Origin of the sequence: Halomonas sp. BMC6, assembly GCF_964204995.1 — a bacterium.
GTDB lineage: Bacteria > Pseudomonadota > Gammaproteobacteria > Pseudomonadales > Halomonadaceae > Vreelandella.
The window spans coordinates 1-57671 of record NZ_CAXNSH010000001.1 but is presented as its reverse complement, the minus strand read 5'-3'; the positions used below and the strand labels follow the sequence as shown (position 1 = coordinate 57671).

51 protein-coding genes, 5 tRNA genes and 2 pseudogenes (1 of these 58 running past the window's edge) are annotated in these 57671 nt (G+C 58.6%); 40 read left to right on the top strand and 18 right to left on the bottom strand.

The features are described 5' to 3' along the window. Positions 1-639, bottom strand: the beginning of a protein-coding gene (gene ccoN / locus AB6K10_RS00290; RefSeq protein ID WP_339117723.1) for a cytochrome-c oxidase, cbb3-type subunit I. Its footprint begins 786 nt before the window's first position; 639 of the gene's 1425 nt are visible here — the first part of the coding sequence; it begins with the start codon at positions 637-639; the stop codon falls past the left edge of the window. Between the two features lie 164 nt (positions 640-803). Between ccoN and AB6K10_RS00285 the strand changes: the two genes are divergently transcribed. The 6 genes from AB6K10_RS00285 to AB6K10_RS00260 all read left to right on the top strand — a co-directional run bounded on the left by AB6K10_RS00285 (position 804) and on the right by AB6K10_RS00260 (position 2225). Beyond that, positions 804-1568, top strand: a complete 765-nt coding sequence (locus AB6K10_RS00285) for an alpha/beta fold hydrolase (protein ID WP_228219496.1) — start codon at positions 804-806, stop codon at positions 1566-1568. A 70-nt stretch (positions 1569-1638) separates the two neighbouring features. Then, positions 1639-1714: transfer RNA gene (locus tag AB6K10_RS00280), tRNA-Val, on the top strand. A 46-nt stretch (positions 1715-1760) separates the two neighbouring features. Continuing rightward, a tRNA-Asp gene (locus AB6K10_RS00275) sits at positions 1761-1837 on the top strand. A gap of 39 nt (positions 1838-1876) precedes the next feature. Beyond that, positions 1877-1953: transfer RNA gene (locus AB6K10_RS00270), tRNA-Asp, on the top strand. A 51-nt stretch (positions 1954-2004) separates the two neighbouring features. Beyond that, a tRNA-Val gene (locus AB6K10_RS00265) sits at positions 2005-2080 on the top strand. A 68-nt stretch (positions 2081-2148) separates the two neighbouring features. Further along, positions 2149-2225 (top strand) — tRNA-Asp (locus tag AB6K10_RS00260). Between the two features lie 166 nt (positions 2226-2391). On the opposite strand, the gene AB6K10_RS00255 is transcribed toward AB6K10_RS00260, so the two are convergent. The 5 genes from AB6K10_RS00255 to AB6K10_RS00235 all read right to left on the bottom strand — a co-directional run bounded on the left by AB6K10_RS00255 (position 2392) and on the right by AB6K10_RS00235 (position 8632). Continuing rightward, the gene (locus AB6K10_RS00255; protein ID WP_044628702.1) at positions 2392-2793 is read right to left on the bottom strand and encodes a heme-binding protein; all 402 of its coding nucleotides are present in this window, start codon (positions 2791-2793) and stop codon (positions 2392-2394) included. A gap of 81 nt (positions 2794-2874) precedes the next feature. Beyond that, on the bottom strand, positions 2875-4107 hold the full coding sequence (gene glcF / locus AB6K10_RS00250) for a glycolate oxidase subunit GlcF (RefSeq protein ID WP_054640959.1): 1233 nt from the start codon (positions 4105-4107) through the stop codon (positions 2875-2877). 14 nt (positions 4108-4121) lie between these two features. After that, a complete protein-coding gene (gene glcE, locus AB6K10_RS00245) occupies positions 4122-5222 on the bottom strand; it encodes a glycolate oxidase subunit GlcE (RefSeq protein WP_058577159.1) in 1101 nt (366 codons plus the stop codon). Positions 5223-5239: 17 nt separating this feature from the next. After that, entirely contained in the window at positions 5240-6739 is a 1500-nt protein-coding gene (gene glcD / locus AB6K10_RS00240) for a glycolate oxidase subunit GlcD (protein ID WP_058577160.1), read from the bottom strand. Positions 6740-6940: 201 nt separating this feature from the next. Beyond that, on the bottom strand, positions 6941-8632 hold the full coding sequence (locus AB6K10_RS00235) for an L-lactate permease (RefSeq protein ID WP_137093300.1): 1692 nt from the start codon (positions 8630-8632) through the stop codon (positions 6941-6943). A 363-nt stretch (positions 8633-8995) separates the two neighbouring features. Between AB6K10_RS00235 and AB6K10_RS00230 the strand changes: the two genes are divergently transcribed. The 3 genes from AB6K10_RS00230 (at position 8996) to AB6K10_RS00220 (ending at position 10989) form a co-directional block, all read left to right on the top strand. Further along, positions 8996-9688 (top strand): glutathione S-transferase family protein, encoded by a 693-nt coding sequence (locus AB6K10_RS00230; RefSeq protein WP_044628697.1) that lies wholly within the window; start codon positions 8996-8998, stop codon positions 9686-9688. Between the two features lie 78 nt (positions 9689-9766). Continuing rightward, positions 9767-10456: a glutathione binding-like protein gene (locus tag AB6K10_RS00225; RefSeq protein ID WP_044628696.1), complete on the top strand. Its 690-nt coding sequence runs from the start codon at positions 9767-9769 to the stop codon at positions 10454-10456. 176 nt (positions 10457-10632) lie between these two features. Next, on the top strand, positions 10633-10989 hold the full coding sequence (locus AB6K10_RS00220) for a phasin family protein (protein ID WP_044628695.1): 357 nt from the start codon (positions 10633-10635) through the stop codon (positions 10987-10989). A gap of 77 nt (positions 10990-11066) precedes the next feature. On the opposite strand, the gene uraD is transcribed toward AB6K10_RS00220, so the two are convergent. After that, positions 11067-11612 carry a 2-oxo-4-hydroxy-4-carboxy-5-ureidoimidazoline decarboxylase gene (gene uraD / locus AB6K10_RS00215; protein WP_044628694.1) on the bottom strand — a complete coding sequence of 182 codons (546 nt, stop codon included), beginning with the start codon at positions 11610-11612 and terminating at the stop codon, positions 11067-11069. A gap of 138 nt (positions 11613-11750) precedes the next feature. On the opposite strand from uraD, the gene uraH reads away from it, so the two are divergent. The 13 genes and pseudogenes from uraH to AB6K10_RS00150 all read left to right on the top strand — a co-directional run bounded on the left by uraH (position 11751) and on the right by AB6K10_RS00150 (position 22527). After that, positions 11751-12104 (top strand): hydroxyisourate hydrolase, encoded by a 354-nt coding sequence (gene uraH, locus AB6K10_RS00210; protein ID WP_044628693.1) that lies wholly within the window; start codon positions 11751-11753, stop codon positions 12102-12104. Positions 12105-12115: 11 nt separating this feature from the next. Further along, positions 12116-12577, top strand: a pseudogene (locus tag AB6K10_RS00205) (urate hydroxylase PuuD); the annotation flags it as partial. A 100-nt stretch (positions 12578-12677) separates the two neighbouring features. Next, positions 12678-13796 carry an ISAs1 family transposase gene (locus tag AB6K10_RS00200; protein ID WP_339119579.1) on the top strand — a complete coding sequence of 373 codons (1119 nt, stop codon included), beginning with the start codon at positions 12678-12680 and terminating at the stop codon, positions 13794-13796. A gap of 24 nt (positions 13797-13820) precedes the next feature. Next, a pseudogene (locus AB6K10_RS00195) lies at positions 13821-14567 on the top strand (urate hydroxylase PuuD); the annotation flags it as partial. 24 nt (positions 14568-14591) lie between these two features. Beyond that, positions 14592-15308, top strand: coding sequence for a GntR family transcriptional regulator (locus AB6K10_RS00190; RefSeq protein WP_230834278.1), 717 nt, complete (start codon positions 14592-14594; stop codon positions 15306-15308). Positions 15309-15572: 264 nt separating this feature from the next. After that, positions 15573-16499 (top strand): allantoinase PuuE, encoded by a 927-nt coding sequence (gene puuE, locus AB6K10_RS00185; RefSeq protein ID WP_062360624.1) that lies wholly within the window; start codon positions 15573-15575, stop codon positions 16497-16499. A 14-nt stretch (positions 16500-16513) separates the two neighbouring features. Next, positions 16514-17338 carry a bifunctional allantoicase/(S)-ureidoglycine aminohydrolase gene (locus AB6K10_RS00180; RefSeq protein WP_062360626.1) on the top strand — a complete coding sequence of 275 codons (825 nt, stop codon included), beginning with the start codon at positions 16514-16516 and terminating at the stop codon, positions 17336-17338. Between the two features lie 42 nt (positions 17339-17380). Further along, a complete protein-coding gene (locus tag AB6K10_RS00175; protein ID WP_062360628.1) occupies positions 17381-17872 on the top strand; it encodes an ureidoglycolate lyase in 492 nt (163 codons plus the stop codon). An 86-nt stretch (positions 17873-17958) separates the two neighbouring features. Next, positions 17959-19443 (top strand): pyruvate kinase, encoded by a 1485-nt coding sequence (pyk, locus tag AB6K10_RS00170; protein WP_339117722.1) that lies wholly within the window; start codon positions 17959-17961, stop codon positions 19441-19443. Positions 19444-19447: 4 nt separating this feature from the next. Further along, positions 19448-20215, top strand: coding sequence for a molybdate ABC transporter substrate-binding protein (modA, locus tag AB6K10_RS00165; RefSeq protein ID WP_339117721.1), 768 nt, complete (start codon positions 19448-19450; stop codon positions 20213-20215). Continuing rightward, positions 20215-20883, top strand: a complete 669-nt coding sequence (gene modB, locus AB6K10_RS00160; RefSeq protein ID WP_062360632.1) for a molybdate ABC transporter permease subunit — start codon at positions 20215-20217, stop codon at positions 20881-20883. The genes modA and modB overlap by 1 nt, the downstream gene beginning before the upstream one ends. Continuing rightward, the gene (locus tag AB6K10_RS00155; protein WP_339117720.1) at positions 20876-22006 is read left to right on the top strand and encodes an ABC transporter ATP-binding protein; all 1131 of its coding nucleotides are present in this window, start codon (positions 20876-20878) and stop codon (positions 22004-22006) included. Before modB ends, AB6K10_RS00155 begins: the two co-directional genes overlap by 8 nt. Continuing rightward, positions 22006-22527 (top strand): DUF192 domain-containing protein, encoded by a 522-nt coding sequence (locus AB6K10_RS00150; protein WP_339117719.1) that lies wholly within the window; start codon positions 22006-22008, stop codon positions 22525-22527. Before AB6K10_RS00155 ends, AB6K10_RS00150 begins: the two co-directional genes overlap by 1 nt. Before the next feature lie 9 nt (positions 22528-22536). Here AB6K10_RS00150 and AB6K10_RS00145 read toward each other — a convergent pair whose 3' ends face one another. Further along, positions 22537-23400: an EamA family transporter gene (locus AB6K10_RS00145; protein ID WP_339117718.1), complete on the bottom strand. Its 864-nt coding sequence runs from the start codon at positions 23398-23400 to the stop codon at positions 22537-22539. Positions 23401-23551: 151 nt separating this feature from the next. Here AB6K10_RS00145 and AB6K10_RS00140 point away from each other — a divergent pair, with 151 nt between their 5' ends. From AB6K10_RS00140 to AB6K10_RS00085, 12 genes are all read left to right on the top strand, one after another. Then, positions 23552-24412, top strand: coding sequence for a glycine betaine ABC transporter substrate-binding protein (locus tag AB6K10_RS00140; protein ID WP_339117717.1), 861 nt, complete (start codon positions 23552-23554; stop codon positions 24410-24412). A 209-nt stretch (positions 24413-24621) separates the two neighbouring features. Further along, on the top strand, positions 24622-25632 hold the full coding sequence (locus tag AB6K10_RS00135) for a DctP family TRAP transporter solute-binding subunit (RefSeq protein WP_339117716.1): 1011 nt from the start codon (positions 24622-24624) through the stop codon (positions 25630-25632). 59 nt (positions 25633-25691) lie between these two features. After that, entirely contained in the window at positions 25692-26171 is a 480-nt protein-coding gene (locus AB6K10_RS00130) for a TRAP transporter small permease (protein WP_253017629.1), read from the top strand. Beyond that, complete coding sequence (locus AB6K10_RS00125) at positions 26161-27462, top strand: TRAP transporter large permease (protein WP_339117715.1); 1302 nt, start codon at positions 26161-26163, stop codon at positions 27460-27462. Before AB6K10_RS00130 ends, AB6K10_RS00125 begins: the two co-directional genes overlap by 11 nt. 426 nt (positions 27463-27888) lie before the next feature. Continuing rightward, on the top strand, positions 27889-28869 hold the full coding sequence (locus AB6K10_RS00120) for a TAXI family TRAP transporter solute-binding subunit (protein WP_159343072.1): 981 nt from the start codon (positions 27889-27891) through the stop codon (positions 28867-28869). Between the two features lie 135 nt (positions 28870-29004). Then, the gene (locus AB6K10_RS00115) at positions 29005-31605 is read left to right on the top strand and encodes a TRAP transporter permease (RefSeq protein WP_159343071.1); all 2601 of its coding nucleotides are present in this window, start codon (positions 29005-29007) and stop codon (positions 31603-31605) included. 10 nt (positions 31606-31615) lie between these two features. Further along, the gene (locus tag AB6K10_RS00110; RefSeq protein WP_159343070.1) at positions 31616-32044 is read left to right on the top strand and encodes a universal stress protein; all 429 of its coding nucleotides are present in this window, start codon (positions 31616-31618) and stop codon (positions 32042-32044) included. Positions 32045-32325: 281 nt separating this feature from the next. Next, a complete protein-coding gene (locus AB6K10_RS00105) occupies positions 32326-33147 on the top strand; it encodes a DUF2189 domain-containing protein (protein ID WP_159343069.1) in 822 nt (273 codons plus the stop codon). Positions 33148-33332: 185 nt separating this feature from the next. Further along, the gene (locus AB6K10_RS00100; protein ID WP_305947008.1) at positions 33333-33824 is read left to right on the top strand and encodes a molybdopterin-dependent oxidoreductase; all 492 of its coding nucleotides are present in this window, start codon (positions 33333-33335) and stop codon (positions 33822-33824) included. Beyond that, positions 33814-36060: an ATP-binding protein gene (locus AB6K10_RS00095; protein WP_339117714.1), complete on the top strand. Its 2247-nt coding sequence runs from the start codon at positions 33814-33816 to the stop codon at positions 36058-36060. Before AB6K10_RS00100 ends, AB6K10_RS00095 begins: the two co-directional genes overlap by 11 nt. Further along, positions 36041-37198 carry a nitric oxide-sensing protein NosP gene (gene nosP / locus AB6K10_RS00090; protein WP_339117713.1) on the top strand — a complete coding sequence of 386 codons (1158 nt, stop codon included), beginning with the start codon at positions 36041-36043 and terminating at the stop codon, positions 37196-37198. Before AB6K10_RS00095 ends, nosP begins: the two co-directional genes overlap by 20 nt. Then, entirely contained in the window at positions 37176-38549 is a 1374-nt protein-coding gene (locus tag AB6K10_RS00085; RefSeq protein ID WP_285262943.1) for a hybrid sensor histidine kinase/response regulator, read from the top strand. Before nosP ends, AB6K10_RS00085 begins: the two co-directional genes overlap by 23 nt. Here AB6K10_RS00085 and AB6K10_RS00080 read toward each other — a convergent pair. Beyond that, entirely contained in the window at positions 38546-39226 is a 681-nt protein-coding gene (locus tag AB6K10_RS00080; RefSeq protein ID WP_285262944.1) for a response regulator transcription factor, read from the bottom strand. The two genes, AB6K10_RS00085 and AB6K10_RS00080, sit on opposite strands and share 4 nt — an antisense overlap. A gap of 117 nt (positions 39227-39343) precedes the next feature. Here AB6K10_RS00080 and AB6K10_RS00075 point away from each other — a divergent pair, with 117 nt between their 5' ends. After that, complete coding sequence (locus AB6K10_RS00075; RefSeq protein WP_159343065.1) at positions 39344-40864, top strand: aldehyde dehydrogenase family protein; 1521 nt, start codon at positions 39344-39346, stop codon at positions 40862-40864. A 69-nt stretch (positions 40865-40933) separates the two neighbouring features. Here AB6K10_RS00075 and betT read toward each other — a convergent pair whose 3' ends face one another. Both betT and AB6K10_RS00065 read right to left on the bottom strand, forming a co-directional pair. Next, positions 40934-42973 (bottom strand): choline BCCT transporter BetT, encoded by a 2040-nt coding sequence (betT, locus tag AB6K10_RS00070; RefSeq protein ID WP_159343064.1) that lies wholly within the window; start codon positions 42971-42973, stop codon positions 40934-40936. A gap of 227 nt (positions 42974-43200) precedes the next feature. Then, positions 43201-43623: a hypothetical protein gene (locus tag AB6K10_RS00065; protein WP_253017651.1), complete on the bottom strand. Its 423-nt coding sequence runs from the start codon at positions 43621-43623 to the stop codon at positions 43201-43203. A 186-nt stretch (positions 43624-43809) separates the two neighbouring features. Here AB6K10_RS00065 and AB6K10_RS00060 point away from each other — a divergent pair, with 186 nt between their 5' ends. Further along, positions 43810-44727, top strand: coding sequence for an alpha/beta hydrolase (locus AB6K10_RS00060; protein ID WP_339117712.1), 918 nt, complete (start codon positions 43810-43812; stop codon positions 44725-44727). A gap of 5 nt (positions 44728-44732) precedes the next feature. On the opposite strand, the gene AB6K10_RS00055 is transcribed toward AB6K10_RS00060, so the two are convergent. The 4 genes from AB6K10_RS00055 to AB6K10_RS00040 are packed head-to-tail and all read right to left on the bottom strand — an operon-like array spanning position 44733 to position 51226. Beyond that, entirely contained in the window at positions 44733-45479 is a 747-nt protein-coding gene (locus tag AB6K10_RS00055; RefSeq protein WP_339117711.1) for a response regulator, read from the bottom strand. A gap of 22 nt (positions 45480-45501) precedes the next feature. Then, positions 45502-46926, bottom strand: a complete 1425-nt coding sequence (locus AB6K10_RS00050) for an ATP-binding protein (RefSeq protein ID WP_339117710.1) — start codon at positions 46924-46926, stop codon at positions 45502-45504. Then, a complete protein-coding gene (locus AB6K10_RS00045; protein WP_339117709.1) occupies positions 46926-50024 on the bottom strand; it encodes an efflux RND transporter permease subunit in 3099 nt (1032 codons plus the stop codon). The genes AB6K10_RS00050 and AB6K10_RS00045 overlap by 1 nt, the downstream gene beginning before the upstream one ends. Next, positions 50021-51226 (bottom strand): efflux RND transporter periplasmic adaptor subunit, encoded by a 1206-nt coding sequence (locus tag AB6K10_RS00040; RefSeq protein WP_339117708.1) that lies wholly within the window; start codon positions 51224-51226, stop codon positions 50021-50023. Before AB6K10_RS00040 ends, AB6K10_RS00045 begins: the two co-directional genes overlap by 4 nt. A 215-nt stretch (positions 51227-51441) precedes the next feature. Here AB6K10_RS00040 and AB6K10_RS00035 point away from each other — a divergent pair, with 215 nt between their 5' ends. After that, complete coding sequence (locus tag AB6K10_RS00035) at positions 51442-52029, top strand: TetR family transcriptional regulator C-terminal domain-containing protein (RefSeq protein ID WP_339117707.1); 588 nt, start codon at positions 51442-51444, stop codon at positions 52027-52029. Between the two features lie 11 nt (positions 52030-52040). On the opposite strand, the gene AB6K10_RS00030 is transcribed toward AB6K10_RS00035, so the two are convergent. Together AB6K10_RS00030 and AB6K10_RS00025 are read right to left on the bottom strand one after the other, a co-directional pair. After that, positions 52041-52361, bottom strand: coding sequence for a helix-turn-helix transcriptional regulator (locus AB6K10_RS00030; RefSeq protein WP_339117706.1), 321 nt, complete (start codon positions 52359-52361; stop codon positions 52041-52043). A gap of 99 nt (positions 52362-52460) precedes the next feature. Then, the gene (locus AB6K10_RS00025; protein WP_062374058.1) at positions 52461-53471 is read right to left on the bottom strand and encodes a zinc-binding alcohol dehydrogenase family protein; all 1011 of its coding nucleotides are present in this window, start codon (positions 53469-53471) and stop codon (positions 52461-52463) included. A gap of 119 nt (positions 53472-53590) precedes the next feature. Between AB6K10_RS00025 and AB6K10_RS00020 the strand changes: the two genes are divergently transcribed. The 3 genes from AB6K10_RS00020 to AB6K10_RS00010 all read left to right on the top strand — a co-directional run bounded on the left by AB6K10_RS00020 (position 53591) and on the right by AB6K10_RS00010 (position 57012). Beyond that, positions 53591-54475, top strand: a complete 885-nt coding sequence (locus AB6K10_RS00020) for a LysR family transcriptional regulator (RefSeq protein WP_339117705.1) — start codon at positions 53591-53593, stop codon at positions 54473-54475. A gap of 30 nt (positions 54476-54505) precedes the next feature. After that, the gene (locus tag AB6K10_RS00015; protein ID WP_339117704.1) at positions 54506-54676 is read left to right on the top strand and encodes a hypothetical protein; all 171 of its coding nucleotides are present in this window, start codon (positions 54506-54508) and stop codon (positions 54674-54676) included. A gap of 143 nt (positions 54677-54819) precedes the next feature. Further along, complete coding sequence (locus tag AB6K10_RS00010) at positions 54820-57012, top strand: OsmC domain/YcaO domain-containing protein (RefSeq protein ID WP_339117703.1); 2193 nt, start codon at positions 54820-54822, stop codon at positions 57010-57012. A 247-nt stretch (positions 57013-57259) separates the two neighbouring features. On the opposite strand, the gene AB6K10_RS00005 is transcribed toward AB6K10_RS00010, so the two are convergent. Further along, positions 57260-57671 (bottom strand): nucleoside recognition domain-containing protein (locus AB6K10_RS00005; protein WP_339117702.1); only part of this gene is annotated, 412 nt, incomplete at its 5' end.

Genomic DNA, 57671 nt, shown 5'->3' with positions numbered 1-57671 from the left:
GAAGCCGACCGCATTATGGCCATACCACCACTGCACCATGGCGTCGACAGCACCTGCGTAAATCGAGGTGGAGTACATAGGCGTGACGGGAAGTGCGGCGTTATTAACAATGTGTAGAACGGCAACGGTCAGAATAAACGCAGCAAAGAACCAGTTCGCCACATAAATGTGCGACGTGGTGCGTTTCTTAATCGTCATTAAGAAGACGATCGCATAGCTGATCCATACTACTGCCAGCAGTATATTGATCGGCCACTCAAGCTCTGCGTACTCTTTAGTAGTGGTGTAGCCCAGCGGCAACGTTACTACTGCAGACAGGATGACCGCTTGCCACCCCCAAAAGGTAAACGCTGCGAGCTTGTCAGAGAACAGCCGTGTCTGACAGGTCCGCTGTACGACGTAGTAGGACGTCGCAAAAAGCGCTGAGCCACCAAAGGCGAAGATAACGGCGTTAGTATGTAACGGACGCAGGCGCCCGAAGCTAGTCCAAGGTAGGCCGAGGTTCAGCTGCGGCCAGACCAGTTGGGAGGCAAGGATAACGCCAAGCGCCATACCTACAATGCCCCACACAACGGTCATAATCGCGAACTGCCGAACTACCTTGTAATTGTAGGTCGGGTGTTCCAATGCTGTGCTCATTTCATGTTCCCATCGAACGCGGTTAGGGGGTAACCCGTGGCATTTTGCACGGATGCGGCCACCCGCTTGATGATGCAGGTCAAGATCCGGCCTAGATTCTATCGCAGCCGCGCCCTAAGCTGAACACGCCAATGGATGTAACGTTGAATTATTAGGAGGGCTGGGTGTCCTATTACGCTGATCTTGGGTTTGAGGCCATCACCCCAGAGGCGTTGCGTGAACGCACCGCCAGCCCCGCTGTTCAGCGGTTTCTCGTGGAGGGGGTTGGCCCGGTGAGCGTCTCGGGCATCCCTGAGCTGGGGCGAATTCTGCTAGCTCATGGCGCCGGGGCAGGCCACCTATCCGAGTTTATGCGGCAATTTGCCGCGATGCTGGCCAGCAAGAGGCTACAAGTGTGGGCGATCGATTTCCCCTATATGCAGCAGATGAGCGAGGAAGCAAAGCGCCGGCCTCCGCCTCCCGTCAAGAAAACGCTGGAACACTTTGCCGCTTGGTATGCCCTGCTGGCGTCAAGCAGTGGTTCGCCTTTGTGGGTTGGGGGTAAATCCATGGGCGGGCGTGTGGCATCGCTCTTTGCCAGCCAGCATCGCTGTGCAGGTGTCGCAGGTGTCATTGCGGCAGGCTATCCGTTTCACCCACCCAAAAAGCCCGACTCCCTTCGCACCGATCATTTTCCTGACATCTCTATGCCTATGCTGATTCTGCAAGGTGAGCGTGATCCGTTTGGCTCTCGTGATGAGGTGGCCCACTACGCTTTACCTGACTCCCTACACGTTCATTGGCTAACCGATGGCGACCATGATTTTAAGCCACGACGAAGTTCTGGAGTAAATCAGCAAGTTTTGATTGACGAAGCAGCCATAGTTGCGGCATCCTTCGTCCGCGCTCAGTTAGCGGTTGCCGCGAGAACGTGCAGCACGCTGGTTTAAATCAAAAATTTAAACACAACGTGTTGACATTCCAACAGGCTTCTGTAGAATGCAGCGCCACGTGACCAGCGGGTGGTTAGCTCAGTTGGGAGAGCACCAGCCTTACAAGCTGGGGGTCACTGGTTCGAACCCAGTACCACCCACCATTGATTTGGTGCCCTGGAAACGTGATGCGGTAACTGATGTATATGCGGACCGGTAGTTCAGTTGGTTAGAATGCCGGCCTGTCACGCCGGAGGTCGCGAGTTCGAGTCTCGTCCGGTCCGCCATCATTATGTTTATTTGCATGCGCTAAGTTATCGCTATTCGGACCGGTAGTTCAGTCGGTTAGAATGCCGGCCTGTCACGCCGGAGGTCGCGAGTTCGAGTCTCGTCCGGTCCGCCACGATAACTTAATAAGTAGTTATATTGATAAGCGATAAGCTTTCAATATCCCGGGTGGTTAGCTCAGTTGGGAGAGCACCAGCCTTACAAGCTGGGGGTCACTGGTTCGAACCCAGTACCACCCACCATTCAGTTTCACATTTATGCGCCTCTGAACCGCTTAAATTGTCTGTTGAATGGTTATGTGTCTTACAGTGGACCGGTAGTTCAGTCGGTTAGAATGCCGGCCTGTCACGCCGGAGGTCGCGAGTTCGAGTCTCGTCCGGTCCGCCATTAAGCACCTGTCGGCAGTCATTAAGATAAAGCCGAAAAAATTCCAAAAAAGCCCGAATCATAGATTCGGGCTTTTTTATTGCGCGTACATAACACGCTAACAGCACCGTGCAGTCAATGAGCTGCACGGCGCTGTTACTTGCTTTTGTTACTTGCTATGGAAGCGTTAGGCGATTGCGCTGACGCCTGCTTTGGCAATTTGCACGTCTTGATCTGGCTTGACGCCAGAGATGCCAACAGCGCCGACGACTTGACCATCCACGATGATCGGCACGCCGCCAGATAGCAGACCCTGTAGCGGCGCAGAGACAAACGCCGTGCGGCCACCGTTAATCATCTCTTCAAACACTTGGGTCTCTTTACGACCCAGGGCCGCGCTACGCGCTTTTTGGGTAGCGACATCGGCGCTGAACGGGGCAGCACCGTCTAAACGGCGCAGTGCCAGCAGGTGGCCGCCATCGTCGGTGACGGCGATGGTGACCGGCCAGCTGTTGTTGTCAGCTTCTTTCTGTGCGGCGTCGAGGACTTGGATAACGTCGGCTTGGCCTAAAACAGCTTTGGTTTGCATCAAAGGATCCTTCTTATCATAGGGATTAAAGCGCTGCGCCCAACCGTTAATACGTTGTGAAAGCGCAGCGAGTGTACAGGGTTATACCAGGGCAGCGTCTACGACTTCTACCCAGTGGCGTACCGGCGTGCGGTTGGCGCTGGCGAGATGGGTCTGACAGCCGATGTTGGCGGTCACAATCACCTCAGGGTTGCCTGCTTCTAGCGCATTCAGCTTGTTATCGCGCAGCTGAGTGGCGAGCTCTGGCTGTGTGACCGAGTAGGTGCCTGCCGAGCCGCAGCACAGGTGGGCATCTTTCACGGGCGTGAGTGCAAAGCCGAGTTTGCTAAGCACGCCTTCCACTGCGCCGTTGAGCTTCTGGGCGTGCTGCAGCGTGCAGGGGCAGTGGAACGCTAAACGCTGGTGCTCTTTAAGCTGCAGCGCTTCCAGCGGCTCGTCGCGCAGTATTTCGACGATATCCTTTGCCAGTGCGCTGACTTTTTTGGCCTTTTCAGCGTAGGCGGGGTCGTCCTTGAGCATGTCGGCATACTCTTTGACGAAGGCGCCGCAGCCGCTGGCGGTTTGCACGATGGCTTCCGCGCCCTGCTCGATTTGCGGCCACCAGGCATCAATATTGGCGCGCATCCGCTCGCGGCCCGCCTCTTGGGCATTGAGGTGAAAGTCGATAGCACCACAGCAGCCAGCTTCACTAATCGGTGTGACGCTAATGCCCAGACGGTCAAGCAGGCGCGCCGTGGCTGCATTGGTGTTGGGCGACAGGCCTGGCTGCACGCAGCCTTCCAGGATCAGCACCTTGCGGGCATGGCGCTGGCTGTCGGGTCGCTGGCCTGCATCGACCGGTGCGGGCGGCATTTTGCTACGCAGTTTGCCGGGCACTAGAGGCTTGAAGGTTTGCCCCAGGGCCAGCAGCGCTTTGAAGCGTTTCGGGTCGACCAGCATTTTGCGCAGCGCATAGCGCTGAGCGCGTTCTGCCGCTGAACGCGGCACACGACGGTCGATTTCCGCACGGCCAATATCCAGCAGCTTGTGATACTCCACGCCGGAGGGGCAGGTGGTTTCGCAGTTGCGGCAGGTTAGGCAGCGGTCTAGGTGCAGGCGAGTCTCTTCGGTGACTTGGTCATCGTCATCGCGGCTCTCCAGCAGCTCTTTCATCAAGTAGATACGCCCGCGAGGCCCGTCTCGCTCATCGCCCAGTAGCTGGTAAGTGGGGCAGGTGGCGTTACAAAAGCCACAGTGCACACAGGTACGTAGAATGCGCTCGGCTTCCTGAATATGCGGTTTTTGGCGGTCGGCATCGGTAAAGTGCGTCTGCATGTCAGCTCTCCTGATTAAAATGCCGCATAAAGACGACCAGGGTTGAAAATGCCGTGGGCATCCAGCTCGGCCTTCAGGTTGCGGTGGTACTTCTCGACCACAGCATTCAGCGGAGTAAACGGTGACTCCGCGCCCCCTTGGGCATGCGGGGTGTAGCAGGTAGCGTGGCCACCGGCCTTCTGGCATGCATCGCGCAGCGTGTCTGCGGGTAGTGCGGTTTTCACCCAGCGTTGGCTGCCGCCCCAATCATAGAAGATATCGCTTTCATCAACGGCGAGCTCTAGCGCTGGGGTATGGGGCGGTAGCGAGAGGCGCCACAGTGCTTGCCCTTCATTGAGGCTGAAAAAGCCATGCTGCTGGTCACGCAGCTGTTGCCAGAAATCCGCAGACAGTTCTTCACCGCCTAGGCGCTCTTTCGTGGCCTTGACGGAGCTTTCACCCCCTTCCAGCCGAATAAACAGCTCACCTGCGTGCCATGCCGCAGCGGTAATAGGCAGCGGCTGGCGGCCAAGCTCAGAGAGCTTCGCTAAGGCATCTTGCAAGCTCATTTCAAGGCGCAGGCTGTGGCTGGCGGTGGGTATGGGCAGCACCTTAAACGAGATATCGGCCAGCACGCCCAGCGTGCCCTGGGCACCTGCCATCATGCGGGACAGGTCATAGCCGGCCACGTTTTTCATGACTTCGCCGCCAAAGCGCAGCAGTTTGCCTTCCTGGGTGATCACCCGGGTGCCCAGCACGAAATCCCGTGCGGCACCTGCCCAAGGGCGGCGAGGGCCGGACATGCCGGTGGCCACCGCGCCGCCAATGGTGCTGGCGTCGCCAAAGATCGGTGGCTCGAAAGGCAGCATTTGATGTTTTTCTGCCAGTGCCGCGTTCAGCGCGCTCAGGCGGGTGCCTGCCCGTACCGTGACGACGAGTTCGATAGGGTCGTAAGAGACGATGCCGCTATGCGCTGCGACATTGAGTTCCGTGCCTTCCACCGGGCGGCCATAAAAGGCCCGGGTGTTGCCCGCTACAATGCGTAGCGGGGTGCGGTCGTGGTAGGCGCTGCGCACCTGTTCGCACAGCTCATTGGCGATATCTCGGTCGGCAGCGTGTATCGCTAGTTCGGTCATGGTCGATCCTTATAGCATCAGAAGCGTGGCAGTTCTGGATGCGGTAACTCGTTGTTATGCACATGCATCGCGCCAAATTCGGCACAGCGCGCCAGGGTGGGAATATTTTTCCCTGGGTTGAGCAGCCGTTTGGGGTCGAACGCCGCTTTTAGCGCGTGGAAGACCGTCAGCTCATCGGGCTGGAACTGGCTGCACATCTGGTTGATTTTTTCGCGCCCAACGCCATGCTCGCCAGTAATCGAGCCACCGGCGGCCACGCACAGCTCCAGGATCTTGCCGCCTACGTCTTCCGCCAGGGCAAGCTGACCCTCTTTGTTGGCATCGAATAGGATCAGCGGGTGCATATTGCCGTCACCCGCGTGGAAGACGTTGGCCACGGGCAGGCCGCTCTCTTCTGAAAGTGCGGCAATGCCTTTCAACACGCGCGGCAGCTCGCGGCGGGGAATCGTGCCATCCATGCAGTAGTAGTCCGGCGACATGCGGCCTACGGCAGGGAAGGCATTCTTGCGTCCGGCCCAGAACTTGGCGCGCTCGGCTTCGTCCCGCGCCTGTTGAATGTTAGTGGCTCCGGCCTTTTCCAGTACGCGGCGCACGGTCTCGCAGTCGTCGTCCACGTCGGCTTCCACACCATCCAGCTCACAGAGCAGAATGGCTTCGGCCTCCACGGGGTAGCCTGCCTTGATGAAATCTTCCGCCGCTTTGATGGCGAGCTTATCCATCATTTCCAGGCCACCGGGGATAATGCCTGCGGCAATGATATCGCCCACCGCGCGGCCCGCTTTTTCCACATCATCGAAGCTGGCCATCAATACCTTGGCGGTTTGTGGCTTGGGCAGCAGCTTCACGGTGATTTCCGTGACCACCCCAAGCATGCCTTCTGAACCGTTCATCAAAGCCAGAAGGTCGAAACCGGGGGCATCCAGGGCTTCAGAGCCCAGCGTCATGTGCTCGCCTTCAATGGTCAGCACATCCACCCGCATGACGTTATGCACGGTGAGGCCGTACTTCAGGCAGTGCACGCCGCCGGCATTTTCGGCGACGTTGCCGCCAATCGAGCAGGCAATTTGTGAGGAGGGGTCGGGGGCGTAGTAGAGCCCGTAAGGGGCGGCCGCCTCGGAAATGGCAAGGTTGCGCACCCCAGGCTGAACGCGGGCAATGCGCGCGTCGGGGTCAACGGTAATAATTTGGTTGAACCGCGACATAACCAGCAGCACGCCCTGCTCAAGCGGCAGTGCGCCGCCGGAAAGGCCGGTGCCTGCGCCCCGGGTCACCACGGGTACGCCCAGTGCATGGCAGCGCTTTAACAGGCCCTCGACCTGTTCCAACGTTTCCGGCAGGGCCACCAACATGGGCAGCACGCGATAGGCGGCGAGGCCATCGCACTCGAAAGGACGTAAATCCTCCTCACGATGCAATAGCGTCAAAGAGGGGACAGCGCCTTGCAGGTCGCTGAGTACGTCAGCTTTATCACGGTGGACAAGCTCGCCATCGAGGCGCTCGTCGAAAAGGATATTCATGTTAACTCCTATGGATGAGGAGGATAGATGGCTATCTAATCACTTTATGGAAAATACTTCCATAACGTATGAGTAGTTTTGGAATTGTTTTTCATAAAGTGCTTTAGGAGTGGTCGGTCAGGTAAAATACATCTTTTTAATATAGTGCTGGGTAGCCCTAGGGCTACCCAGCCGTTCCTACCGTGAGGTGAAGCTACTTTTTTACATCAACGGATCTGTCACCCCTAAAACATAAAACGCAATCATCGCGATAACGCCAGCGAATACCAGGTAGTAGATGGTTGGGATGATCGTTTTACGAATGGTAGTACCTTCGCGTCCCAAGAGACCAACGGTCGCTGATGCTGCCACCACGTTGTGAATTGCGATCATGTTACCTGCGGCAGCACCCACGGCTTGCAGTGCGACCATCATCGCCGTGGAGAGCCCAAGCGTTTCGGCCACGCTAAACTGGAACTCCGCCAGCATCAGGTTAGACACCGTGTTGGAGCCTGCAATAAAGGCGCCCATGGCCCCCACCGCGGGGGCAAAGAACGGGTAGATGCCGCCCACACCGTTAGCCACCGCTTGCGCCATCATGACGGGCATCGAGACCAGATCCGCGCCGTTGACGCCGGAGTTGATCAGGATACGTACCATCGGCACAGTGAAGATCAGTACGAAGCCCGCACCAAAAATGGTTTTGGTCGACTCGGATACTGCAGCGCTTAGCTGGCGCGGGTTCATGCGGTGCAGGAAGTAAGTCACCAGCACGACCGCTAGGATGATACCGCCGGGCAGGTAGAGAGGCTGGATGCCACCGCTCACGCCTGCTTCGCCAAAGATATTGGCCCAGTTCAGGTTGATGGAGGTTAACGCAGCTTTGAGCGGCTCGATGGTGCGTGAGGCTACCAGGAACAGAGCGAGCAGTACGTAAGGCACCCAACCTTTAAAGGTCGACATCGGTGCTTTACCGGCCACATCGTCAAGCTTGATTTGCAGGTTGCCGATCCACTCATCCGGCCAAGCGGTCGATTCTGGGAAGTCCCAGGTATCTTTGGGCAGCAGGAAGCCTTTACGTGCAGCAGGCACCACAATCGCTAAGCCCACCATCGCGCCAATCATGGAAGGGAATTCCGGCCCAAGCAGCACGCCCACCAGCATGTAAGGCACCACGAAAGAGATACCCGTGAAGATGGCGAATGGTGCAATCGAGAGCCCCTCTTTCCAAGAGCGGTTGGCACCGAAGAAGCGCACCATTACCAGTACGAGGATTAGCGGCATCAAAATACCCACGATACCGTGGGTGATCGCCACCGAACTGGTCACCTGCTGGAAAAACACGTCCCAAGTAGAGCCGTTCGCTTCTAGCTGCGCGGTAATGTCGGCACGGTTTAAGCCGCTACCCACACCCACCACAACAGGCGTACCCACGGCGCCAAACGACACTGGCGTGGATTGGATCATCATACCCACGACCACCGCCGCCAGAGCCGGGAAGCCCAGCGCTACCATTAGTGGCGCTGCCACGGCAGCGGGCGTACCGAAACCGGACGCGCCTTCGATGAAGCAGCCAAACAGCCAAGCAACAATCAGCGCCTGTACGCGACGGTCTGGGCTAATGCCCGAAAAGCCGTTACGAATGGCAGTAATACCGCCCGAGTGCTTTAGCGTGTTGAGCAGCAAGATAGCGCCGAAGATAATCCACAGCAGGCCAGCAGTTTGGATGAGGCCCTGTACAGTGGATGCCGCTACGCGGCTAAACGACATATCCCATGCGGTTAGACCAATAATGGCTGCCGTAAGGAAGACAATCGGCATCGCTATTTTGGCAGGAAGTTTAAAGCCTATGAGCAAAATCCCAGCCAGCAATAGCGGCAGAAATGCCAGTAGAGCGAGTATAGTTTCATTCATGGGAGGAACGGCCCCTTGTTATTGATTTGGTATGCTCCGCGAAAGCCAACGTGTCATTTCAATGATAGTTGGGTCAGCGTGAAAGATACGGTTAGGCGGGCAGAATGACTACATTGGAAAATTGGTCTTACCAGTTGACGTGGGCCGTTTTGAGCATAATTTAAGCGGTCGTTTTAATTTAACGTGTTGTTTTTAAGATGTTTTAAACATTGTATCAGAGTGTTAATACAGCAACAGTCATTAGACTAATAGACAGTGCAGCAGGCCTTCGCGCGGTGGGTTACGAACGTCGCTTGTGTCGCTAACCACTTAGACTCACTGTAGGTGGCGGATTGACCCCTGTAAAAAAGGAGAACTAACAATATGGCAATAACACTTTATGACCTGTGCGGCCGTGATGAGCGCCTACGCTTTTCGCCTTATTGCTGGCGGGTACGTATGGCGCTTGCCCATAAAGGGTTGGACTACACAACAGTAGCCTGGCGTTTCCAAGAAAAAGAGGCGCTGGCGTTTGCCAACTACGACAAAGTACCCGTGTTGACCGATGGCGACACGGTAGTGACCGATAGCTTCGAGATCATGCGCTATCTGGACCGCGCCTACCCCGAAGCCCCGGTGCTGGGCGAGGGTGTAAGCCTTCAGCGCGTGATGTTTTTTAAACAGCTGGTAGAGCGAAGCATTACGCCTGCGCTGTTCAAGATTGTGGTGTTGGATCTCCTAGAGGCGATTCACCCTGATGACCGCGCTTACTTCCGTAAAACCCGGGAGGCGCGTTTTGGCGCTACCTTAGAAGCCGTCAGCAATCCGGAGCAGGGGCGTCAGCAGCTTAAACAGGCACTGGTACCGGTAAGCGCTCAACTGAAAGAGAGCCTATTTTTGGATGGTGAAACGCCCAGTGGTGCGGATTACTTGCTGTTTGGCAGCATGATGTGGGCCTATACCGTTTCTACCGAGCCGCTCGTGGAAGAAAGTGACCCTGTAGCAGCGTGGTTTGCGCGTATGCTAGAGGTGCATGATGCAGCTGCTGGCCAAGCCATGACGATTCGTGATCTATAACAGGTAAGGCGGCCATGGCCGCCTTACACCCACAGGCAACACTAACGGCGTAGTCCGTTAGTGTGAAAGGAGATGGCAATGATTGACCTGTATTACTGGACAACCCCGAATGGCCATAAAATCTCCATCATGCTTGAAGAGGCAAAGCTGGCTTACCGTGTTAAGCCCGTTAACATTGGCCGCGGCGAGCAGTTTGACCCTGAGTTTCTAACCATTGCTCCTAATAACCGCATTCCCGCCATTGTTGACCACTCCCCCCAAGACGGCGGCCAGCCGATGGCGCTGTTTGAGTCAGGTGCGATTCTTGAATATCTCGCCGATAAGACAGGGCAATTTCTGCCAGCAGAAGGGCGAGAACGCTATGTGGTACTGCAGTGGCTGCACTGGCAGGTGGGTGGGCTTGGCCCTATGGCGGGCCAGAACCATCACTTTTGCCACTACGCACCGCAGAAAATTGAGTACGCCATAGAGCGCTATGTACGCGAGACCAACCGGCTCTACAGCGTGCTGGATCAACGACTCTCTCAGCAGCATTATGTTGGCGGCGACCGCTACTCCATTGCGGATATGGCGATCTACCCCTGGATTGTGCCCTGGGAGAAGCAGCGTCAAACCTTGGAAGAGTTCCCCGATCTTGAACGCTGGTTTGAAGAGGTATCGCAACGTCCTGCTGTACGAAAAGCGTACGCATTAGTCGAGGATATTAACCCGCAAGCAGGCGTTGTTATGGATGATGAAGCCCGTAAGCACCTGTTCGGTAACCGTTAAAAAAGCCGTTGCGTTATGTTCGGTGAGCGTTAGATAAGCTGAGCATGCAGCATGATGAAAAAATCATGTTGCGCTGCACAAAAAGCGCTGCTAGCTTGGGTGTAATACAGTCATTGCCAACCATCGGCCACCTGCTGGGTATGCCGATTCGCTAGCTAACCCAAGGAGATTGCGTAATGAACAAGGCTACAGAGAAAACCAACCAGCAGTTTGACTCCGTTTTTGTATCACCGATGCGCTCTTATACGCTCGCAGCGTTGGATTATTATGAGCAACTGGTCAGCGCCCAAATTGATGCGGCTCGCGCTTACTCTGATATGACCATTTCCCAAGCGCGTACTTGGCTAGATGTGAAAGATGCAGATAGCTTCAAGAAGGCGATGGAGAGCCAGCAAAAAACTGCTGCCGATCTGATGGAGCGCATGAAAGGCGACTCTGAAAAAGTCACTTCTATCAGCCAGGGCTTCATGCAAGACAGCCAGAAAATGGCCGAAGAAACGACCAAGAAAGCGGTAGAGACTGCCAAGCAGTAATTATCCCGCTTGAGTGAAAAAATGCCGCGCCCAGAACCGAATCTGGGCGCGGCATTTTTGTCGAGATGACGCAAAGATTACCGTGATGCTTCGTCAGCACGGGCCCGAAGCCGGAAGCGTGCAATACGAATAATTTGTTGAATCGCGGTTTCACGCTCTTGGGCCAAGCCGTTCTCCAAACGCTCTTCGAATGCCGCGAGGATGTCGTAGCGGTTCAGCCCTTTCACCGCAATGACGAACGGAAAGCCAAATTTCTCTTTATAGGCCGCGTTGAGCTGCTCAAAGTGGGCAAATTCCTCGGGCGAGCACTGGTCGAGCCCTGCGCCTGCCTGCTCGCTGGTGGAGTCGTGCGTCAATTCTCCCGCCAGTGCGGCCTTACCCGCTAGATCGGGGTGGGCCCGAATAACGGCAATCTGCTGCTCGGGCGTTGCCTGTCGCAGCATCAAACCCATCAGTTCGGCCAGTGCGTCAGGGGTGTCATGTTCTGGACGCAAGCCCTGCTGCCAAGCAGCCTCTGCCACCCAGGGCGAGTGCTCATACACATCGCCATAGTGGGAAACGAAGTCTTCCAGGCTGCACTGGCTGGGGGCAGGGAATAGCGTGAGTGGGGTAGCGGTCGGCACAAAAACTCTCCAGGCGTGCGAAAAGGGAAATGCTGTATACAATAAATAGCATCAACGGTACTCTTTGACCAATAGGTCAAGCCCTACACATACCCTCCATCCATAACACCAACAACCCCGCCAATGTAAGGAGTGACGATGGGACGCTTAACTACCCACGTGCTGGATACCGCCAAAGGACAGCCCGGCCAAGGCATTACCATTGAGGTTTTTCGGCTAGCGGACGGCAGCCGCGAGCATTTAGGCACCACCGTCACTAATAGCGATGGCCGCTGCGATGCCCCCATTTTAAAAGGCGATGCGCTAACGCCAGGCGAGTATGAGCTTGTGTTCCACGCTGGAGACTATCTGCGCGCTCAAGGGGTAGAAGCCGCTGAACCGCGCTTTTTAGACGTTATTCCGCTGCGCTTCGGCGTGGCCGATGCAAGCCAGCACTATCATGTACCGTTGCTGCTTTCGCCCTACGGCTACTCCACTTACCGTGGTAGCTAAGAGGACTAGGCATGCAAGCGTATATCATCGAGTTTGTGAATCTACTGCTGCGCTGGTTACACGTGATCGCAGCGATTGCATGGATCGGCGAGTCGATCTACTTCGTGATGCTGGATAACGGCCTGCGCACTCCCAAAGCCGCTGAAGATCGTGAAAAGGGTGTTTTTGGCGAGATGTGGGCTGTACATGGTGGCGGTTTCTATCATAACCAGAAATATGCCACGGCCCCGGCCAAGCTGCCCAACGACCTGCACTGGTCGTTCTGGAAAGCCTATACGACGTGGCTATCGGGTTTTGCGCTGTTCGTCATTCTCTACATGGTGAACCCCGGTTTCTACTTAGTGAACCCGGACAGCAACTGGGCCTGGGCGGCTAACCTTACCGGTTGGCAGGCCAATCTGCTGGCGCTTGGGTTCCTGCTAGGCGGCTGGGTGGTTTATAACGAGCTATGTAAGCGCATCAGCCCCAACATCAGGGAAAACGTATGAAAAACCGCTCTACGACGGGCTTCGTAGCGCTTTACCAGTAGGAGCTAATGTGATCATCTAACGGCTTTTGCTCATGGATGACCTCATGCTGACACCATCGCTTATGCACCATTTATCGATCGTTCCCGACTTCCGCCAGGCTTGGAAAGTGCAGCATCAGCTGTCGGATATCCTGTTCCTGACGGTCTGTGCGGTGATCTGTGGTGCCGAGGGTTGGGACGAAATCGAGGACTTTGGCCACGCGAAGCTCGATTTTCTCCGTCAGTACGGCGATTTTGAGGCTGGTGTGCCCAGCCATGACACCTTGGCTAGGGTCATGGCCTTGGTGAATGCCGAGCAGCTGCAAAGTGCATTCGCCGAGTGGATGAAGGCCTGTCACGATGTGACGGAGGGCGCGGTAGTGGCCATCGATGGCAAGACGCTGCGTGGGTCGTACTGCCGGGGGAGGGGCAAAGGTGCGATACACATGGTCAGTGCCTTCAGTGCGGCGAATGGCGTGGTGCTGGGCCAGGTCAAGACGGCGGAGAAGTCCAACGAGATCACGGCGATTCCCGAGCTACTCAAGCTGCTGAATCTGCAAGGTTGCCTGGTAACAATCGATGCCATGGGCTGCCAGAAGAAGATCGCCACGCAGGTCCTGCAGAAGGGCGCCGATTACCTACTCTCGGTGAAGGGCAACCAGCCGGCCTTGGCTGACGCCTTCGAGGCTGCGTTTCCCATGGCCAAGGTGGTCAACTTTGAAGGGGATGCGTACGTCACGGACGAGAAGAGCCGTGGCCGGCAAGAGACCCGATACCATATTGTCAGCGAGGTTACTGAAGAATTTCAGGAGCTTAGCTATGAATGGGCAGGCCTGAAAACGGTGGGCGTGGTAATGAGTTTCCGCCAGGAAGGTGACGAGGTGCCAGAAGCCCCGATGATCCGCTACTACATCAGCTCTGCCGATCTGAGCGCCAAGAAGCTCGCCGAAGCGGCTCGCCAGCATTGGTTCGTGGAGAATAAACTCCACTGGTCTCTGGACGTGGCGCTCCGCGAGGACGTCTGCAAAATTCACCGTGGTCAGGCTGCTGAAAACCTCGCCAGGGTTCGGCATATCGCCTTGAATTATTTGAAAGGGGAGACCCGTTTCAAAGGCGGAATCCGGCGGAAACAGAAGAAAGCCGCGCTGGATGAGACCTACCTGGCGGACATTCTCGCGGTATGAAATTTTTCATGCGTTTTCCCTGGCCCCAACATGGAGCGCGATGGACTGCTGAGTATTGCCGTAGCGGTGATGATGGTGGTGGTGGCCTACTTAAGCACCCAGATGTTTACCGGGCGGGCGGCATTTCTGCTCACCGGCGCGGTAATGGCCACGGCTATGTCGGCCAACGTCTTTTTCTGGATCATTCCCGGCCAGCGCCGCATGGTGAAAGCCATGAAGGCGGGCGAGGCTCCCAACCCACTAGACGGCAAGCGCGGCAAGCAGCGTTCGGTGCACAACACCTACTTCACGCTCCCCGTGGTGCTGCTGATGGTGAGTAATCACTACTCATTTATCTACGCCCACGAGCTCTCTTGGGTGGTAATGGTGCTGTTTATCTTTGCCGGAGCGCTGATTCGTCAGTTCTTTGTACTGATGCATGCCGGTAAAATTCAGCCTGCCTACCCTGCGGTAGGCGTTGGGCTGATTTTGCTCGCGTTCTGGGTGGCCGCGCCCAGTCCACGTGCCGCCGTAGAAGGCGCTGGCGGAGCGCCCACGCAAGCGCAGATATCAGGGCTCATTGAACAGCACTGCACCCAGTGCCATGCCCGCAACCCTGAACATGCCGGTTTCTCCGCGCCGCCTGCAGGCTATGCCTTTGATACCTGGGAAGATATTCTCGGCCACAAAGCGCAAATCCAGCAGGTCGTTGGCAGCCGCTATATGCCGCTTGGTAATATCACCAACATGAGTGATGAAGAGCGCGATATCATTGCGGCTTGGGAGGAGTGATCAAAGTCGCAGACAGGAGAATCTATGAGTGATGCGCAGGCGGCGTTAAAACGGCGGCCTTCTGACAAAGAGGGCGACGAGCGTCATGAGGCGATTTATCGTGCGGTGAGTGACGCCATTGTCGAGCAGCGGCTCAAGCCTGGTGCTCGGCTGCGTGAAGACGCGCTGGCTGAGGTATTCGGCATTAGCCGCACGGGGATTCGTAAAATCCTCCAGCGGCTGGCGCTGGAACAGCTGGTTACGCTCACCCCGCGTCGTGGGGCTAGCGTGACGCGCCCCACCGCCGATGAAGCGAAAGACGTGTTCGATGCCCGCCAGCTGATCGAGTGTGGCCTCATGCCCGATGTGGCCAGGCGAATGAACGCCGCGGCGGCAGCGGAGCTTCGCGACATGGCCCGCCAAGAGCGCCAAGCCCTACGCAGCGGTCAGCAGAGCGTGGCGATTCGTCTCTCGGCGGATTTTCACGTGCGTCTCGCGCAGCTCTCCGGCAATGCCACCCTGGCAGAATTCGTCGAGCGCCTCTGCTCCCGCTCTTCGCTGATCCTCGCCGTCTACGGCCATCGCGGCCACCTAGGCTGCGAATCCCACGACCACGACGACCTGATTGGCTACCTGGAAACCGGCAACGGCGAACGCGCCAAAGCCTTTATGAGCCGCCACCTCAAAGCCATCGAAGCCTCGCTCTCCATGGTTGAAGAGGAAGAGAATGTACCGGATCTGCAGCAGATTTTTGGTGTTTAGCGACGACGCATCTGCTTAACTGTAATATTTTCTGTCTTGTATACAAAAATAGGGCGCTTTTCTGCGATGCGCAAGCCCTTTCATGGGATGGGTTGGCGTTCGTAGAGTTGACCAAGTGTTCAGATTTCAATGGGTTAGCGCGCTATTACGCCTAAAATCGTCGTTATCTCAACTAATTAGCCCTGAGTCGAATTGCGATGGCTGTTCAAAATGGCTATTTTGTATACAAACTAAAACGCTCTGCCTTTGTTAAGGAGCCTGTCCATGACCTCTCATTACCCTCGCGATTTAATCGGCTATGGCCGCACGCCGCCCTACGCTAACTGGCCAGGCAAGGCCAAGATCGCCGTTCAATTTGTGCTGAATTATGAGGAGGGCGGCGAGAACTGCGTGCTGCATGGAGATTCAGGCTCGGAGCAGTTTTTGTCCGAGATTATTGGCGCGGCCAGCTACCCAGACCGCCACCTGAGCATGGAATCCATCTACGAGTACGGCTCCCGCGCTGGCGTGTGGCGTATTCTGCGCGAGTTCGAGCGCCGCGGGTTGCCGCTCACCGTATTTGGGGTAGCGATGGCGCTAGAGCGCCACCCGGACGTGGCCCAGGCGTTTAAAGAGCTTGGCCATGAAGTGGCGTGCCACGGCTACCGTTGGATTCACTACCAAGAAACCCCGGAGCATGTCGAGCGCGAACATCTGCAAAAAGCCATGGAGATCTTCCAGCGCTTGTACGGTGAAAAGCCTGAAGGCTGGTACACCGGGCGCGATAGCCCCAATACGCGCCGTTTAATTCTGGACGAAGGTGGTTTCCTTTACGATAGCGACTACTATGGCGACGACCTACCGTTCTGGACCAAGGTGAGCGATAGCGAGGGGGCTGAGCATAACCATCTGATTGTGCCTTACACCTTAGATACCAACGACATGCGCTTTGCTGCCCCGCAAGGTTTCAATACGGCGGACCACTTCTTTACCTACCTGCGCGACGCCTTTGATGTACTGTATGCCGAAGGGGAGGATTCGCCGAAAATGCTCTCCATTGGTATGCACTGCCGTTTGCTGGGCCGCCCGGGGCGCTTCCGCGCACTGCAGCGCTTCTTAGACCATATTGAAGCCCACGACCGAGTGTGGGTAGCACGCCGGGTGGATATCGCCCGCCACTGGGCGGAGCATCATCCGGCACCGACTCGTTAAAAGGCAGCATCATAATGAATAAAACGACTTACTACGCCCCCACCGGCGGTCACCCGCCGCAAACCCAACTCACCGCTGACCGTGCGGTTTTTACCGAAGCCTATGCACTGATTCCCAAAGGCGTGATGCGCGATATCGTGACCAGCAACCTGCCGTTTTGGGAGGGCACTCGGTTGTGGGTGCTAGCGCGGCCGCTGTCGGGATTTGCGGAAACCTTCTCCCAGTACATCATGGAAGTGCAGCCCGAGGGCGGTAGCGATAAGCCTGAGCTAGACCCCCAGGCGGAAGGCGTGTTGTTTATTGTGGAGGGTGAGTTAACGCTCACTTTAGCGGGTGAGCGCCATACGATGGGGCCGGGTGGCTACGCGTTTATTCCACCTGGCAGCCACTGGCAGGTGCGCAATGAAACCCGCGAGCCGGTGCGTTTCCACTGGGTGCGCAAAGCCTACGAGTATGTAGAAGGTCTGGAAGTGCCCAAAGCCTTCGTGACCAATGAGCAGGAGATCGCGCCGATCGAAATGCCGGGCACCGAAGGCCGCTGGGCCACGACGCGTTTTGTCGACCCTAACGACGTGCGCCACGATATGCACGTCAATATCGTTACCTTTCAACCGGGTGGCGTGATTCCGTTTGATGAAACCCACGTGATGGAACATGGCCTCTACGTACTTGAAGGCAAAGCGGTGTATCACTTGAACCAGCAATGGGTCGAAGTGGAAGCGGGCGACTTTATGTGGCTACGCGCCTTCTGCCCTCAGGCGTGCTACGCCGGTGGCCCTGGCCCGTTCCGCTACCTGTTGTACAAAGACGTTAACCGCCATGCGGCGCTCAAAATCTGAGTTGGGAAGCCCACCACAACTAATACTCGTTAGGATGATGCTATGTTAAATCTGACGGCAAAACCGCTGACGACGGAGGCGTTTGCGCCCTTTGGAGACGTCATCGATGCCCGCACCTCCGCATCGTTCCCGATTAACGCCGGGCGCACCCAGCGCCATCACGATCTCGCCAAGGTAGAAACCCTCGGCGACAACGCTCGAACGCTGATCAATATTTTTGTCAGCCAGCCAGTGACGCTGCCGCTCAATCTCACGTTTTTAGAGCGCCACCCCCAGGGCAGTCAGGCGTTTATGCCACTGCATCAGGAGCGCTTTATTGTGGTGGTGGCACCACCTGGCGACACCATCGCGCCAAACGAGGTGCAGGCGTTCGTCACCGACGGCCGCCAAGGGGTGAACTACCACGCCGGTACTTGGCACGCGATTCAGTCGGTGCTGGAGCGCGAAGGGGAATTCCTGGTGGTGGATCGCGGTGGGGATGGCAATAACTGTGACGAATATCCCCTGGCTGTTACCGTCACTTTAGCGGAATAGCCCACCGCAAGTGCATGCGAGTGTCATCTTGGTTGGGTTATGCTGATAAGCTGACACTCCACTCTATATGAACGGTTAGGACATTTATGAGCGCAAACACCCATATCCCCCTTCGTCGTACCAAAATTGTCGCGACCCTCGGCCCCGCCAGCGACCGTGAAGGCGTGCTGGAAGCCATGTTGAAGGCGGGGGTGGATGTGGTCCGCTTGAACTTTTCCCACGGCACGGCCGATGACCATCGTCGCCGTCTTGCCCGTGTGCGTGAAATCGCCGCTCAGCTAGGCCGCAGCGTGGCCGCGCTAGGTGATTTGCAAGGCCCCAAAATTCGCGTTGCCCGCTTTAAAGAGGGGGCGGTTTATTTAGAAGAGGGCCAGCCGTTTGTACTGGATATGGCCATGGATAGCGACGCTGGTGATATCCACGGCGTCGGCTGCGATTACAAAACCCTGGCGGATGATGTAACTGCGGGCGACCGCCTGCTGCTGGATGATGGCCGTGTGGTGCTGGATGTTACCCGTGTAGAGGGCAAGCAGGTACATACCGAGGTGGTGGTGGGCGGCAAGCTCTCTAATCATAAAGGCATTAACAAGCAGGGCGGCGGGCTATCTGCCCCCGCGCTGACAGAAAAAGATAGAGCCGATCTGAAAACCGCCGTCGAGATTGGCGTTGATTATTTAGCTATTTCCTTTCCCCGTTCAGCGGAGGATATGCTGGAAGCCCGCCGCCTGCTGGGTGAAGAGGGCAAGGAAATTGGCCTCGTTGCCAAAGTGGAGCGTGCCGAGGCCGTGGCCGATGACGCCACGCTGGATGGCATTATCGAAGCCTCCGAAGCGGTGATGGTGGCCCGTGGCGACCTCGGCGTGGAAATTGGCGATGCCAAGCTGGTCGGCGTGCAAAAGCGGATGATCAAGCGCGCCCGTTCGCTTAACCGCGCGGTGATTACCGCCACCCAAATGATGGAGAGCATGATCTCCGCGCCGCTACCCACCCGCGCTGAAGTTTTCGACGTGGCGAACGCGGTGCTGGATGGCAGCGATGCGGTCATGCTCTCTGCGGAAACCGCCGCGGGCGACTACCCGCTGGAAACCGTAGAAGCAATGGCGCGTGTTTGTCTGGGTGCCGAGCGTGAGCGGGTCGCTCAAGAGTCGGGTCACCGTATCCACGAAGGCTTTACCCGCCCGGACGAAACCATTGCCCTTTCGGCGATGTACGCCGCTAACCACATGAACGGCGTGGTGGCGATTGCTTGCATGACCGCCTCGGGCTACACGCCATTGATCGCCTCGCGCATCCGCTCGGGCCTGCCTATCGTGGGGTTGGCTCACAACCCGATTGCCCAGCGCCGTATGGCCCTGTACCGGGGCGTGGTCTCACTTCCCTTCGATACCTCGGAAATGACCGCCACCGAGCTTAACGATCAAGCCCTTACGCTGTTGGTGAAGCAGGGCGTCGCCAAGCCGGGTGATCACGTCATCCTGACCCGTGGCGACCACATGAACGCCCACGGCGGTACCAACACCATGAAAGTGATGGCCATTACCGAGCAGCACGCCGAAAACACGAAGGCGTAAACGTATGCGTGCACTGCTGCTCCTGTGCGGTTGGCTGCTAAGCGCGCCTGTGATAGCGGGCGCGCCCATTGTGGCGGCGGCGTCTAGCCTGCAGTTCGCCCTGGAGGAAGCCGCCGCCCAGTTTACCCAGCAGACCGGGCACACGCTGCGGCTGAACTTCGGCTCCTCCGGCAACTTTCGTCGTCAAATCGCCCAGGGCGCGCCCTTCGAGCTGTTTTTGTCAGCAGATGAAGAGTTCGTTCAAGCGCTGTACAACGAGGGGTACGTGGATAACGCGGGCGTGATTTACGCCCGAGGACGGCTAGCCTGGGTACAGCCGGCTGGCCGTTACTCCGTACCCAGTGAGCAAGCGCCGCTTGCCGGCGTGCAGGAGGCCATTACCGCCTGGGAAGAGGGGCAGCGGCTGCGTATCGCCATTGCCAGCCCAGAACACGCCCCTTACGGCATGGCCGCCCGAGACGTGTTGCAAAAGGCGGGCCTGTGGGAAGCCAGCGAACCGCTGCGGGTTCAAGGGGAGAATGTCTCCCAGGCGATGCAGTTTGCCCTTTCCGACGAGGCGCGAGGTGGCTTAGTGGCTTACTCGCTAGCAGTCGCGCCCGCGCTGGCGGAGCGCAGCGAGGCGGTGTTGATGCCTGAAACGTGGCATACGCCGCTGCGCCAGCGCATGGTGTTAACGCCGCAGGCTGGAGAAGTGGCTCACGCGTTTTACGAGTGGCTGCAACAGGCGGATGCGAAAGCGATTTTTGAAACCTACGGATTTAGTACCGATTAATGGACTGGTCGGCGTTCTCTGTCTCGCTGCGGCTCGCGGCGTTTACCTGTCTCTTCTTATTACCTCTAGGCATTTGGTGGGGGCGCGTGCTGGCGACGGCACAGTTCCGTGGCAAGGGGCTGTGTGAGGCGCTGATTGCGCTGCCGCTGGTGCTACCGCCTACGGTGCTGGGGTTTTATCTGCTTCAGCAGTTTGGCCGCGATGCGCCGTTAGGCGGTGCCTGGGCGGCGCTGACAGGGGGCGGGCTCAACTTTACCTTTAGCGGTATTTTGTTGGCTTCTCTGATTGCCAATCTCCCCTTTGCTATTCAGCCGATTCAGCGTGCCTTTGAGCATGTGCCTGCGAACCTGCGTGAGGCGGCATGGTGCAGTGGGCTAAGCCCATGGCAAACCCTGTGGCGTATTGAATTGCCGCTGGTGTGGCCGGGCATTTTGTCGGCGGCAGCGCTAACCTTTGCGCACACACTGGGCGAATTTGGCGTGATTTTGCTGGTCGGCGGTGCGATTGATGGCGAGACCCGCACGCTCTCTATTGCCATTTATGATCGCGTCCAGGCCTTTGACGAGCAGGGTGCGGCGAGCATGTCTGCCCTCTTGCTGGTCATTTCCCTGGCAACCTTAGGCCTTGTCTATGGGCTCGCTGGCAAGCGTAGGTGGTCACGTGGATGATCTGATAGTGACCGCCCAACAGGCCGGCCCGATTCCACTCAATGCATCGTTTCGCTGTGCTCCTGGGGAGCTGCTGGCGCTGGTCGGGCCATCGGGAAGTGGTAAAACTACCTTGCTGCGCACCATTGCCGGGCTTTACCAGCCTCAGCAGGGCAGAGTGAGCTGCGCGGGCAGGGAGTGGTTTCTGGCCCAAAGCGGCCAGCGCCACTCACTGCCGCCGCAAGCGCGCCAGATTGGTATAGTGTTTCAGGATTATGCGCTGTTCCCTCATCTAACGGCGCTGCAGAACGTTCAGCTAGCCATAGGACACCTGCCTCGCGCTCAAAGACGTGAACAGGCTGTTCAGTGGCTCACTAAAGTGCGCTTGGAAGGCTTAGAGGCGCGCTGCCCTAGCGAGCTTTCCGGCGGCCAGCGCCAGCGAGTGGCCTTGGCTCGCGCCTTGGCCAGAGAGCCCCAAGCGCTGCTGCTGGATGAGCCGTTCTCTGCGGTGGATCAAGTGACTCGTCGCCGCTTACAGCGTGAGCTGGCGCTGCTGCGCCAACAGATCTCCATTCCCATTATTCTCGTCACCCACGACTTGGAAGAAGCCACCGCGCTCGCTGATCAAATCTGCGTGCTGCATAACGGCGTTAGCCTGCAGCAGGGCACGCCTGAAGCGCTGTTTCGACGGCCCGCTTCGCCGCTTGTCGCTAGGTTGCTGGATCGCCACAACGTCTTTAGCGGGGAAGTGGTCGAGACGGACGCTGGGCGACGCTTGCAGTGGGGGGAATGGCTGCTAGAAGTCAGCGAAGGTATCGCCCAGTGTGAAGTAGGAGAGTCATTGGCCTGGTACCTGCCACCGTCGGATATTGTACTGCATCGTCGGGGACGGCCTTCCCAAGGCGAACGCGAAAACCCGGTGGCGGCGACGGTCAGCGAAATGGTGGTGTTGGGTGGCATGACATCAATCTCGCTGCGTGTTTCCCACGGAGATATGCTACGTTTCGACATCGCCACCCACGCGGCCAAACGTAACCAGCTTAGCTTGGGGGAAAGGGTGCACGTCTCGCTGCTGGCTGAGGGGATTCATCTTATGCCCGCGCAGCGTACCCAAACGGCATCACACAACAAAAGGAACCTGTAATGACCCTGACACGCCGCCAACTGCTGAAAACCGCTGCCGGTGGTTCGCTTGCCGCCTGTTTACCCCTGCCGCTGTTAGCGGCTTGGGCGGCTGAACCCGCGCCAGCCAACACGCTGCCGCTGGCGATCCATAGCGAAGGTGGCCCGCACCGTCTCGATGTCGAAGTCGCCGAAACCGCTTCCCAGCGCCAGCGGGGCCTGATGGGACGTGAACATCTGCCAGAAACACGAGGTATGCTGTTCCGATTTGAGAGCGAGCAGCCCGCCGGTAACGCCTTTTGGATGTACCGGACGCTAATTCCGCTGGATATCGCTTATATCGACGGCGAAGGGCGCATCGTCGCCATCAACACCATGCCGCCCTGCGAATCTGATGCTCCTCAGGAGTGCCCCTCTTACCCTGCCGGGGCGGCCTATCATGCGGCGCTGGAAGTGAACGCGGGCTATTTTGCTGAGCGTGGCATACAGGTAGGCGACTGTGTCTCGGTGCCTGCGCTGGCCGGTTTTTGCCGCCCCGAATAACGTGCTTTGTTACGCCCTGGTTGGCCGCTGTTTTCCTACATTCAGCACAATTAGGGCAACGCCCGCGACTACTAGCCCGCCGCCCACCAGTTTATGGAAACCCATCGGGTCGCCCATCAGCAGTGCGCCAAGGCCAACGGCAAACACCGGGGTAAGCAGCGTCATTGGCACTACGCGATTCACCGGGTGGCGGCGCAGCAGCGCGTACCAAATGCCGTAAGCGGCGATGGACGACATAATGGCGGTATACGCCACCGCGCCCCAGCCCAGCCAGCTTGCCTGAGTGATCGCCTGCCACTGATTTTGCTCAAAGAGCCACGAGCCGAGCGCAACCTGAGGCACCGCAAAGAGCGCTACCCAACCTGCCAGCGCTAGTGGCGCAATGGGCGGCCCGCGTTTGATCAATAGCTGCGACACCGCCCAGCCAAACGCACTCAATAGCAAAATGGTTAACGGTAGCGGCGAGGGCAGCGTTGGCCCGCCCGCCAGCACCACCACACCTGCAAACGAGAGCAGCAGGCCTGCCAAGCGTTTAGGCCCTAATTTCTCTTTTAGGAATACCACCGCCAATAGCGTGGCAAACGGTGTGCCCATCTGCACAAGCAGCGCGCCTGTTCCAGCTTCCGCTTGCCCCAAACCAATAAACAGCAGCGCAAAGTGAAGGCTGCCAAACGTGATGGATAGCAGCAATAAAAAGGGCAGCTGGGCCCGGGTAACCGGGTAAAACGGCACCAGCAGTGCGGCCACTAGCACAAAACGCAGCGTAGTCATGAGTAGCGGCGGCAGCTCCGCCACGCCCACTTTGATCACAATGATGTTGAGTGACCAAATGACAATGACCAACAGGCCCAGAAGCACATCACGAAGCGGCACGGCGTTCTCTCGGTGAGGGGTGAGGCGCCTTCATAGCAAAGCGCTTTTATAACGGAAAAAGGTCATTTCGACGATTTAGCAAAACATAGTGTTATAGTAAGACGGCAACAGTCGTTGTATGGAGATCAACAGTAATAACAGAGGAATGATTATGAAGAAAATCTCATCAACGTTGTTAGGCCTGAGCATGGCGCTGGTGGCGGCTTCCGGCCACGCCAACGACAAGCAGTTGGTCATTGGTACCAATAATTGGGCTGAAAATATTGCCGTCGCCAATATGTGGAAAATCGTGCTGGAAGAAGAGCACGGCTACGATATCGAGCTGACCGACGTAGGCAAAAGCGTGCTGTACAGCGGTTTGGCCAATAATGATTTCGATATCTCGCTGGAAATTTGGCTGCCCACCACGGACAAGGAGTTCCTGGCGCCCTATAAATACGAGATCGATGTGCACGACGTGTGGTACGAAGGCACGGGGCTTGGCATCGTAGTGCCGAGCTATGTCGATATCGATACTATCGATGCGTTGCGCGATAGCGCCGATCAGTTCTCTTACCAGGGCCGCCCGACCATCGTCGGCATTGACTCCGGCTCTGCCATTGCCGGGCTGACGGACGAGGCCATCGATGCTTATGACCTGCCGATGCGTCAGCTGTACAGCTCCGACCCGGCGATGATGGCGGCGCTCGATGATGCCTATCAGCGTGAAGAGCCCATGGCCGTGACGCTCTGGAGCCCGCACTGGGCCTTTGCTGAGTATGATCTCAAGTACTTGGAAGATACTCAGGGCGTGTTCGGTGAAAGCGACGATATTTTCTGGTTCTCCCGCAAAGGCTTCGCGGAGGACGATCCGTGGCTCACCCAAGTGCTGAACGAGTGGCATATGGATGACGATACCTTAGGCGGGCTGATGGCGACGATTGAACAGCAGGGCGACCCCGTAGAAGGGGCGCGCACCTGGATTGGCGAGAACCGCGAGTTAGTCGATACGTGGCTAGCCGCTGGCGAGTAGCTATTTAATGCAAATTAATGCAAACCCTGGCAACGCCCTGAAGATATTCAGGGCGTTTTGCGATGAGTCGTGGGGCTAGCACCGTTGTATTGCCAAGACCGACCTTAGGCGTCTTCCTTTCGCTTGCTAACGGCCTACAATGGGCGGTGTGCCGATGGTTTTGAAAAGTCAGGCACCTTATAAGAACCGATAAAAAAGGATCGATAATAATGACGCTGACACGCTCTATGGCTCGTTTCACCGCTGGCTTGGCTGGCGCTGCACTGCTCTCGGCTGCGTTTTCTGCGCAAGCGCGCGAACTCTCGGTCTCAACCGTGCTTTCAGAAGCCTTTCCTTGGGGCCAAGCCGCCGAGAAGTGGGCGGAATTGGTAGAAGAGCGCAGTGGTGGTGAACTCACCCTGCGGGTTTACCCCAACTCTCAGCTGGTGTCGGGTGACCAAACCCGTGAGTTTTCCGCCATGCGTTCTGGCCTGATTGATGCCGCGGTGGGGTCCACCATCAACTGGTCGCCCCAAGTGCCGGAACTGAACCTGTTCTCTTTACCATTCTTTATTCCTGATGAGGCCGCCGTCGATGCCGTGACGGGTGGTGAGGCGGGGTCTCTGGTGTTCGAGGCGATCGAGTCTCGTGGCGTTATTCCGCTGGCTTGGGGTGAAAATGGCTTTCGTCAGGTATCCAACTCCCGCGGCCCGATCAGCCAGCCGGATGATCTGGACGGCCTGAAGATCCGCGTAGTGGGCTCGCCGCTGTTCCAGGATACGTTCTCCGCCTTAGGCGCTGACCCTACGCAGATGAGCTGGACCGACGCCCAACCCGCTCTCACCACGGGCGCGGTCGATGGCCAGGAAAACCCGCTGTCGGTCTTTGACGTGGCACGTATCGATCAAGTAGGCCAGGAGCATTTGACCCTATGGAACTACATGAACGATCCGCTGATTTTTGCCGTTAACCAGCAGGTCTGGCAGTCGTTGAGTGACGAGCAGCAAACGATGCTGCGCGAAACGGCCGAAGAGGCGGGTGCCTGGGAAATTGCCATGACCCGTGAGCAGGAGAGCGAGCGTTTGGCCGCGATCCAAGAGCGCGGAGTGACCGTCACCGAACTCACCGATGAGCAGTATCAAGCGTTCGTGGAAGCCACTCAATCCGTCTACGAAAAATGGGCCCCACGTATCGGTGAAGAGCTGGTCGAGGCCGCTCAAACCGCTATCGACGCCCGTTGATGTTCGTGTGTTTTCACTGCCGCCCGCCAAGGGCGGCAGCTTGCTGATGTGAGGCTGCCATGAAAGGCTTCCCCGATGCGCGCCCCGAGCGCTGGCTCGGCGCGCTCGCGCTGATTGTCATTGCGTTGATTAGCCTGGGCAATGTGGTGACCCGCTACCTAACAGGCGGCTCGTTTTCGTTTACCGAAGAGTTTTCCGTTTTCCTATTGGTCGTGTTGACCTTCGCCGGTGCGTCGGTTGCTTTGCGTCGCGACCGGCATATCCGCATTGGCTTTTTAGAGCGCGCCTTGCCGCCACGGTGGCGAGGCGCGCTGATTCTTTTTCAAGCCCTGTGTGGCCTGATCGTATTGGGTTTAATTACTTGGTACGGCGGCAAGCTGGCATGGCAGGAGTATCAGTGGGAGTCACTGTCGCCGGGCTTGGGGCTGCCGCAGTGGTGGTACTTGGTATGGCTGCCCGTATTATCTGCGGCCATGCTGTGGCGCTTGGTGCAGCAAACCCGTGACCGATTGGCGGGGGAGATAAACAGTGACGCCTGATATTTGGATGATTCTAGCCTTTGCCGGACTGCTGATAGCCGGCGTGCCGGTAGCGTTCTCCTTGGCGCTTTCGGGGGCGGTGGGCATCGTGCTGGGTCTATCGCCAGACATGCTCGCCACCCTGGGTACCAATACCTATAACAGCATCGCCAAGTACCCCTTGATTGCCATTCCGCTGTTTATTCTCACCGGGTTGATTTTCGAGCGGGCAGGCGTAGCGCTGCGTTTGGTGCGCTTTGCTCAGGCATTGATTGGGCCACGGCACGGCGGGCTGGCGCTGGTTGCGGTGTTAGTATGTATGATCATGGGCGGCATGAGCGGCTCGGGCCCCGCCGATGCCGCCGCCGTGGCCATGGTGATGCTACCCAGCATGACCAAGGCAGGCTACCCCAAGCCGTTCTCTGCCACGCTGATCGCGGCTTCGGCCTCGACGGCGATTTTGATTCCTCCCTCGGTTGCACTGATTCTCTACTCGATCGTGGTACCGGGTGTCGATCTTCGCGCGCTGTTTGCGGCGGGGTTGTTTCCAGGTGTGTTGGCAGGTTTGGCGCTGCTGGTGCCGGCCATGTTGGCCGCCAAACGCTATGGCTGGGAGGGAACACCGGTAGAGGGAGCTGAAAGGCTGACGGTACGAGGCACCTTCCGTGAAGCACTGCCTGCGTTGCTTGCGCCGGTGCTGATTTTAGGAGGGCTGCGTTCAGGCCTCTTTACCCCCACGGAAGCCGCCGTGGTCGCCGTTGCCTACGGAGCGGTAGTGGGCTTGTTCTTGACGCGAGAACTCACGCTACGCGATGTGTGGGAGCTGCTAGGGGAGGCCGCAATCATCTCGGGCGTGGTCATGCTGATCATTGCGCTGGCAGGTATCTTTGCCTGGGCAGGCACCATGCTGGGCACCTTCCGTCATTTGGCGGAGTGGATCATTGGCTTGACCGACAATGGAGTGCTACTGCTGGTCCTCGTCATGTTAGCGGTGCTGGTGGCAGGCATGCTGCTAGACGCGATTTCCATTTACCTGATCATGATGCCGATTCTGATTCCGGTGATGCAGCATTTCGAGTGGAACCCGGTGTGGTTCGGTATTTTGCTGGCCATGAACATTGCGATCGGTCAGTTTACCCCGCCGGTGGCGGTTAATCTGATGGTCACGACGGAAGTCGCCAAGATTCGTTTGGAACATACCCTTGGGTGGGCGCTACTCTTCGTGGTGGCGATGGGCGGTGCACTGGCGCTCGTGGCGATCTTTCCAGGCATTGCACTATGGCTTCCCACGGTGCTGGGTTATAACGTGTGAGCCTCGGATAAACGATGGGTGATAGCCCATGCCGAACAGGCATACGCGTTTCAGGATGTTTAACGCTTACTAAACGTTACAGGCCGCTAAACTAACGAAGAGTGCCAAGCGTGCCTTTGATAAGTGTGATGCGGCCTAAGCGGGCTGCCCGTTTCGTTTTGCCAGCTATGTCGATGGTGGCATCGCCCGCCGATGGAAATCGTGAAACATCGGGTGTGAATGCTGCACTGCACGACACGCTAAATTGCATCGCGCTTCGCCAATTAGCTTTTTTTTCGCTAAAGTAGGAACAGTCGGCACTAAATGCCGAGGTTGATAACAGACTGTCTTGACAACGTTTTGGAACCGAAACACCTGAAGGGAACCGTTCTGCAGGTGGCTTCAAAGCGCATAACGCTCACAACATCAAGATAAAGAGGTGTGTTCATGAAACGCCATGTATTTTCTACCGCGGCCTTCTCAGGCGCGTTCATTGCTGCGGCAACCTTTGCCTCTCCGGCCGTTGCCCAGGAGCGCTACATCACGATCGGTACCGGCGGCCAAACCGGTGTTTACTACGTCGTTGGCCAGTCGGTATGCCGCATGGTCAACCGTGGCAGCGATGAGCACAACATCCGCTGTAACGCCCCGTCCACCGGTGGCTCCGTGGCGAACGTCAATGGCATGAAGAGTGGCGAGCTGGACATGGGCGTCGTACAGTCCGACGTTCAGTACCGTGCTTACCACGGTGAAGCCAACTTCGAAGAAGAGGGCGCTTGGGAAGACATGCGTGCCGTCTTCACCATGCACGGCGAGCCGCTGACCGTTGTGGCCCGCGCGGATTCCGGTATCGAGAACATCAGCGACTTCCCTGGCAAGCGCGTCAACATCGGTAACCCTGGTTCTGGCCAGCGTAACACCATGGATGTCGTCATGGATGCGTTCGGTTGGGACGAAGATACCTTCGCCCTGGCGTCTCAGCTAGATGCTGCCGAGCAGGCGGCTGCCCTGTCTGACAACAACATCGATGCCATGGTGTACGTGGTAGGCCACCCGAATGGCTCTATCCAAGAAGCGACCACCACCATTGACGCGCGTCTGGTCTCCGTCACCGGTGAAGAGATCGACGGCCTGATCGAAGAGTACCCCTATTACACCCGTTCCGTGATTCCGGGTGGCCTCTACCGTGGTAACGACGAAGACGTCGAAACTTTCGGTGTGGCGGCAACCTTCGTTTCTTCCACTGCTGTTGATGAAGACATCGTTTACGAAACGGTGAAAGCCGTCTTCGAAAACTTCGATCGCTTCAAGCGTCTGCACCCGGCGTTCGAGAACCTGAACGAAGAAGACATGATCTCTGACGGCTTGACCGCGCCGCTGCACGATGGCGCAGCGCGTTACTACCGTGAGCGTGGCTGGATCGAATAAGTCGTAAAAAGAGTGACGCTATTGACGGAAGGTGAGTAGCGTCGCTTTGAGTTGCAAAGCGCGGGCACCTTGGGTGTCCGCGCTTCTTGTTGAGAGCGCTGATTGTCAGCGCTGACCATTAGGCAGGGCAAGCGTATGCGTGATGACAAACACCCTTCGGCAGCCGCTGAGAACGACCTGGAGGATATGGTCGCTTCCAGCGATACAGGGGCACGGAAACCCCTAGGCGTACCTGGAAAGCTGCTCGTGAGTATTGCAGCCATCTGGTCGCTGTTTCAGCTATGGATTGCATCGCCACTTCCCTATATCGTTGGCTTTGGCGTGTTTAGCGCCACGGAAGCGCGCTCGATTCATTTGGCGTTTGCGCTCTTTTTAGCCTTCATGGCGTACCCCGCCTTCAAGCGTTCGCCCCGTGATCGCGTGCCGCTGGCCGACTGGGTCCTGGCAGCGGTAGCGGCGTTTTGCGGCGCCTACCTATTCATTTTCTATGCCGATTTGGCCCAGCGGCCTGGGTTGCCGATTACCCAGGATATCGTCGTGGGCGTCGTTGGCATATTGATGTTGTTAGAAGCCACCCGTCGTGCACTGGGGCCGCCTCTGATGGTCGTGGCAGCGGTGTTTATTGCGTACTCCTTGTTTGGCCCTTACATGCCGGGCATTTTGGCTCACCGTGGTGTGAGTCTGGGCGGTTTGATCAACCACCAGTGGCTGGGCACCCAAGGCGTGTTCGGTATTGCGCTGGGGGTTTCGACGAGCTTCGTGTTCCTGTTTGTGTTGTTCGGGGCATTGTTGGATAAAGCGGGTGCCGGTAACTATTTCATTAAAGTGGCCTTCTCGCTGCTTGGCCACTTTAAAGGCGGCCCGGCCAAAGCGGCGGTGGTGGCGTCTGGTATGACCGGCTTGATCTCGGGGTCGTCGATTGCCAATACCGTGACGACCGGTACCTTTACGATTCCGATGATGAAGCGAGTCGGCTTTAGCGCTGAGAAAGCGGGCGCGGTGGAAGTCTCCTCCTCGGTGAACGGCCAGATCATGCCACCCGTCATGGGGGCAGCGGCGTTCTTGATGGTAGAGTACGTCGGTATTCCCTACGTCGACGTGATCAAACACGCCTTCTTGCCAGCGCTGATCTCCTATATCGCGCTGATCTACATCGTTCACTTGGAAGCGCTCAAGGCCAATATGAAAGGCCTGCCGTCCAGCAACCCGGCGCGTCCTCTACTAAATAAAGTGATTGGTTTCATGACCGGCTTATTGCTGCTCATGGGGCTCTCGATTGCCGTTTACTATGGCCTGGGTTGGCTAAAACCCGTGCTGGGTGAAGCGACTCCTTGGGTCGTCTCTGTCGGTCTAGCGATCGTCTATGTGGCGCTGCTAAAAGTGGGAGCCAACTACCCCGAGCTGGAGATGGACGATCCCAACTCCGAAGTCGTGACACTGCCGCAAACCCGCCCGACAGTCATGGTCGGCCTGCACTACATTCTGCCGGTCGTGGTACTGGTGTGGTGCTTGATGGTCGAGCGTCTGTCGCCTGGACTGTCCGCGTTCTGGGCCACCATGTTCATGATCTTCATCATGGTCACTCAGCGTCCGATCATTGCGATCTTCCGCGGTCGCAGCCAGATGGCCGCCGATATCAAAGAAGGCTTTAAAGACCTGTGGGATGGCCTGGTCACCGGCGCGCGCAACATGATCGGTATCGGTATCGCGACGGCCACTGCCGGTATCGTGGTGGGTGCGGTATCGCAAACCGGCGTAGGCTTGGTACTGGCGGACGTCGTCGAGATTCTCTCCGGCGGCAACCTGATGATGATTCTGCTGCTGACGGCCCTGCTAAGTCTGATCCTGGGCATGGGCTTGCCGACAACGGCGAACTACATCGTGGTGTCGGCGCTGATGGCCCCGGTGATCGTGCTGCTGGGTCAGCAAAACGGCCTGATCGTCCCGCTGATTGCCGTCCACCTGTTCGTGTTCTACTTCGGCATCATGGCAGATGTCACACCGCCCGTAGGCCTGGCCTCCTTTGCGGCGGCCGCCGTGTCAGGAGGCGATCCACTGCGCACCGGTTTCCAGGCGTTCTACTACAGCCTGCGTACTGCTGCCTTGCCGTTCCTGTTCATCTTCAACACGGATTTGCTGTTGATCGATGTCACGGTGGTGCAGGGCATTTTGGTGTTCATCGTCGCGACTATCGCCATGTTGATCTTCGCCGCAGGCACCCAAGGTTACATGCTCACCCGTAACCGTTGGTACGAGTCGCTGCTGCTGCTGCTGGTTGCCTTTACGCTGTTCCGTCCCGGCTTCTGGATGGACAAGATCCACGACCCCTACGAGTCGGTGCCGCCTGCTCAGTTCGCTGAGGCACTAGGCCGAGTCGATGATGGAAGCAACCTGCGCGTGCAAATTGCCGGTGAGGACGATTTCGGTGCGCCCATGACCACCTATGTCCTCGTTCCCGTACCGCGCGGTGACACGGGGGAAGAGCGCATGGCGAACCTGGGCATCGAGCTTTACGAAGACGGTGACCAAACGCTGGTCGATTTCGTCGAGTTTGGTAGCCAAGCAGCCGAATTGGGCTTCGATTTCGACCAAGAGATCCTCGAAGTGTTGGCCCCGGTGGATCGCTGGACCAAAGAGTGGATGTGGCTGCCTGCACTGGGCATCTTTGGCTTGGTCGTAGTGATGCAGCGCCGCCGTCGGCGTCAAGAGCAGTCCAACGAAGTGGCCGCTGCCTAAGGAGGTTGCCATGTACCATAAAGTGCTACTGCCCGTGGACTTGAACGAAGAAGCGTCATGGAAGAAAGCGCTGCCTACGGCGGTGACCCTGTGCCAAACCTTTGGGGCATCGCTACACGTGGTGACGGTACTGCCGGAATTCAAAATGCCCATGGTGGGCGCTTATTTTCCGAAAAACTTCTCTGAAAAAGCGCATGTGGCCATGAAAGAGGCGCAGCACAAGTTCATTCAAGAGCAGGTGCCGGAAGGGATCAAGACCCAAAGTGTGATCGTTGATGGCTCGCCTTGGGAGGCCATTATCAAAGTCGGCAAGAAGATCGATGCCGACCTGATCGTGATGGCGTCGCACACCAAGCGTAAGTTCGTCGATTACGTGCTTGGCCCCAATGCGGAGCATGTCGTTCATCATGCCAAGATATCGGTGATGATCGTGCGCTGAACGCCGTCTACCCCACGAAGCTCCGGGCCATTGGCCTGGAGCTTTTTTTGTCGTGAATATCACGACACGCTAACGCATCGAATTAATTGTCGTTAAGAGCGCCAGAGGAGGATTTTTTGTACTGAGTGGCGGGAAAGCCCTTCACGTGACACTGGCTCAGCTACATTAAAAGAACATTAAGCCATTAACGTTGGATTAATGGTGTCAACACACATGGTAGCTATTTACCTTGGTGCTTGGGTCAGTGACAGCCATTTGGGGTAAATCATAGGAGTTACGCCATGAATGCAGTAACAACAAAAACTCACGGCCAATCAGCCGATGCGCCCAACGTTAAAATCATCATCAACAAGGTCGGCATGGACAGGCCTAAAGCCTGGCTCGCTGCAGGCGTCGAAGATTTTCGCCGTGCCTCGGCCATCAGCTTGTCCTACGGCATGTTCTGGGTGGGGTTGAGTATCGCCATTACGCTGGGTGCCTACACCTTGGGCTACTGGCACTGGTTGCTGCCCATGATTGCTGGCTTCATGTTCATTGGGCCGCTCGTGGCGGTGGGCTCCTACGGTATCAGCTTAGCGCTTGAACGCGGCCGAGTTCCTAACTTGGGCGACGCGTTCGGTAGTTGGCGGCCGCATGCGGGTCAGCTCGCCATGATGGGTGTGATGATGATGATCTTCTTTTTGGCATGGATACGTCTCGCCACACTGCTCTTTGCGCTCTTTTTCGGATTCGAAGTGCCCAGCCCAGCTACGCTCTACACGGCGCTGGTCACAACGCCCGAAGGGCTTAGCATGCTTGCCGTCGGCACCGTTGCCGGTGGCGTTCTGGCCTTTGGTGCTTTTGCCATCAGCGTCGTCGCCATTCCTACGCTCATGGATCAAGACCTCACGTTTATGGAGGGCATCGAAGCCAGCGTGCGCTGTGTGGCCCGCAATTTCCGCCCCATGCTGCTATGGGCCGCCATCCTGACGGGCTGCGTACTGGTGGGCGTCATGACGTTCTATATCGGTTTGGCGCTCATACTGCCCGTTCTCGGCCACGCGAGCTGGCACGCCTACGAAGAACTGGTACGGTTCGAGCCGGTGGAAAAACTCAAAACCTAACGAAGGCAACCTTCGCGTTACGCTCCGCTTACCAAAAAAGTCGACATTCAACTGACCAATGAATCGAGATGGCGTACCCTAACGCCATCTCTTTTTTATTGCCTTGCGCTTGCGACAGCCGTCGCGTCGCTCAGGCACTACGATACGAGGAGTCGGTAGTGAAAGCGTTGTTATTGGGGTGGACTATGCTGGCGTTCAGCATTCCCCATACGGGGCTAGCGGACGCGGCAGAGACGGGAACACTGGCAACGCCTAGCGGGCCGGTGATTCTCAAGATAGAGGGAGAGGTGACAGCGGCCAACGTCGACGACGAGGCCCATTTCGATCGTGATATGTTGAGCGCTTTGCCTCAGCATGAGTTCACCACCGGTACGCCGTGGACCGAAGGCACGAGCCACTACCGTGGACCGCTGATGCGCACGCTGCTCGAACACGTCGGGGCAGAGGGCGATACCATTAACGTGGCGGCGTTGAATGGCTATGAAGCGGAGATTCCCACCGAGGATTTTTACGACTACGACGTGATTTTGGCCCTTGAGCGAGACGGACAGACCATTCCCATCCGCGAATATGGCCCGTTATGGGTGCTTTACCCCTTCGATCATGACGAAGCGCTGTTGAGTGAGCGTATGCGCTTCAGAGCCGTGTGGCAGGTCATGCACATCCATGTCCACTAGTGAGTCTGCCGCACGGGCGCCCCGCCTGCTGCGCTACCCGCGTCGCCTCAAGCTGGTTGCCATCATTACCGTGCTGCTGTTTGCGGCGGCGTTGGTGGTGGCTGGCTTATCGGCTTGGCGCCAGGACAACTTGACGCAAAGCCTGCGTGAAGATACCGCCTGGGTGGTTTACAAGCTCGATCGTGACGCCGTCCAACTGCTCAACCATTTGCTGGCAGAGACCCGAGGCCCTTTATCACCGGCCGCCCAGGACGAGCTCAATCTCCGCTTCGAGCTGCTCTACAGCCGTATCACCCTGCTACGCGAAGGGGAAGTCAGCTCGCTGTTGCAAAGCATTAGTGCCGCCAGTGAACTGCTGGACCACATTCAGCAGCAGCTCGACACCCTCGACCCCATGTTCGAACCCCACGAGTCCATGGCTCGGCTGCCCGTCACGGCGTTGGAGACCGAGCTACAGGCGCTGACTCGACTGACCGAGCGCTTGGTGATTACGATCAACGGCTATTTAGCGGAGTCTGCCACCGAAGAGCGTGCGCTTCTGAGTACGCTGTATAAATTACTGATTTCTCTACTGATTGGAATGAGCTTCGCCGTGCTGATGGTCATTGTCTTTCTGGTGCGTGAGATGCGCGAGAGCGCAGCAGCGCGACGGGAGCAAGAGCAGCTCAGTAAACAGCTTCAGGTGACGGCAAAGCAGGCGCAAGCCGCCAACCATGCGAAATCGGACTTTCTGGCCATGGTCAGCCATGAAATTCGCACGCCGCTCAACGGCGTAATTGGGATGAGCGAGCTGCTGCGCGAGCCCGCCAGTCCCGCCCAGGTCGAAGACTACGCCCGCACCATTCACGAGAGTGCCAACCAGCTACTCGCGATGATCAACGAGATTCTCGATTTCTCCAAAATCGAGGCCGGCCATTTGACCCTGGAAACGTCGCCGACCGCGCTCAAGCCGCTGGTAGAAGGGGTCATGGCGCTCTTCGAACCCAGAGCGCAGGCAAAAGGGCTTCAGCTGTCGCTGCACGTGGACCCACTGGTGCCAGCCTGGGTGATGATCGACGCGGGGCGTTTGCGGCAGATCCTGCTCAACCTCATTGCCAATGCGATCAAGTTCACCGACTACGGCAGCGTCTCGATTCGGGTATCGTCGACCGTCGAGTATCTCTCGTTCGACATCACCGATACCGGCTGCGGGCTCAATAGCGAACAGCAAGAAACGCTTTTCGAACCCTTCCAGCAGGCGGATGAAAGCGTTGCACGTCGCTATGGCGGCACCGGTTTGGGCTTGGCCATCTGTAAGCGGTTGAGTGAAGCCATGCAGGGGCGGCTGGGCGTTAACAGTACGCCGGGCCAGGGCAGTACTTTCTGGTGTGAGCTGCCGCTCGTCGAAGCGACCCCTGTCACGACACCGCTGCCCGCCGAGCCTACGCGGGACTTTGGCGGCACGTCGCTGCTCTTGGTAGAAGATAACGCGGTCAATCGCAAAGTAGCGGTGGGGCTACTGTCACGGTTGGGCTGCGAGGTGGTGTGCGCAGAAAGTGGCCGCGACGCTCTGGCGATGGTGCAGCGTCAGCAGGTGCATCTCATCTTCATGGACATTCAACTGCCGGATATCGACGGCATCACCGTCACGCAGCAATTGCGGGCGATGGGGGGCTGGTGCAGCGAGGTACCCATCGTGGCGATGACCGCCGGTGGCGCTGAGGATGATCGTCGACGCTGTCTCGCTGCGGGCATGAATGACTACATTACCAAGCCACTCTCGCTGCTGGCACTGGGTAACGTGTTGGCGCTGCAGCTCTCGCCTACGCAGACGCCCGTCGCCCCCGCGCACTTGGCGTCCGCGCAGGAAGGGGATGACGCGGCTCTGCTCAATGAGGCGACACTGGCAACGCTCATTGGCTCGCTAGGCCCTGACAGCGTCAACCAACTGGTGGTGCTCTACCACCAGCAGGTGAACGACTACATCCCCCAGCTTGCGGGCTATTTTGCGCCCGGCAGCCAGCCCGATCGCGAACACTGGCATCAGGTCCAGCGGCTGGCGCATCAGTTACGGGGGGAATCCGTGAGCATAGGTGCCGAGCTGCTTGCCGTTCAGGCCAAACGGTTAGAAACCATGGCTGCCCATGATGAGGCATCGTTGGCGTCGCTGGACGCCTGTTTCAACGCGCTCCGCCACTGTGCGGCACGTACTCACGCTGCGCTGGAGACATGGCGTCGTGATCACCAGCTTCACTAACCGTGGCCTGATCGCGGCTGCGAGCCGTGAGGCCGACCCGCAGGTGGCTGCCCATGCGCTGGCGGCCGAGTTGTGTCATGAGCACGCCGGTTTCGTGCTGTTTTTTTGCAGCGCTGAGTACCCGCTGGATCGGCTGGCTGATGCGCTCTGTCAGGCATTTGGTGAGCTGCCCGTCAGCGGCTGCACCACGGCGGGCGAGCTAACGCCCGATGGCTATGACCGTGGTTCGATCGTTGCCATCTCCTTCGATCGACGCTTTTTTGCCGTCGAAACCGCGCTGATCGATGACCTGGATCATTTCGATTTACCCGTCGCGCAGCCGCTGGTCGATGCGCTCTTGGAGCGCTGCCGTCGACAAGCCGTGGCTCCGGTCAACGAACACAGCTTTGCCCTGACACTGCTGGATGGTCTTTCAAGCCGCGAGGAGCAGGTACTGGCAACGCTGGATGCGGCACTCGGGCGTATTCCAAGCTTTGGAGGTTCCGCAGGCGACGATAACCATCTCACCCACACCCATGTGTATGCCAACGGGCGCTTTCATACCCGAGCGGCGGTGGTCGTCATGATGAATACTCGGCTGCCGTTTGACGTCTTCTCTACCCACCATCTTGAGCCGCTCGAGCATAAGCTGGTGGTCACCGGGGCGGACCGGGAGCGTCGCCGCGTCCTTGAACTCAACGGTGTACCCGCCGCCGAACTGTATGCTGCTCTGGTGGGCTGTCCGGTCGAGGCGTTGGCACCGGCGGTCTTCGCCCGACACCCGCTGGCGGTGCACTTGGGCGGGCAGCACTACGTTCGCTCGATTCAGCGGGTCAATGACGACGGCAGTCTAAGCTTCTACTGCGCGGTCGAGAACGGCATCGTACTCACCGCTATGCAGCCCACGCCGCTGCTGGACGATTTAGCCCGTATGCTGCAGCGCCTAGAAGCCCGTCTAGGCGAACCTGCCGCCATCATTGGCTGCGACTGCTTTTTAAGGCGCATGGCGCTGGAGTCGCTGGATCAACTCGACCAAGCCTCCGCGCTGCTGCGTCGGGCGAGGGTGGTCGGTTTCAATACTTACGGCGAGCAGCACCATGGCATGCATGTGAACCAAACCTTTACGGGGGTGGCGTTTGGCACTCTTCCAGCTCTCTGATTCGTCGCCACGGGACGACGATGTGGCAGCCCTGCGCGAAGAGAATCGGCGCTTGCGCAGCGTGTGTACGGCGCTCATGGAGCGGGTGGAGGCTGGTGGTGCTCCCAACGGTGCGCCTTACGCTGCGTTCGAACGCTCCGTGCTGCTCGCCGAGCAGGTGCGCGAGCGCACCGACGCGCTGCACCGCACGCTGGATGAGTTGAGTCAGGTCAACGCTCGGCTGTTGGCCGCTCATGCCGACGCCCAAGCGGCCAATGAGTCGAAAACCAAATTCCTGGCCGCAGTCAGTCATGATCTGCTTCAGCCGCTCAACGCCGCTCGACTGTTCGCCAGCGCCCTGGAAGCCCATGCGCTGCCGGCAGCGTCCCAAGCACTGGTCGGCCATATTGGCCGGTCGCTGAAAGATGTCGAAGGGCTGCTGGGAACGCTGGTGGACATCTCCCGTCTTGACGCCGGAGTGCTCCACGCCGATAAAGCGCCCTTTGCCGTCAACACGCTGCTGGATGCGTTGGCTGAGGAGTACCGCCAAGTGGCCGGGGTTCGCGGGCTCAGCCTGCACTACGTCCCCTCCCTGGTGTGGGTGGAATCCGACCTGGCGCTGCTGGCCCGGGTTGTGCGTAATTTTCTCAGCAATGCGGTGCGCTACACCGAACATGGCCACTTGCTGTTAGGTTGCCGCCGCCGCCGCGATGGATTGGAGATCATGGTCGGGGATACCGGCCCGGGTATCCCCGAACCGCAGCGTCAGGCGATTTTTTTGGAGTTTCGCCGCGCCAGCCAGCCGCAGGCGAACCAGAGTCGCGGGTTGGGTTTGGGGTTGGCCATCGTGGATCGCATTAGCACGATGCTGGGCCACCCCGTTCGGTTGGCCTCTCGACTGGGCCACGGCTCTCTGTTCTCCATTTTGGTGCCCTATGCCGACATCGGCGAGGACAGCGCCGTCCCGTCGCGAACGTCCATCGAGTGGGATGACGATCCCTTGCAAGGGTGCGTCGTGTGGGTGGTGGACGATGATCCGGCCATTACCGAAGGCATGCAGGCGCTCCTGGGCAGTTGGGGATGTCGGGTACGCGCGGCCGCGACGGTGAGCGCGTTGGAAGCGGCTAGCGACGGTGAACGCCCCGCCGTTCTATTGGTGGATTACCATCTCGGCGACCATCGAGAGAACGGCATCGACCTCGCTGCTCGACTGCGTCGACGCTACCCTGGGTTAGCCGCCGTGGTGATCACTGCCAACCATGAGGCCGCGGTGAAGCGTGCTACCCGCGAAGCAGGGATCCACTGTCTGCTAAAACCGCTCAAACCGCTGCGTCTCAAAATGCTGCTGGGCACGCTGTTGGAGAGCCGTTAACGCACCGGACGTTTCGCAAGATAACCGCTTAGATCTTCCTCGCCAGCCATGACAATGGCGTGCACTCGGCTGCTCGCGCCGAGCTTACGCAAAATCGCCGATACATGGGTTTTGACCGTGGTTTCAGCGATGGCAAGTTCTCGGGCAATCTGCTTGTTCGACATGCCCTGGCTCATGCAGCTCAACACATCCAACTGTTTTTCGGTCAGCCGAGGTAAGCGACTCTGGCGGTCGTCCGAGAGTGTCGCGCCGGGCGCCGAAGGAGGCCTGGGAGGAGGGCGGCGCATGATCTCGGCGGGCAAATAGAGCTGTCCTTGGAGGATTTGCTGCAGGGCGGCAAGCAGCTGCTCCCGTGGCGTCGATTTTGGGATATAGCCCACTGCCCCTAGCGTAATGGCATCGAGTACGAGCTGGCGCTCCTGATGGGCAGAAACGATGGCGACCGGCAGCCAGGGAAACGTCTCGCGAAGCGCTTTCAGCCCCTCTAGCCCGTCGGCATCCGGCAGGCTCAAATCGAGCAACAGCAGGTCCAGCCCCTCTTGCGCTTCGATACGTGCGATGGCCGCGGCAAGGCTGTCGGCTTCGACCAGCTCCGTATCGGTGAAGCCGCTGCGAATCACCGCGTGCAGCGCATCGCGGAACAGCGGATGGTCATCTGCCACTAACAGCGAGTACATGGCGTCTCCTACCAAGGAATGAGGGTGCGTCCTGCCATCGGGCTATATCGTGAATGGCGTGAGTGGCCAACACTGGGTAGGCACCTTTTAATAATCATAATACGCAGGAGCAGTACCATGATCTACGCCAACCCAGGTGAAGCGGGCTCTGTTGTGTCGTTCGAAAAGCGCTATGGCAACTACATCGGCGGTGAATTCGTCCCCCCGGTGAACGGTCAGTACTTCGACAACATTAGCCCAGTGAACGGCAAAGTGTTCTGTGAAATTCCCCGCTCTAGCGCTGAAGATATCGAAAAAGCGTTAGACGCTGCCCATAAAGCCGCTCCGGCGTGGGGCAAGACCTCGGTACAAGAGCGCAGTAACATCCTGCTCAAAATCGCCGATCGCATCGAGCAAAACCTCGAAATGCTGGCCGTGGCCGAAACGTGGGATAACGGCAAAGCGGTGCGTGAAACCCTCAATGCGGACATCCCGCTGGCCGTCGACCACTTCCGCTACTTCGCCGGCTGCCTGCGCTCCCAGGAGGGCACCGCCGCCGATATCGACGCCAACACCGTGGCGTACCACTTCCACGAGCCGCTGGGCGTGGTGGGGCAAATCATCCCTTGGAACTTCCCGATTTTGATGGCAGCGTGGAAGCTAGGTCCGGCGCTGGCGGCAGGTAACTGCGTCGTTCTAAAGCCCGCCGAGCAGACCCCTGCTTCCATTTTGAAAGTCGCCGAGTTGATTGGCGACCTGCTGCCGCCGGGCGTACTCAATATCGTCAACGGTTTTGGCGCGGAAGCCGGTCAGGCGCTGGCGACCAGCAAGCGCATCGCCAAGATCGCCTTTACCGGTTCGACGCCGGTGGGCTCGCATATTCTGAAGTGTGCGGCAGAGAACATCATTCCCTCTACCGTCGAGCTGGGCGGCAAGTCCCCCAATATCTACTTTGCCGACATCATGAACGCCGAGCCGACGTTCATCGACAAAGCAGTAGAAGGACTGGTGCTGGCCTTCTTCAACCAAGGGGAAGTGTGCACCTGCCCGTCGCGGGCGCTGATTCAAGAGAGCATGTACGACGAGTTCATGGCGAAAGTCATCGAGCGCACCAAAACCATCAAACGGGGTAACCCGCTGGATACCGACGTTCAGGTGGGCGCTCAGGCATCCCAAGAGCAGTTCGACAAGATCATGTCGTACATGGATATCGCCCGGGACGAGGGCGCCGAGTTCCTCACCGGCGGTAATAAAGAGACGCTGGATGACAGCATCAACAGCGGTTACTACATTCAGCCAACGCTGTTGAAAGGCACCAACCAGATGCGTGTCTTCCAGGAGGAGATTTTTGGTCCGGTGGTCGCGGTGACGACCTTCAAGGACGAAGAGGAAGCGCTGGCGATTGCCAACGATACCGAGTTTGGCTTGGGGGCGGGCGTGTGGAGCCGCGACATCAACGTGGCCTTCCGCATGGGCCGTGGCATTCAAGCGGGCCGCGTCTGGACCAACTGCTACCACCAGTACCCCGCCCATGCTGCTTTCGGCGGCTACAAGAAGTCGGGCGTGGGTCGTGAAACCCACAAGATGGCACTCGAGCACTACCAGCAAACCAAGAATCTGCTGGTGAGCTACGATATCAACCCGCTGGGATTCTTCTAAAGCGCTCGAGTACGGCAAGCACAAAAAACCCCGGTCAATAGACCGGGGTTTCTTATTGGGCGAGTGCCGTTACAGCTGAGCATCCTCTGGCGGTTCGCCAATGGTGCCCGGCATGGCCTGTACGTGGCCACCTGCCAGGGTGAGGAAGTGCAAGTGGCGCTCGTACTCGGCCACCAAATCCCCAATCACCTGACCCCGAGTGTAGCCATTGAGGTCTTTCTCCTGACCGCCTTCGGCAAGGTACACATCCAGACGCACGTAGAAGTCATCGTCTGCTGGAATAAAGCTCGGTGTCCGCATGCGGTGCGGGCAAACCTGGTAAACAAAGCTCGTCGCGTCACCAAAATCGACCTGAAGCGTCAGCGTGGGCAGCGACTCCCCCTCGACCTGCTCTTCGGTGACGTTAGCGGCCTGACCACGGCTCTCCAGCTCCTGGGCAAACTGTGTCATCGCGGGGCGAATCGAGTGCTGAATGGTCGCCGCGGCACCGGCACGGTTGGAGGTGTCCAGCGCGCGATCCAAACGCTCCCGCCAGTCGCCGCCCGGGGCACCGCCCGCAATCATGCGGCGTGCGTCGGCTTTGCTGCCTTCCAGCTTCAGCGCTTTATAGGTGCCCACCATGATGGCAAAGATCACCACCGAGAAGGGCAGCGCCGTAATCACGACTGCGCTTTGTAGCGCGTTTAAGCCGCCTGCCATGAGCAGAGCCACGGTAATCAAGCCAATCACGGCCGACCAGAAGATGCGCAGCTTCACCGGCGCATCGTGGTTCACGTCGCTTAAGATCGAGGTGAAGTTGGCCAATACCAGCGCACCCGAATCCGCCGAGGTAATGAAGAAGACGATACCCAACACGGTCACGACGGCGGCGGTAATGCCCACATAGGGGTAGTACTCAAGCAGCGTATACAGCGTGGTTTGCGGTGAGTTCAGCGCCTGTTCGCCCAGCTCGACAACGCCCTGGTTGGCGACCAGCTCGATACCGCTGTTACCGAAAATGGACATCCACACCATCATGAACGACAGCGGAATGAACAGCGCACCGGCCACGAACTGACGAATGGTACGACCGCGAGAGATACGCGCCAGGAACAGGCCTACGAAAGGCGTCCAGGCGATCCACCAGCCCCAGAAGAAGATGGTCCACCACATTTTCCACTCTTGGGCGCCTTCATCGGCAAAGGCGTAGGTGTCGAAGCTGGCAGCCACGAAGCCAGAGAGATAGTCGCCCGCGTTGTTGACCACCTTATCCAGCAGCACCAGGGTGTCGCCGGAAAAGAGCACGAACAGCATCAGCGCCAGGGCCAACAGCATGTTGAACTCGGAGAGGCGACGAATGCCTTTCTCGACGCCGGTGACTACCGAGATCGTGGCGAGTACGACCACCAGCACGATCAAAATGACCTGCACCGTCAGCGTTTCCGGCACGTCGAACATGTAGTTTAGGCCGTAGTTGAGCTGAATCACGCCAATGCCCAAGCTGGTGGCAATACCGAACACGGTCGAAATGACGGCAGTGATATCGACGGCGTTGCCAATCGGGCCGTGAATGCGCTTGCCCAGCAGCGGATAGAGCGCGCTGCGAATCGCCAGCGGCAAACGGTGACGGTAGCTGAAGTAGGCCAGGGCCATGCCCATCAGCACGTACAGACCCCAACCGGAGAGCCCCCAGTGCAGGTAGGTTTGTACCACGGCGTTGCGCATGGCCTCTTGGCTTTCAGGAGTTAGATCCGGCGGTGCCAAATAGTGGGCAACCGGCTCGGCAACGCTGAAAAACAAAAGGTCAATGCCAATGCCTGCGGCAAACAGCATGGCCGACCAGGAGAGTAGCGAGAACTCAGGCCGTGAGTGGTCGGGGCCAAGGCGGATGCTGCCGTAACGGGACATGCCGATGATCACCACGAACACCAGATACGCCACAATCGCCAGCATGTAGTACCAGCCAAACGTTTTGCTCACCCAGGCAAGGCCTGCATCGAAGAAAGCGCCTGCTTGCTCGGTGAACAGCATCGTCATGATCAAGAACACGAGAATACCGGCGACGCTGCCGTGGAAAACCACGGGGTTCAAGCGGTCTCGTGAGGGGAGGACGGGGTTGTCTTTCGCCATGGAGGCGGACTCCTGTTGTTAAGACAAAGATGAGAAACACGTTATTTTTGAATGAACGTTCAAATAAAATACGCGCTTTAGGCGTTCACTTCAAGTCGAGCGCCAAGCAGGCCAGCCAGGAGGGAGGCGCATGAGACAGGGCGCGTAAGGGGCTACGGGAGGAGTATAGAAACAAACGCGCCCAGCTAAGCTGGGCGCGGAGAGAGTGTTTGACGCTAAATAAACGCTTACTCGGCAGCAGCCTCTTCGGTGTCCATGTCGCGGGTGGAATCGTCATGGTGACCGCGTTTGCCGTGGCCACTATGACCACGCTCCTGGCGGTACTCAGCGTGCATGTCGTGCATGGCATCACGCAGCGCCTGCTGCTCTTCGTCGGAGAGAATCTCGGCGACACGGGCTTGATGCTCTTCACGCAGTGCCAGGACGGCCTCACGATGCTCGGCGTGGGCCTCATTGAGGGCTGCTTGCTGCTCCTCGCTCAGTTCAGCGCGCTGGTAAACTTCCTGGCGGCGCTCTTCCATGCGCTCTTTCATGGCCTCACGATCCATGCCTTGGCCATCGTGGTGATCCGCTTGTGCGGTGAAGGCTAACGGTGTCAGGGCGACGGCCAGCAGAGCGGGCGCGAACAGTTGGCGAAGTGACATCTTCATGGCATACCTCATCGGTGAATACATGGTAATTTGACGATGTCAGTATTCATGGGCTTGGTGTAAAACGTTTGCACAAAGTGTGCAACAACCGTGACCTTCTCAGATGAGACGAAACGACAAGATAGAGCACGGGGCGGTTGAGCGGTGAGGGGAAACGCCACTACCGTTGGTCAGAAGGAGAGACGCATGCCAGATATTCGTGGTCTACGCCGAATCGTGAGTGTCAGCGCGCTAGCCGTGTGGTTAAGCGGCTGCGGTGCCACGCATCAAGTCAGCCAAGGGGAGCCTGCCATCGAGCAGGGCACGCTGCGCGCCCCCCAGCCGTTTAGCCGCCTGGCTCCTCAGCCCTACACGCCTGAGACGTGGCCCGAAACCTTACGTGCCCAGGTGCTGCTCCCCGAGACGTCAGGCGACGCACGTCGTCCTGCGGCGCTCGTGGTACACGGTGGGGGGTGGCGTAATCGAGGGCCGGAGGATATGGAAGGCATCGCGGCGCAGTTGGCGGCCCAGGGATACGTCACGGTGAATATCGAACACCGCTTTGCCCCTAACTATCGTTTCCCCGCGCAGCTACACGATCTCCAGCAGGCGATGGCCTGGATACACGACAACGCCACTGACTGGCAGATCGATACCGACCGCATCGTCGGTGTCGGGTTCTCCTCCGGCGCGCATTTGGTCAGCTTGCTTGCCCTGGCTGGCAGTGAAGGCCCGTTGGCAGCGCCTTATGGCGGGGAGCATGCGCGTTTGGCAGCAGTGCTGGCGGGCGGGTTACCCAGTGATCTGTTGAAATTCGACGATGGACGTCTCGTGATCGACTTTATCGGCGGCACACGTGCCGAGCGGCCGGAGGCCTACGCGCTGGCCTCTCCGGCCCGGCAAATCACCGGTAAGGCACCGCCGTTTTTCCTGTTTCACGGCAGCTGGGACCAGCTCGTGCCGGTCGATCACGCCACTGACTTCTACGCAGCGTTGAAGGCCCAGGGGACGCCTAGCGAACTCTACCTGCAGCGCGGGCGTGGCCATGTCACGAGCTTCCTACTGCGCGGAAGCGCCATCGAGGCGGGGATTGCGTTCTTGAACCGCCATGTCGCGCCTGAGTAAGTGGCTTATCCCTCGGGCTGATACTTATAGCCCACCCCATACACCGAGCGGATGATCTCCTGGTCGGGCAGGGCTTCGGTGATCTTTTTACGCAGCTTCTTGATGTGGCTGTCGACCGTGCGTTCGGACACGATGCGGTTGTCGCGGTACATATGATCCATCAGCTGCTCGCGGCTGAAGATCCGGCCAGGCGACTGCATCATCACGCGCAGCAGTTGAAACTCCACGGCGGTTAGCCCTAGGTCATGGCCATTGGCGAGCGCCTGCCAGCCCTCTTCGTCCAGCGTCACCGGGGTATGCTTGGCGGTGGTTGGGGCATCGCCCTGTGCGGCGGCATGGCTTCTGCGCAGCACGGCTTTGACACGCGCCACCACTTCGCGCGGGCTAAAGGGTTTGCAGATGTAATCATCAGCACCCAGTTCGAGCCCGAGGAGACGATCCACTTCTTCTACTTTGGCGGTGACCATGATGATCGGCAGGGTCGGCCACTGTTGGCGAATTTCTCGGCAGAGCGTCAGGCCATCTTTACCCGGCAGCATCACGTCCAACAGTACCAGCGACGTCGAGTGTTGGGTCAGCCAGGGCATGACGTCACTGCCGTGGCTGATAATGGTCGGAGCGAAGTTATTGCTTTGCAGGTAGTCCGCCATGAGGCGGGCAATTTTAGGCTCGTCCTCCACGATCAGTAGGGACGTCTCCTGAGAGAGACCGTCTTGGGCGGGAGCCTCGGGGTGTTCAGCACGCTGGGTCATCGCAAGCTCGCTTAGGGTCGGGTTAAGAGACGGTTAATAGCGGAAACCGCAGGGTCCAGGTCAAGCCGCCAAGGGGCGAAGCGCTGGGGGTGAGGGTACCACCATGGGCCGTTACCAGCGCGCTGGCAATGGAAAGCCCTAGGCCGCTTCCGCCGCTGGCGCGGTTGCGGGAACCCTCCACGCGGTAGAGTCGCTCGGTCAGCCGTGACAGCTCTCCCTCGGGAACGCCAGGGGCACTGTCTTGCCAGGTAATCACCGCGTCGCCCCGTTCGCAGGTCAGGGCAACGTTTAGCTTGCCAGGCGGTTGGGTGTAGGCGCAGCTGTTATCCAGCAGGTTGCTCCACAGCTGGCGTAGTCGTTGGGCATCGCCACGAATCATCACATCATCGGCCAGGGCCGTGGTGAGGGTCAGGCCGCTCTCTTCCAGCCAGCGGTCGGCGTCGTTCAGGCGGCTTTCCAGGCTTTCGCTGAGATTCATGGGGGCAAGCTGGATATCCAGCGCGCCCGCATCGCTTTGGGAGAGCAGGCGTAAATCGGCTACTAAGCGCTCTAGCTGAGCCACTTCCTGAGCCAGCGAACTTAAGTTTTCCTGGTTCAGCGGGCGGATGCCGTCCTGCATGGCTTCAATTTCACCCCGCAGCACGGCCAGTGGGGTGCGCAGCTCATGGGCGGTGTCCGAGACCCAGCGGGCGCGGGCTTCACGGCTGGCTTCAAGCGTGGCGGCCAGCACGTTGAAATCTCGGGCAAGGCGGGAAAGCTCGTCTTTACCACGCTCTGGCAGGCGGGTGTGGTAGTCGCCTTCGGTTAAGCGCAGCGTAGCCCCGGCCAGGGCGCGGGTGCGCCGACCCAGCCACCAGGAGAGCCCGCCTGCCAGCAGCAGCGAGGCCAGCCCTAGCGAGATCACGATTAGCACTAGGTTACGCTGCTGGCGCTCCAGAAAGCGGCTCTCCATGCGCTCCATCATCTCCTGCGGCGGGCGAAAACCCAGCGCGCCAATCGCTTCTCGCTGGCCGCTTGGGGTCATATCGCTATACAGCGTTAGCCAGCGCCAGCCCATTGAGCCACGCGGTGTATCCGCAGGTGGTACAACATAATCCCCTTTGCTATCGCGCAGAGCAAAATCCTCAGCTTCGCCGAGAGGCGATGGACGGTCACGATGCTCCTGACCGAGTTCAAAGCGCACAATATAGGGCCAGCGATCAGGCGACGCTTCTAACCAAGCCCAGTCGCCCTGGGTTTCCCAGCGGGTAATCAGCCCATCGGCAAGCAGCGTGGCCCGCCGCTCCTGGGCTTGATTGAGATACTCAAGAAAGCCGCGGTCGATGCTGTAAGAGACCGCCAGAAACACGCTCGCCGCGATGGCCACGTTAACGCTTAAAATTGCCACAAACAGCTTTAGCCCCAGCCGTGAGGGCCGCCACTGACGCAGTCGGGTCCATCTACTCATTAGTTTATGCCCTGCTGGCTAGGCTGGCGCGGGGCGCTTAACCGTTCACGTAGGTTTTCCAGCCCTAAATAGAGGCAGGGCACTACCAGCAGCAGAATCAGGGTGGCGAAGAGCATGCCAAAGCCTAGCGAAATCGCCATGGGGATCATAAAGCGTGCCTGGCGTGAGGTTTCCAGAATCATCGGCGCAAGCCCCAGGAATGTGGTCAGCGTGGTCATCATAATCGGCCGCAAGCGTCGGGTGGCGGCGGCCACAATCGCTTCGCGAGGCGCCATGCCTTCCCGTCGCTTACGGTTAGCGTAGTCGATCAACACCAACGCATCGTTAATCACCACGCCGGAGAGCGCTAGCATACCTAATAGGCTGATGATCGACAGCCCAAAGCCCATCAGCATATGACCGCCCACGGCACCGACGATACCAAACGGAATTGCGGCCATCACCAACAGCGGCTGTAGGTAGCTTCTGAACGGAATAGCGAGCAGCGCATAGAGGGCGGCTAACATCAGCCACATGGCGTTACGCAGGGTGGCGAGGTTGTCGGCGGTGTCCTGTTGACGGCCGCCCATGCTCACTTCAAGCCCTGGCCAGGTGTTGCTGAGCGTGGGGAAGACCTCTTCTTGCAGGGTGGCGAGCACTTGGTTAATCGCTTGGTCGCTCTCTGAATCGGCGGTGACGGTGATAATCCGCCGCCCATCAATACGCTGCAGGCTGCTGGAGGCTTGGCTCAGAGTGATATCCGCGACTCTAGAGAGCGGCACGCTCATCCCGTCGGGGGTTCTGACCGGCAGGCGGTATAGCTCGCTAAGGCTGTTGCGCGACTGCTCCGGCAGGCGCACTTCCACGCTCACCTCCTGGCGGCCGATAAACTGCTCCACCGCCGTGGCTCCTTGCAGCGGGCCGCGCAGCGCCTGGGCGAGGTCGCTGCCGGTCAGCCCGAGTGAACGACCTTCGGCGGAGAGGCGCATCTCTAGCTGTGGCTTGCCATCGCCCAGGCCGCTGTCGATATCGGTCAAGCCATATTCGGCTAGCCGTTCGGCCAAATCTGCGGCGGCGGCCTCCAGCACTTGGGTATTGGGGTGAGAGAGGCGCAGGCTCAACGCCGCCCCGCTACCGGGGCCGCCAAAGTCAGACTCGAAGCGTACCGACTGCGCGCCTAACAGATCCCCGGTGAGGTCCCGCCACTCCCGAGCGATGCGAGAAGGAGGCCAGGCATCCAGGCTTTCCGGCGCGATATCCAAACGCACTTCCAGGCTTTCGCCATCTAGGCTACTGCGGGTGCTGCTGAAGGTGAGGGTCTCTTCCTGCTCGCTGAGCTGTGCGGCGGCATCGAGGAGCTGTTGGCTTAGCTCGCGGCTTACGCTGATATGGCTGCCAATCGGCAGGGTGACGGTGGCTTGCACCTGATCAGACTCGACCCGAGGCATCAGCGAAAAACCTAACCGCCCGCTCATCGCCCAGGCCATGGTCACACAGAGAATGGCGACCCCCATAGCGACGGTGAGCAGGCGCTGATTGAGTGCGCGCTGTAACAGAGGCTCAAACTGTTGATAGGTGAAGTGATGCAGGCCGCGCTGCATACTGAGTCGCACCGCTTCGATAGGCCGCTGCCACGCGGGCGTTTGGCGGGGCTTGCTGGCGTGAGCCAAGTGGGCGGGCAGAATAAACAGCGCTTCTACCAGCGAAATCACAAACACGGTAATCACCACCACCGGCACGGTGGCAAAAATCAGCCCCAGAAATCCCGGCAGGAACAAGAGCGGTAGAAACGCGACGATATTGGAGAGGATGGCAAAGGTCAGCGGAGTGGCAATTTCTTGAGCGCCTTTAACCGCCGCATCTCGCAGCGAGTAGCCCTGCTCTCGGTAACTGTAGATGTTTTCGCCCACCATGATGGCGTCATCCACCACGATGCCGAGGGCAATGATAAAGGCGAACATCGACATCATATTGAGCGACACGCCGACCCAGGGTAGAAACAGCATGGCCCCTAAAAACGCCGTGGGAATGCCTAGCGTGACCCAAAAGGCCAGCCGCGCCTCTAAAAACAGCGCCATCAAAATCAGTACCAGCGCCAAACCCATCCAGGCGTTTTTCAGCAGTAGGCTGAGGCGGTCTTCGTACACTTCCGAGCTATCCCGTGAAACGTCCAGGCTGACGCCATCGGGCAGGCTGGCCCGCAGCCGCTCCAACTCGCCGTAAACCGCATTAGAAATACCAGTAGGCGTTTGGTCGCCGATTTGATACACGTCCACCGATAGCCCCGGCTGGCCGTTGTAGAACTCCTCCCGATCAGTTTCGGCAAAGCCCTCGCTCACCCTGGCAATATCGCCGAGCATAACGGGCGCGCCCTGGGCGGTGGTCAAGATGGGCAGTTCGGCAAACTCCTCGGCGCTGTTGCGCCGCCCCTGGTAGCGAATCAGCCACTCACCCTCGTCGGTTGTGAGCTGGCCGCTGGCAAGGTCCAGCGCTTCCTCGGCAATGCGGCTGGCTAGCTGTTGATGATCCAACCCGTAGCGCTCGATGGCCTCGTCATCCAAATGAACCTGGATTTCCCGTTCGCGGTTGCCGGAAAGCTCGGCGCGGGAAATACCGCTGGTGGCCTGCAGCTCGGCGCGTACGTTCTCTGCCGCATCGTGAAGCGCGGCCAAGCCCACGTTGCCATACACCTGAAGGCTGACCACGCTGCGCGAGCGGCCTGCCAGGGTGAAGCGGGGCGGGTCGGCGGCGGCGGGCAGGGTGGTGATGGCGTTCACGGATTGCTGAATATCCTGATACGCCCGCATCACGTCCACGCCATCAATCAGCGTGGCGCTCACCACGCCGCTGCCTTCGCTGGCGCTGGCGGTCAGTTCATCGATGCCTTCCACATCGGCAATCGCGGCCTCGACCGGCAGCAGCAGGCTCTGCTCCACATCCTCGGGCGTGGCACCCGGGTAGCTGATGGTGACCTGAACGATTTCGGTCTCGAATTCAGGGAAGACCTCTTTTTTAATCGCCAGCGATGCCATTAACCCGCCGATGATAAACAGCACCATCATCAGGTTAGGGGCGACGCCGTGATCGACCATCCACGCCAGCGGGCCTTTACGCATCATTGAGCCGCTCCCTCATCCTGAGCGGGGGTATCGCCACGCTGGCGAATCCGCACTTCCTGGCCCTCTCTGGGTTGGGCTAGCCCGGCAGTCACTACCCGCTGGCCGGGCTCCAGGCCGCTGCGTATCAGCACTTCTTCCTGGCCGCGATAGGCGAGCGTGACCTGGGTGCTTTGCAGGCGATTATCCTCATCCACCCACCACACCTGCTCGCCGGGGCGAAGTGCGGCTGAGGGCAGCGCAATCAAGGGCTCTTCGGCGGTGGTATGAAACGCCACGCGCAGCACATCTCCCAAGCGCAGGGCGGGGCCGTCCTGGTTGAGCGCCAGTGGATCATCCACGGCGATCAACAGCTGGGCCTGCAGGCCGTTCTCTTCGAGGTTGGGCAGAATAGAGAGCAACGTGCCTTCCCGAGAGGCCCCTTCTGGCCAGCCTTGGCTGGTCAGCGTGACGCTCCCCCCCGGCGAGAGCCAATCCAGCGTTTCGCCCGGCAGCGAGGCGCGCACCCAGAACTGCTCGACGCCGACCAAACTCGCCACGGCGGTGCCTTGGCTCAGCAGGCTGCCAGCGCCCACCAAACGCTCTTGCACCATGGCGCGCCACGGGGCGGTCAAGGTCGCACGCTCCAGGTTGAGCGCCGCTTGGTCTCGCACCACGCGGGCTTGGGTCAGTTGAGCTTGGGCCTGACGGAGCTGTGGTTCACGCAGCACTAGCGCGCGGCGTTCGGCGCTGAGCTGGCGGCCAAAGGATTCGTACTCGCTGCGCGCACGCTGCTGCTCGGCCTGCTCTAAGGCGAGCTGCGCCTGGGCATTCGCCAACTGGGCTTCGGCGTCTTCTAGCGTTAAGCGCAGGTCGGCTTGGTCGATGTGGGCCACCGGCTCGCCCTGCTCCACGACTCGCCCAGGCAGCACGCCATCGCCAAAGCGCTCTAGCTGGCCCGCTACGCGGCTGGCAAGCTCGGTGGATTTTTCTGCCTCAACGCGGCCAAAGCCGTTCAGCGTGGGTGACTGCACCTGCTGTTCCGTAGTGATGACATCGACCACAGGCGGCGTTGGCAGTGGCGGCGGGCGGCGCTCGACCCGTGGCGGCTGGCTAACGATCCACCAAGCGAGAGCTAAACCACCGACAAACACCAATAGCGCTGCCAGCGCACCGAAGCCGATGCGACCTTGCTGAGAAAAAGCGTAAGAGCGAGAGGGGGTCATGGACGGGTGTTATCCGTTGGCTGAGAGCAAAAATTCCAGAAAAGAGCGCGTATCATGCTAGCATCACCGATTGCCACGCAGCGATTAGGTAAGCTTTGTGCAAAAAGTGTGCAACCCGACGTGACGGGGCTTTTTTGCACCAAACGCTGACGCAGCAAGTAATAGCTGCCATCATTCATGTGAAAAGCCATAGACTTCCTGGTCTGTATGACGTTATGAAAAACACCGCCACCCGCGACAAACTCATTGATTCTGGTGCCGAGCTGATTGCCCAGCAGGGCTATAATGCGACGGGTATCAATGCTGTATTAAAAACCTGCGGTGTCCCCAAAGGCTCGTTCTACCACTACTTTTCCAGCAAAGAAGACTTCGGTTTGGCGGTCATCGAGCGCTTTGCCGACGATTACGATGCGTCGTTAGCGGCGCTGCTGGAAGACCCCGCCCTGCCGCCCCTGGAGCGTTTGCGCCGCTACTTTGCCACCGGGCGCGCCCATATGCTCGACTGCGATCACACCACCGGCTGCTTGATCGGTAATCTCGGTCAGGAGCTTTCCGGCCAGAGTGATACCTTCCGTGATGCCCTGAATTTGGTGTTTCAGCGTTGGGAAAAACGCTTTGTGGTCTGCTTGAGCCAAGCCCAAGCCGACGGCACGATCAATGCCGCCATCCCGCCTGAGGCGCTGGCCAGCTTTATTCTCTCCGGATGGGAAGGGGCGATTCTGCGGGCTAAAACACTCAAATCTCTGGCCCCTATGGAACACTTCGAGGCCATTTTGTTCGATCAAGTGCTGGTGCCACGCTAGCAGGCGATACATCAATGGCAAGCGCGGAAGTGGTAATCACCGCTGGTCACGTCGTTGTTCACGGCGGCGAGCAGAGAGGTGCTCGCGGTGTCGGCATTGAGCTGGCCGGTTTGTACCAGCGCCCGAAAATCGTGGTGGGGTAGGGCAATGTCGTCCGGCGTGACGCCAAAAAAGTGGCAAATACGCTGGAGCGCGGCATGGCTGGGGTAGTAGCGTCCGCTGAGGTAGCGGTTGAACTGCGCCCGGTTGATGGGCAGGCGACGGCACACGTCGGCAATAGAGGGGTAGTAGCTGCACAGCAGGCGCAAATTGGCCACAAATTCATCGTGCATAGGCGTGACTCTTGGGCGGTGGCGGCTAATGTGCCGCCTTGCGCCCAAGAGTGCAACGGCTCGCTCTTTACGTCCGCTTAAAATAAGCCGTGCGCGTGGTTAGAAGCCCTCTAACACCAGCTTACCCACGGTGCGGTTGCTCTCAATCAGCGCGTGGGCACGCGTTAGGTTATCGGCAGTGATGGGGCCAAGCACCTCGCCCAGCGTCGTGGTTAAACGGCCGCTATCCACCATGGCGGCGACTTCGCTCAATAGGTCGTGCTGCTTGGCAATGTCCTCGGTGGTAAACAGCGGCCGCGTGAACATCAGCTCCCAGTGCAGTGACAGGCTTTTGAGCTTGAGTTTGCGCACATCGATCAGTTCCGGGTCATCGATCAGCGCCAGCTTGCCCTGGGGTTTTAGAGCATTGATGATCGCCTCGAAGTGGTGATCGGTTTGATTGAGGCTGACCACCATATCCACCTGCTCATAGCCTGCGGCTTTGAGCGCTTCATCCAGCGGTTGGCGGTGGTCGATCACCGCATCGGCGCCGAGCGACGTGACCCAGGCTTGGCTTTCCGGGCGTGAGGCTGTCCCAATCACGGTGATATCGGTGAGCTGCTTGGCGAGCTGAATCAGAATCGAGCCAACACCCCCCGCAGCGCCTACCACTAATAGGGTTTTGCCTTGGGTGTCGCGCATGCCCAGCTCTAGGCGGTCGAACAGCAGTTCCCAGGCAGTAATGGCGGTTAACGGCAGGGCGGCGGCCTGGGCGTCGGAGAGGCTCTTCGGCGCTAGGCTGGCGATGCGCTCATCGACCAGCTGGTACTCAGCGTTGGAGCCTTGGCGTGCGATGCTGCCCGCGTACCACACCCGGTCACCCGGCTGAAAGCGAGTGACCGCACTGCCCACGGCATCGACCACGCCCACCGCGTCGTAACCCAGCACGCGAGGCTCGCCGCCTTCGGGCAGCGCGCTCTTGCGCACCTTGGCATCCACCGGATTGACGGAAACTGCGCTCACCGCGACACGAATATCGTGGGGCTCAGGGGTGGGCAGTGGCAGCTCGACGGCGTGCAGGGCGTCTGGGTGGTCGATCGGCAGGCTTTTGGTAAACGCGAATGCTTTCATGGTCGTTCTCCAAGCGATGATGAATGGCGACATCATGCCTGGGTGTCGTTTTATGAAAAAGAGGGCTAATGTAGCTAACAGTTTCCAATTTTTTTTGAAAATAAGGGCGCTATCGCTCCATGCGTACCGATGACCTAAACGTGCTTGTCTATGCCGCCGAGCACGGCAGCCTTTCCGCCGCCGCGCGGGAGCTGGCGATTACCCCAGCGGTGGCTAGCGTGGCGATCAAACGGCTTGAAGACGCTCTAGGCACGCGGCTGTTGGTGCGCTCTACCCGCAGCTTGCGGCTAACGCCCGCTGGGGCGCACTATTTAGTGCACGCGAAAACGGCGCTGAGTGCCCTTGCCGAAGGGGAAAAAGAACTGCACCGCGAGCGCCAGGAGATAGCGGGAGAGCTCAGCCTCTCCATGCCGTCTGATCTGGGCCGCAACGTGCTGCTGGGCTGGCTGGATCGCTTTATGGCGCGGCATCCGCAGCTGCGCCTGCGGCTTCGGGTGAGTGACCGGGTGAGCGACCTGTTTCGCCAACCGGTGGAGATTGCCCTGCGCTACGGCGTGCCGGAGGATTCCAGCCTGGTAGCCCTGCCGCTAAAAAGCGATAACCACCGGGCGGTGTGCGCAGCACCAAGCTATATCGCGCGCCACGGCGAGCCTGCCACTCCAGATGAATTACGCCAGCACAACTGCCTCTGCTTCAACCTGGGCGAGCGGGTGCACAACCAGTGGCAGTTCGGCAGTGAGCGTATCAGCGTGCAGGGCAATCGAGTGAGCGACGATGCCGAGTGTGTGCGCCGCTGGGCGCTGGCGGGAGAGGGCATTGCCTATAAATCTCGCCTCGATGTTCAGGCGGATCTCCGCGCAGGCCGCTTGGTGGCGCTGTTGGCTGCGTTTCCTACCGAGCCCGCGCCGCTGTATCTCGTCTGCCCGCATCGGCTGTCGCTCACGCCCGCCGTGGTCGCGCTGAAAGACTTTCTGATCGAGCGGTTACAAGAGAACGCCAAGTGAAGAGCATCATCTATCCGCGAGGAGCTAGCCATGTTTAAAGGGCTTGAAAAACAGACACGCCGCGTTAACGGCGTCGATACTGCCTATCGGATGGGCACCCGCAGCGCGGGCATGGCACCGTTCGCCCCGGAAGCGCTGGCGGAGTACGAGCGCTGCCTTGCGGGCACTATATCGCCGAAGAGATTCCTGACCTGCTGCTAGAGGAGTCGCTGCCGTTCTTGCTGGAGCCGCAATAAGCGATTCACGCGACTGCCCAAGACGAAGCGGGCAAAAAACTGGATAATGGCCGCCATTCGCCTGATGCGTTGGCGCTCAGGCACACTCATTACTCTGGACGCCCGCTTATGGAAATCAAAGTTAACTATCTCGACAACCTCCGCCTGGAGTCCAAGTTCGACGATTTTACGGTCATCTCCGACCAGCCGATTCGCTACAAGGGCGACGGCTCGGCCCCTGGCCCGTTTGACTACTTCCTGGCGTCGTCGGCTATGTGTGCCGCCTACTTCGTCAAGGTGTACTGCAACGCGCGCAATATTCCCACCGAGAACATTCGCCTGTCGCAAAACAACATCGTCGACCCGGAAAACCGCTACAAGCAGATCTTCAAGATTCAGGTAGAGCTGCCGGAAGATATCTCGGAAAAGGATCGCGAAGGCATCCTGCGCTCCATCGACCGCTGCACGGTGAAGAAGGTTGTTCAGACCGGCCCCGAGTTCCAGATTGAAGTGGTCGAGAACATCGACGAGGACGCCCAAGCGCTGCTGATGGGCGCGCCGGAGGGGAGCAGCACCTACATCGAAGGCAAAGATCTGCCGCTGGAGCAGACCATTGCCAATATGAGCGGCATTTTGGCCGACCTCGGTATGAAGATTGAGATCGCCTCCTGGCGCAATATCGTGCCTCACGTTTGGTCGCTGCATATTCGCGATGCGGCGTCCCCCATGTGCTTTACCAACGGCAAAGGCGCGACCAAAGAGAGTGCGCTTTGTTCGGCGCTGGGCGAGTTTATCGAACGCCTGAGCTGCAACTTTTTCTATAACGACCAGTTTTTGGGTGAAGAGATTGCCAACAGTGAATTTGTTCACTACCCCAATGAGAAGTGGTTCAAGCCGGGCCCGAACGACGAGCTGCCCGCCGAAATTCTCGACGAGCACTGCCTGGCGATTTACAACCCTGAAGGCGAGCTGGGTGGCTCGAACCTGATCGATACCAACTCGGGTCGTGAAGACCGGGGCATCGTTTCGCTGCCCTTTGTGCGCCAAAGCGATGGCGAAACGGTCTACTTCCCCTCTAACCTGATCGAAAACCTGTTCCTCAGCAACGGCATGAGCGCGGGCAATACCCTGGTGGAAGCTCAGGTGCAGTGCCTTTCAGAAATTTTCGAGCGGGCGGTGAAGCGGGAGATTCTCGAACAGGAGCTGACCCTGCCCGACGTACCCCAAGAAGTGTTGGCCAAGTACCCGAACATTGTAGAGGGCATTAATGCCCTGGAAGCCCAAGGCTTCCCGGTGCTGGTGAAGGATGCCTCCATGGGCGGGCAGTTCCCGGTGATGTGCGTGACGCTGATGAACCCGCGTACCGGCGGCGTGTTTGCCTCCTTCGGTGCTCACCCAAGCTTTGAAGTAGCGCTGGAGCGCAGCTTGACCGAGCTGCTCCAAGGCCGCAGCTTCGAAGGCCTGAACGACCTGCCGCTGCCAACTTTCAACTCGCAGACTGTCTCTGAGCCGAACAACTTCGTCGAGCACTTCATCGACTCGGTAGGCGTAGTCTCCTGGCGCTTCTTCAGCGCCAAGCCCGACTTCGAGTTCAGCGAGTGGGACTTCTCCGGCAGCAACGAGGAAGAAGCCGAGACCCTGTTCGGTATTTTCGAAGAGCTGGGCGCGGAAGTGTACATGGCAGTGCACGAAGACCTGGGCGCGCCGGTATGCCGCATTCTGGTACCTGGCTACTCCGAGGTGTACCCCATCGAAGACCTGATTTGGGACAACACCAACAAGGCGCTGGACTACCGCGAAGATATTCTCAATCTGCATCGCCTGGATGACGAGCAGCTCACCGATCTCGTCGAGCGCTTGGAAGAGAGCCAGATGGACGACCACGCCGATATCATCACGCTGATTGGTATCGAGTTCGACGAGAACACCGTGTGGGGCCAGCTAACCATTCTGGAGCTGAAACTGCTGGTTTACCTGGCACTTGGCCGCCATGAAGAGGCGCTGGACTGCGTGCAGATGTTCCTCCAGTACAACGACAACACCGTTGAGCGCGGGCTGTTCTATCAGGCGGTCAACGCGGTGCTGGAAATTGCCCTGGACGACGAATTGGAGCTGGACGACTACCTCCCCAACTTCCAGCGCATGTTTGGCGAAGCGACTATGGAGGCGGTCGTGGGTTCAGTAGACGGCAGCGTGCGCTTCCACGGCCTCAAGCCCACCAATATGCAGTTAGAGGGCTTGGATCGCCACCAGCGCCTGATCGAAAGCTACAAGAAGCTTCACGCAGCGCGAGCGGCTAAAGCGGGGATTGCGCGCATGTAACCTGTAGAGGCGATTGGGGTTGACGAGGCATTAAGTACTCCGTAAGCTAGAAATTATCCACGCCTTAGGCAGTAAGCTTTCCCACATATCTCGGGATAAGCCGACCCCTAGGGCGTTTTTTGTTTGAAGCAGGAAAAGGCCCGCACCGTTTTTATGTGGTGCACTCTGGCGCAGTGAGTGCAATCAACTGCACCGCTGCGCCAAATTTAATTACATGCTTGGCTTGGTACAACACTCTTCGCGCAATTCAGCCAAAGAACCAGTAGCACACCAGAATGGCGGTGGTGATGCCTGCTATATCGGCGACCAGGGCGCATCCCAACCCATGGCGAATGCGGGTGATGCCTACGGCACCGAAGTAAACCGCCAGCACGTAAAACGTGGTTTCGGTGCTGCCTTGGAAGGTGGCTGCCAGTAGCCCAGGGAAGCTATCGACACCAAAGGTGTTCATGGTTTCGATCATCATGGCACGGGAGCCACTGCCGGAGAGGGGCTTCACAAAGGCGGTGGGCAGCGCATCCACAAAGCGGGTGTCCCAGCCGATGCCTTCAACCAGCCAGCGGATACCGCCAAGCCCGGCATCCAGCACGCCGCTGGCGCGTAGCACACCCACCGCGACTAGCATGGCAATCAGGAAGGGCAGCAGGGTGATGGTAAAG

Coding starts and splice junctions, on each gene's coding strand:
- AB6K10_RS00255 (WP_044628702.1), bottom strand. CDS start 2,793: ATGCAAACCAAAGCTGTTTTAGGCCAAGCCGACGTTATCCAAGTCCTC.
- glcF (WP_054640959.1), bottom strand. CDS start 4,107: ATGCAGACGCACTTTACCGATGCCGACCGCCAAAAACCGCATATTCAG.
- glcE (WP_058577159.1), bottom strand. CDS start 5,222: ATGACCGAACTAGCGATACACGCTGCCGACCGAGATATCGCCAATGAG.
- glcD (WP_058577160.1), bottom strand. CDS start 6,739: ATGAATATCCTTTTCGACGAGCGCCTCGATGGCGAGCTTGTCCACCGT.
- AB6K10_RS00235 (WP_137093300.1), bottom strand. CDS start 8,632: ATGAATGAAACTATACTCGCTCTACTGGCATTTCTGCCGCTATTGCTG.
- AB6K10_RS00230 (WP_044628697.1), top strand. CDS start 8,996: ATGGCAATAACACTTTATGACCTGTGCGGCCGTGATGAGCGCCTACGC.
- AB6K10_RS00225 (WP_044628696.1), top strand. CDS start 9,767: ATGATTGACCTGTATTACTGGACAACCCCGAATGGCCATAAAATCTCC.
- AB6K10_RS00220 (WP_044628695.1), top strand. CDS start 10,633: ATGAACAAGGCTACAGAGAAAACCAACCAGCAGTTTGACTCCGTTTTT.
- uraH (WP_044628693.1), top strand. CDS start 11,751: ATGGGACGCTTAACTACCCACGTGCTGGATACCGCCAAAGGACAGCCC.
- AB6K10_RS00200 (WP_339119579.1), top strand. CDS start 12,678: ATGCTGACACCATCGCTTATGCACCATTTATCGATCGTTCCCGACTTC.
- AB6K10_RS00190 (WP_230834278.1), top strand. CDS start 14,592: ATGAGTGATGCGCAGGCGGCGTTAAAACGGCGGCCTTCTGACAAAGAG.
- puuE (WP_062360624.1), top strand. CDS start 15,573: ATGACCTCTCATTACCCTCGCGATTTAATCGGCTATGGCCGCACGCCG.
- AB6K10_RS00180 (WP_062360626.1), top strand. CDS start 16,514: ATGAATAAAACGACTTACTACGCCCCCACCGGCGGTCACCCGCCGCAA.
- AB6K10_RS00175 (WP_062360628.1), top strand. CDS start 17,381: ATGTTAAATCTGACGGCAAAACCGCTGACGACGGAGGCGTTTGCGCCC.
- pyk (WP_339117722.1), top strand. CDS start 17,959: ATGAGCGCAAACACCCATATCCCCCTTCGTCGTACCAAAATTGTCGCG.
- modA (WP_339117721.1), top strand. CDS start 19,448: ATGCGTGCACTGCTGCTCCTGTGCGGTTGGCTGCTAAGCGCGCCTGTG.
- modB (WP_062360632.1), top strand. CDS start 20,215: ATGGACTGGTCGGCGTTCTCTGTCTCGCTGCGGCTCGCGGCGTTTACC.
- AB6K10_RS00150 (WP_339117719.1), top strand. CDS start 22,006: ATGACCCTGACACGCCGCCAACTGCTGAAAACCGCTGCCGGTGGTTCG.
- AB6K10_RS00140 (WP_339117717.1), top strand. CDS start 23,552: ATGAAGAAAATCTCATCAACGTTGTTAGGCCTGAGCATGGCGCTGGTG.
- AB6K10_RS00135 (WP_339117716.1), top strand. CDS start 24,622: ATGACGCTGACACGCTCTATGGCTCGTTTCACCGCTGGCTTGGCTGGC.
- AB6K10_RS00130 (WP_253017629.1), top strand. CDS start 25,692: ATGAAAGGCTTCCCCGATGCGCGCCCCGAGCGCTGGCTCGGCGCGCTC.
- AB6K10_RS00120 (WP_159343072.1), top strand. CDS start 27,889: ATGAAACGCCATGTATTTTCTACCGCGGCCTTCTCAGGCGCGTTCATT.
- AB6K10_RS00115 (WP_159343071.1), top strand. CDS start 29,005: ATGCGTGATGACAAACACCCTTCGGCAGCCGCTGAGAACGACCTGGAG.
- AB6K10_RS00110 (WP_159343070.1), top strand. CDS start 31,616: ATGTACCATAAAGTGCTACTGCCCGTGGACTTGAACGAAGAAGCGTCA.
- AB6K10_RS00105 (WP_159343069.1), top strand. CDS start 32,326: ATGAATGCAGTAACAACAAAAACTCACGGCCAATCAGCCGATGCGCCC.
- AB6K10_RS00100 (WP_305947008.1), top strand. CDS start 33,333: ATGCTGGCGTTCAGCATTCCCCATACGGGGCTAGCGGACGCGGCAGAG.
- AB6K10_RS00095 (WP_339117714.1), top strand. CDS start 33,814: ATGTCCACTAGTGAGTCTGCCGCACGGGCGCCCCGCCTGCTGCGCTAC.
- AB6K10_RS00080 (WP_285262944.1), bottom strand. CDS start 39,226: ATGTACTCGCTGTTAGTGGCAGATGACCATCCGCTGTTCCGCGATGCG.
- AB6K10_RS00075 (WP_159343065.1), top strand. CDS start 39,344: ATGATCTACGCCAACCCAGGTGAAGCGGGCTCTGTTGTGTCGTTCGAA.
- betT (WP_159343064.1), bottom strand. CDS start 42,973: ATGGCGAAAGACAACCCCGTCCTCCCCTCACGAGACCGCTTGAACCCC.
- AB6K10_RS00065 (WP_253017651.1), bottom strand. CDS start 43,623: ATGAAGATGTCACTTCGCCAACTGTTCGCGCCCGCTCTGCTGGCCGTC.
- AB6K10_RS00060 (WP_339117712.1), top strand. CDS start 43,810: ATGCCAGATATTCGTGGTCTACGCCGAATCGTGAGTGTCAGCGCGCTA.
- AB6K10_RS00055 (WP_339117711.1), bottom strand. CDS start 45,479: ATGACCCAGCGTGCTGAACACCCCGAGGCTCCCGCCCAAGACGGTCTC.
- AB6K10_RS00050 (WP_339117710.1), bottom strand. CDS start 46,926: ATGAGTAGATGGACCCGACTGCGTCAGTGGCGGCCCTCACGGCTGGGG.
- AB6K10_RS00045 (WP_339117709.1), bottom strand. CDS start 50,024: ATGATGCGTAAAGGCCCGCTGGCGTGGATGGTCGATCACGGCGTCGCC.
- AB6K10_RS00040 (WP_339117708.1), bottom strand. CDS start 51,226: ATGACCCCCTCTCGCTCTTACGCTTTTTCTCAGCAAGGTCGCATCGGC.
- AB6K10_RS00035 (WP_339117707.1), top strand. CDS start 51,442: ATGAAAAACACCGCCACCCGCGACAAACTCATTGATTCTGGTGCCGAG.
- AB6K10_RS00030 (WP_339117706.1), bottom strand. CDS start 52,361: ATGCACGATGAATTTGTGGCCAATTTGCGCCTGCTGTGCAGCTACTAC.
- AB6K10_RS00025 (WP_062374058.1), bottom strand. CDS start 53,471: ATGAAAGCATTCGCGTTTACCAAAAGCCTGCCGATCGACCACCCAGAC.
- AB6K10_RS00020 (WP_339117705.1), top strand. CDS start 53,591: ATGCGTACCGATGACCTAAACGTGCTTGTCTATGCCGCCGAGCACGGC.
- AB6K10_RS00015 (WP_339117704.1), top strand. CDS start 54,506: ATGTTTAAAGGGCTTGAAAAACAGACACGCCGCGTTAACGGCGTCGAT.
- AB6K10_RS00010 (WP_339117703.1), top strand. CDS start 54,820: ATGGAAATCAAAGTTAACTATCTCGACAACCTCCGCCTGGAGTCCAAG.